The organism is Phytohabitans sp. LZ39, from assembly GCF_059359075.1.
Genome location: NZ_JCADBM010000002.1, coordinates 170,723 through 227,234, shown reverse-complemented (window position 1 = coordinate 227,234; position 56,512 = coordinate 170,723). Strand labels below are relative to the sequence as shown.

The following is a 56,512-nucleotide window of genomic DNA, read 5'->3' as shown; positions in this document are numbered from 1 at the left end:
GGTGGGTCCAGGATGACCCGCTGAGCCCCCTTACGGAATCGAACCGTAGACCTTCTCCTTACCATGGAGACGCTCTGCCGACTGAGCTAAGGGGGCGCGTGCGCCTGGGTAAGAGTACACGTCACGCTTCCCCAGACGAAATCGGGATAGCCGTGTCGGCTCAGGTCACAGCGCGCAGGCGGCGCACCTCGCCGAGGGGCGTCGGCTCGGTCTCGGTGCGGGCGCCAAACCAGGCTTCCAGCCGCTCGTACGGCAGTGGGCGACTGAAAAGGAAGCCCTGGCCGATCTCGCAGCCCATCTCCTTGAGCAGGTCGAGCGTCAGCTCGCTCTCCACGCCCTCGGCCACCACCGTCAGCCCGAACTGGAGCGACAGCGCCACCACCGCGCGCACGATCGCAAGGTCGCCGGCATCGGTCGCCATGCCCTGCACGAACGAGCGGTCGATCTTTACCTCGTGGACGGGCAGCCGGCGCAGGTAGGACAGCGACGAGTAGCCGGTGCCGAAGTCGTCGACCGACAGCCGCACCCCGAGCTCGCGCAGCCGCCGCAGCGTCGGCAGCGGCCGGTCGGTCGGCCCGATGACGCCGTCTTCCTTGATCTCGAAGGTGACCTGCCCGGGCGCCACACCGTACTCCCGGAGCAGCGCCTCCACGCGGTTGGGGAAAGCGGGGTCGACGAGCGTACGCGGGGAGAGGTTGACCGCCACGGACAGCGGACGGTCGGCGTCGGCCCACTCGCGGCAGCGCCGCAGCCCTTCCTTCAGCACGGCCTCGGTGAGCCGGCCGAGCTGGCCGGTGTGCTCTGCCACCGCCACGAAGTCTTCCGGCGTGACCGCGCCGTGCGCCGGGTGCTCCCACCGGGCGAGGCACTCCACGCCGACCAGCCGCCGGTCGGTCAGTGTCACCTTGGGCTGGAAGTAGACCTCCAGCTCGTCGTTGTCGAGGGCGCGGCGCAGGTCGCCGGCAAGCTCGAGGCGGCGCACCGACCGCGACTCGAGGCCCGCGCTGAAAAGCTGCGCCCCACCCGGCACCGACTTCGCGACGGTGGCGGCGACGTCGGCCCGTTGCAGCAGTGTCGCGGGGTCGGTCCCATGATCCGGATGTACGACCACGCCGACCGCCGTGTCGACGTCGAGCGTGATCGTGCCGAACATGATCGGGTCGCGGATCTGCTCGCGCAGGTCGAGCGCGAGCTGGGCGGCCGCCTCGATGCTCTCCGACCGGAACGTCACCACGAACTCGTCACCGCCGACCCGCCCCACCAGCGCCGCGGGCGGTGCGAACGCGCGCAGCCGGCGGGCCACCTCGGCGAGCAGCTTGTCGCCGGCGGCGTGGCCGAGCGACTCGTTGACGTCGCGCAGCCGGTCGACGTCGAAGAGCAGCACCGCGACCACCTCGCCGGGCGCCCGGACGATGACCGACTCCTCCAGCGCCTCGGTGATCCGCCGCCGGTTGGCCAGCGCGGTGAGGCCGTCGTGGTACGCGTCGTAGCGCAGCCGGTCGACAAGCCGCGAGTTTTCCACCGCGACCGAGACGTGCACGGCGACGGCCTCCAGCAGCCGCACGTCGCCGTCGTCGAAGGTCGCCGAGTCGGCGAGGCGCCCGGTGACCTCCAGGCAGCCGACCGTCGCCTGCCCGGAACGGAGCGGCACGGCGATCGCGTCTTTTCGCATGCCGGACGCCAACAGGCGCCGGCGCAGCTCCGGGTCGCCGAGCTTTCGGCTGACAGCCACGGTCTCACCCGATTCGACCGCCTTTTTCCGCAGGTCGTCTGGTGTGCCCACGACGTCGAGCAGGCCGGAGTCGTCGACCCGGGCGCTGAGCAGCACCTCCGGGTGTCGCCCCTGCGCCGGCAGCCACAGCGTCGCGCACTCCGCCTCGAGCAGCTCGCGCACCCGGCCGAGCAGGACATCGGGCAGGGCACCGTCGTCGACGATGCCGCGCAGTGCCGCGGTCAGCTCGTACATGCTGGTGAGCGTGCGGTGCTGGCGGACGAACTGCTGGTAGGACCGGTAGCCGAGGACGAAGACGACGAAGACGGCGGCGATGAGGAGCATGCCCCACGGGCTTTGCTGGAGCACCAGCAGGACGACAAGGCCGAGAGTGATGTTGATGCTGGCGACGACAAGGCCGGGCACTGCGGTGCGCACCAGGTCGCGGGGCGAGGTGCGGCCCTGCACGAGAGTGATGACGCCGGCCACCGCGGCGAGCGTGACCAGCACGCTGGTGGCGACGGCCGCGATCAGGACGAGCCACGTCAGCGGGTCGGGCTCAGGCCCCACCGGCCCCCAGCCACGTACGACGACGCTGGCGAAGGCGGTGGCCGCCGCGATGGTCGCCACGTTGAACCAGAGCTTTACCGGCGACTGCTGCCGGCGCACCGCCACGATCAGGGTCGCGGCCGCCCGCACGAGCACGACGGTGACCGGTGACAGATAGAACAGCGCCAGGACCAGCGGCACCTCGCTCAACGACACCTGAAATACGTGTCGCCGGAGGTCAAAGCGGAGGATCGTCCAGTCGGTCGCGATGAACAGGCCCAGGTAGAGCAGCGCCAAGAGCCAACCCGACGGGGGAACCTTCTGCCCGGCCTGCGCCGCCATGGTCAACACGGCCGCGATCAGGAACAGCGGCACTGTGATGACCCAGGCAAGCTGGGATGAACGCGGAAGAGCGACAGACGGCCGGGGCACAGGCACTCCTTGTGACTAGTGGTGCCTGCTCATGGCCGGCACCAGCATCGTCAGCCCCAGGTGAAATCCCGCTGCAACTGCACAGCGGTAGGCGAGGACACATCGCTGGCCGTCCCTGGGCGGGCGACCCCCCAGGTGAAGTCCGTCTCGGTGCGGGCCATCCCCCACGTGAAGTCCTGCGTGGAGAAGCCCTCGTCTCCCGACGAGACTGCCGCGAACACGCCCGTAACCCCAGCGATGGCGAAGGCGGCGCCGAACAGCGCAACCAGGACGCATCGCCTGAGTCGGCGACCGAACCTGCCTTCAGGCATCAGGGCTCCTTTGCCGGTACACAAGCATCTTTCAGGGGTTACCGCTGATCGTGCCACACGGACCGCCCCTGACACATCCTGATCGGCGGCTTAGAACCACAGTGCGCGAAAAAGATGTCTGAACGGCTGACCGGAAGCTTAGCGGAGCTTTAGGAGCCCTCGTCTCCGTGCAAGATTTCACCAGCCGGCCGGCCCTCATCGCCCCCACAGATGGCTGAGAAAGGGGCGATTTTCCCGACTTGGTCGCGGACTCGCCGATCGCTTTGTGTGGGATTTGTGGGCTATGACACTCCGCCGCCTTTGTCCGTACTTGCCAGACCCTTCCCCTTCGCGTCACCTCGCCCTACCTTGCACGCCACCCCCGCACGTCACACGCGCGGCCCCCTGGCTGATCTTGCGTATGAGCGGGACCCAGCCGGTCCGGGCTTCCCACACCGGCGCTTGCATATGCGCACTCGCTCGGCTTTATCAAACCCTATGTGGTGACTCATGAGTAAGCAACGACAATCGTCAACATATTCTGTGGCGGCACAGTTCTGGCGCGACGACATACGCGGGTGTAACGCGAATCCACTTCCTAATTCGCCAGTCAACGGCGCCAGTCACGACGCAATCCCAAACTCGCCCGCCGCTTCGCGGACGCGATTTTGCCCCAATCAACCCGAATGGCCGATGACCTCATCCACCCAACGCACGACACCTCCTCCACCAAACCGCCGACAATCGATCAACACCGGCCACAGCCCATGCCGGGAAGCCATACCACCAGTCAGAGCCTGACCCAGGCGAGCGCACGTGGCCATCTCCGCACGCCCAAGCACGTCGCGGACGATCTGGCCCGCGTGACCCGTCGCTAACGACTCCGGACCCTGGTTTGTCCGATCAGGGACTTGGCGACTGAGCGATCGCACTTGCATCGGGCAGAGGTGCTTGCATCTTCAAACCGGACGATGCAAGGTTCGTCGAGTTTTTTTTACATCGAGGGTCAGACCCACCGTCGTCAGCACCGCCGTCAGGGCCCCGGTGACGCACAGCATCAAGATCTGAAACGGCGTCGGTGTCCCATCGAGCCCAGCCGAGCCCGCGGCCACGGCGTTCGAGGAGGCGAGGGCGATAACCGTCGCCCTCGCCCCAACGTGACGCCGAGATGACATAGAGCCATGCTTCCATGCCGTGTCCACAGTGGCTGTCATCCGAGTGCGCCTCCGATCCAGTCGTTGGCGCCGCCAAGTGCTCGCCCACGACACGCCATGGGGCGCATAGGAGGAGCTGGATCTATTTGGCTCCCGACAAAGATCGGCCCCGGCCAGCGTTCAGGCTGGTCCGGGGCCGATTTTCCCTAGGTGTGGCGGGTAGAGGATTCGAACCTCTGTAGCTTTCGCGACGGATTTACAGTCCGCTCCCATTGGCCGCTCGGGCAACCCGCCTAGGGCGCGCCGCCACGGTCTCCGCGGCAGCGGAAGCAAGGATAGCTGTTGCGGTGGGCGGTCTCGCAACCGGGTACGGTCGGGGGGTCACTGGCCCCGGAACATCTTCATATCGCAACAAAGCAGGAGCATGACCTATGGCAGCCAACCCGTCGTTCGACATCGTCAGCAAGGTCGACCGGCAGGAGGTCGACAACGCCCTCCGGCAGGCGGAGAAGGAGCTCACCACGCGCTTCGACTTCCGCGGCACGGGCGCACAGATCTCCTGGTCGGGCGAGGAAGCGGTCAGTCTCCAGGCGGAGACGGAGGATCGGGTCCGGGCGGCGCTCGAGGTGTTCAAGGACAAGCTGGTCAAGCGCAACATCTCGCTCAAGGCGCTGGACGCCGGTGAGCCGCGGACGTCGGGGAAGACGTCGAGGATCGACTGCAAGATCGTCCAGGGCATCGACCAGGAGAAGGCCAAGGCGATCGGCAAGAAGATCCGCGACGAGGGGCCCAAGGGCGTGCAGGCGCAGATCCAGGGTGACCAGCTGCGGGTCACGGGCAAGAAGAAGGACGACCTTCAGGCCGTGATCAGCCTGCTCAAGTCCGAGGACTTCGGGATCGCCCTCCAGTTCACGAACTACCGCTGACCGTCGCGGCCGCGAGCGTCTGGTTGATCCGGGCTGTCGCGCGGGCGTCGGCACGGGCGATCGAGCCGGATGGCAGGCCGGCCACCACGGCCGCCACACCCACCGCCGCGCCGGCGAAGAGGAACGCCCACGGTACGCCGCCGGGCTGGTCGACGATCAGCCCGGACACCGAGCCACCGACGGCGGTGAACGCCACGGCGACGGTGATGACCCAGGTGTAGGCCTCGTTCAGCATGGTCACCGGGGCGATGCGGCCCACCATGTTGTTTTCGACGGTGAGGGCCGGCGCGATCGTGGCGCCGCCGGCGAACAGGGCGACGCCGAGCGCGATCGGGTGGGGCATGACGGCGTACAGCGCGAACGTCGCCGCCAGCGCCGCCAGCAGCAGCGCGAACTGCCTCGCCGGGTTGCGCGCCGCCGGTCGGGTGCCGAACCAGAAGCCGCCGGCGGCGCTGCCCAGCGCCCAGACCGCTAGCAGCAGTCCGCCCAGGCTGTCGCCGTCGCTGTGGCGGCTGGCATACGCGGGCACGATCACGCCGGCCGCGCCGAACGCCGTGCCCAGGCCGGCCACGCACACCAGCAGCGCCGGAAAGCCGCTGATCCGCAGCGGTCCAAGGCCGCGGGTGTGCTGCTCGGCGGGGTGCGGGCGCCAGCCGCGCATGACGGCGCCGCGGGCGACGACGACCGTGCCGCCCAGTGTGAGGACGGCCGCGCCGACGATGGCCGCCGACGGGTTGGCGAAGAGCACGAAGCCGGCGACCAGCAACGGCCCGATCACGAAGACGAGCTCGAAGAGGGTGGTCTCGGCGGCCAGCGCCGCGCCACGGATGTGGTGGCGGCCGCCGCCGGGCTCGGTGAGATCGTTCCAGGCGCCGCGGATGGCGGCGGTCAGCGGCGGGTACGTGGCGCCGGCCACCGCCGAGGCCACGAAGATCACCGGCAGCGCGTCGATCCGGCTGGCCAGCAGCAGCGCGCCGAGCGCGACGGGGTGTGCGATGCCGGTCAGCAGCAGCACTGGCGAGGGGCCGATCCGGTCGGCGACGCGGCCCGCCACGGGGCTCAGCGCGGCGCCGGCCACCGCGTAGATGCCGCCGGCGATGGCGGCCGGTGTGTACCGGTCGGTGGCCTGCTGCACGAGGAGCAGCAGCGCCAGCGGGGTCATGCCGATGCCCAGCCGGGCGATGATGCCGACCACCAGGAGGACGGGAGCGCCGGGGAGCCGCCAAACCGCCGAGTACTGGCGCAGCGCGGCCACGACGCACCTCCCCGTGTAATGACCGACAGACCCCTCCGACCCTAACCAAGGTCCCCCTGGGTGGCCACATGAATACGGGCCCGGGGTGTGCCCCCGGGCCCGTGAACCGCGTTACCTGTTATCGCTGGAACTGGACCGGACCGGAGTTGGCGGCCATCTGCTCCAGGCGGCGCACCCGCTCGGCCATCGGCGGGTGGGTGGAGAACAGCGACGCGATGCCGCCGCCCTTGAACGGGTTGTCGATCATGAGGTGCGCGGTGCTGGTGAGCTGGCCCTCCGGCGGGAGAGGCAGCTTCTGCGCACCGTAGTGGATCTTGCGGAGCGCCGAGGCGAGCGCCAGCGGGTCGTTGGTCAGCCGGGCGCCGGAGGCGTCGGCCTGGTATTCGCGGCTGCGGCTGATCGCCAGCTGGATGACCGAGGCCGCGATCGGGCCGAGGATCACCATCAGCAGCAGGACCGCCGGGTTGACACCATCGTCGTCGTCCCCGCCGCCCAGCGGCAGGAACAGCGCGATGTTGGCGACGAACGTGATGATGGTCGCGAGCGCGCCGGCCACGCTGGAGATCAGGATGTCCCGGTTGTACACGTGGGACAGCTCGTGGCCGATGACGCCGCGCAGCTCGCGGTAGTCGAGGATCTGGGTGATGCCCTGCGTCACGGCGACCGCCGCGTGGCGGGGGTTACGGCCGGTGGCGAAGGCGTTGGGCTGCATCGTGGGGCTCACGTAGAGCCGGGGCATCGGCTGACCCGCCTGGGTCGAGAGCTCGCGCACCATCTGGTACAGCGCGGGGAACTCCGCCTCGCTCACCGGCTTGGCCCGCATCGACCGCAGCGCGATCTTGTCGGACAAGAAGTAGCTGACGGCGTTGATGCCCAGCGCGATGATCACCGCGATGACCAGGCCGCCGCTGCCGCCGAACCAGTAGCCGAGAGCCAGGACGATGCCGGATAGCAGGCCGAGCAGAGCGGCCGTCTTGAGACCGTTCCATTGCCTGTGCACGATCACTCACTCCTTTAGGACCCGGGACCGCGTACGGGGCCCGGCACCAGGCATAACAACCTGATGCCCCTCCCATCATCCGCGCATTCCTGTGACCTTGCTGAGTGTCTGCCCAGCTCACGCCAGGTCAAGCACCACCTGGGGAGCGAAACCGACCACCACGATGGCGAGCGTCACAACGCCCAGTGCGGCCGCCACCGCCCACGGGATCCGCGCCCGGGTGCCCTCGGCCGGCACCGGCCCGTAGAGGACCGCCGCGACGCGGACGTAGTAGGCGAGGCCGATCACCGCGTTGAGCGCGACCACGACCGCCAGCCAGCCGGCCCCGCCGTCGAGCAGCGACCGCACCACCACGACCTTGGCGAAGAGCCCGGCCAGGCCCGGGGGCAGGCCGGCGAGGCCGACCAGCGCGAGCACCAGGGCCGCACCCACCCACGGATGGGTACGCGCCGCGCCGCGGTAGTCGGCGATCTGGCCGCCGTCGTCGCCCGGTCGCAGCGCCACCACCGCGCCGAAGGCGGCGAGTTCGAGGAGTACGTAGAAGACGGTGTACGCCACGGTGGCCGCGACCGCCACCGACAACGCCTCGTCGGTGCGGCCGTCCGCCAGCATGAACGCGCCCAGCGGCGCCAGGATGTAACCCGCCTGGGCCACGGACGACCAGGCGAGCAGGCGCACCATCCGGGTCTGCCGGAGCGCGACGAGGTTGCCGACCGTCATGGTGAGGACGGCCAGTACGGCGAGTGCCGGCCCGGCCAGGTCGAGGGCGGGGCGCAGGCCGTCGACGACCGCGTACAGGATCGCGACCACCCCGCCAAGCTTGGAGGCGGTGGAGAGGTAGGCGGCGATCGGGACGGGAGCGCCGTCGTAGGCCGCCGGCGCCCACGCGTGGAACGGCACCGCGGCAACCTTGAACGCCAGCCCGGCCAGCACCAGCACCACCGCCGCGCCGGTGAGCGGGAGGTCGGGCAGGCCGGTGGCGAGCGTGGCGAGGTGGACCCGGCCGCTCACCGCGTACAGCAGGGCGGCGCCGAGCAGGGTCACCGCGGTGGCGACCACGCTGACCACGAAGAACGTGACCGCGCCCTCGGCGCTCTCCACGGTGCGGCGGCGGAGGCCGACCAGCACGTACAGGGGAAGGGTCAGCGTCTCCAGCGCCACGATCAGCGTGATCAGGTCGCCGGCCGAGCCGAGCGCGACGCCGCCGGTCATCGAGCAGGCGAGCAGGAAGGCGTACTCCCCCGGCGGCACGTCCCTGGTGGCCGCGGACAGGGCGATCACGCCGAGCGTCAGCAGCGCGAAGAGGGCGGCGACCAGGGCGGAACGGTCGTTCGCGACGAACGAGCAGGCATCGGGCACGCAGAAGGTCTGCCGGTCGTCGCCCAGCCCCACGCCGATCGCGGCCGCCGCGGTGGCGAGCGCACCGAGCGCGGCCACCGCGAGCACCGCGGCGCGGCGGGCCAGGATCAGGTCGGTCAGCAGCACGAGTACCGCGGTGCCGGCGGCGAGGTAGGCCGGCAGCAGGGCGACGTGGTCGACGGACTGGGTCACGACCGCACCGCCTCGACGAGCGCGCCGACCGGGTCGCCGGCCATGCCGAGCACCAGCGCGGGCAGCAGGCCGACGACGAGCGCGAGCAGCACGAGCGGCGCCCAGGCGGCCACCTCGGCGCGGGCCAGGCCGGGCGGATCGAGCGCGCCGACCGCCGGTCCGTGGGTGACCCGGCGCAGCAGGCGCAGGAAGTACGCGGCGGTGAGCGCGCCGCCCACGGCGGCTACCGCGGCCAGCGTGGTCCAGAGTGGACCGCCCTTGTCCAGCGACGCCACGACCGCGAACGCCTCGCCCCAGAAACCGGCCAGGCCGGGCAGCCCGAGCGAGGCGATGGCGGCGAAGGCCAGGATGCCGGCCAGCCACGGTGACTGCTCGCGCAGCCCGCCGAGCTGGGCAAGCTCGCCGGTGTGCGCCCGCTCCTTGATCGCCCCGGCGAGGAAGAAGAGCAGGCCGGTGATCACGCCGTGCGCGACGTTGCCGATCAGCGCGGCCTGGATGCCGGTGGTGGTGAGCGTGGCGATGCCGAGCAGCACGAAGCCCATGTGGCCGACGCTGGAGTACGCGATCAGCCGCTTGATCTCGGTCTGTGCCAGACACACCAGTGAACCCACCACGATCGCGGCCACCGCCAGGATGCCCAACGCCGGTGCGGCCCACCGCGCGCCCTCCGGCGCCACGCCGACCGCGACCCGGATGAGGCCGTAGGTGCCCATCTTCAGCAGCACGCCGGCCAGGATCACGCTGCCGACCGTGGGCGCCTGGGTATGCGCGTCGGGCAGCCAGGTGTGCAGCGGCCACAGTGGACTCTTCACGGCGAACGCGATCGCCAGCAGGACGAACGCCGCGATCTGGGTGCCCCGTGACAGCTCGCCTCCGCCGGTGAGCGCCACGATGTCCGCGGTGCCCGCCGACACCACGACGGTGAAGACGCCGACCAGCAGCAGGACCGAGCCGAAGAGGGTGTACAGCACGAACTTGCGCGCGGCATGCGCCCGGTCGTCGCCGCCCCAGACGGCGATCACCGCGTACATCGGCAGGAGCACGACCTCGAAGAAGACGAAGAAGAGCACAAGGTCGAGCGCCAGGAACGTGCCGAGGATGCCTACCTCGATCACGAGCAGCAGTGCCACCAGCGTGTGCCCCCGCCCGGGTGCCGGCGCCCGCCACAGTGTGAACGCGCAGCAGAGCAGCGTGAGCAGGGCGGTGAGCACCACCAGGGGGTACGAGACGCCGTCGACGCCCAGGTGGAAGCGCAGGTCGAGGCCGGGCACCCAGCTGAGGTCGACCTCGTGCCAGGGGCGGACGGCCGCCGGGCCGTAGGAGAACCAGGAGTCGCGGTAGAGCGGGACGCTCAGCACCAGCGCCACGGCGGCCGCGACCGTGCCCGCCGCCTGCCCGGCCCGGCTCGGCAGGAACGCGGCCAGCAGCGCGCCGGCGGCCGGTATCGCCAACACCGCGACAAGCAGCCACCTCACAGGATCACCCCCAGGGCGGCGAGCAGTACGGCGGCGGCGAGCACCGCGGTGGCCGCGCGGGGCAGGCCGGTGCGGTGTGCCATGGCCAGGCGCCGGCCGAGACTCACGGCACCGCGGCCGGTGCCTTCCACGGCACCGTCGACCCCTGCCTCGTCGGCGAGTCGAAGTCCGCGAGCGGCGAACCGCACCGGGCGTACCAGAAGGAAATGCTGGACCTCGTCGAGCCAGAAGGCGCGGGCGAAGGCCGGGACGGTCGGCAGGCCGCGCCAACCCAGGATGGCGCCGGCGGCGAGCAGCGCTACGGGGAGCAGGATCCAGGCGTCGAAATGGGCCTCTTCGAGGCCGAGCGCCGCGCGGAAAGCCGGCCAGAAGATCGCCAGGCCGAGGAGGGCGCTGGGGATGGCGAGGAGGGCGACCGGCCAGCGCATGAGCGGCGGCGCCTCGTGGCCGTGCGTGGTGGCGGCGCCGAAGAAGACGCCGCGCAGCAGGCGGGCGGCGTAGAGCGCGGTGATCGCCACGCCGGCCAGCGCGGCCAGCCACACCAGCCAGCCCACCCACTCCGGGGCGGCGCCGTGCGGGTGGTGGGCGGCGTTGATGATGCCTTCCTTGCTCCAGAAGCCGGCGAGCGGCGGCAGGCCGGCCAGCGCGCCCAGCCCGATCGCGAAGGACCAGAACGTCACCGGCATCTCCCGGCGCAGGCCGCCCATCCGGGACATCAGGTTGCTGCCGACGGCGTGGATCACGCAGCCGGCGGCGAGGAAGAGCAGTGCCTTGAACGCGGCGTGGGTGAGCAGGTGGAACAGCGCGGCGGAGGTCGAGCCGACCGCGAGCGCGCCGGCCATGTAGCCGATCTGGGAGACGGTGGACCAGGCGAGCACGCGTTTGATGTCGTCTTGCGCGGTGGCGGTGAGCGCGCCGAGCAGCAGCGTGATGGCCGCCATCACGCCCAGGACGGCCAGGGCGGCGCCGGTGAACAGCGGATAGAGCCTTGTCACGACGTAGATGCCGGCCGCCACCATGGTCGCGGCATGGATGAGCGCGGAGATCGGCGTGGGGCCGGCCATCGCGTCGGGCAGCCAGGTGTGCAGCGGGAACTGCGCGCTCTTGCCCGCCACGCCGGCGAGCAGCAGCAGGCCGGCGACGGTCAGTGTGGTGGCGCTGTAGTCGTGGGCGAGCACGCCTTCTATGCGGAACGTGCCGGCGCCGATGCCGAGCACCGCGATGCCGAGCAAGAAGCCGACGTCGCCGACGCGCGTGACGATGAAGGCTTTCACCGCGGCGGCGGGCGCCTCGGGGAGGCGGCGGTCGTGGCCGATGAGGAGGTAGGAGCAGATGCCCATCACCTCCCAGCCGACCAGCAACATGATCAGGTCGCCGGCCACGACGACCAGCAGCATGGCGGCGGTGAAGAGGCTGACCTGGGCGGCGTAGGGCGGGTAGCGGTCGTCGTCGGCGAGGTAGGTGATCGAGTAGACCTGGACGGCGAGGGCGACGACGCCGACCGCGATGGCGACGAGGATGGCCGGCTGGTCGACGCGCGCGCCGAAGGTGACGGTGAGGTCGCCGATCTCGAGCCACGTCGCGCTTTTGTCCGATTTGTCGAGCAGTGCCGCGATGACCAGCGCGCCAGCCGCGCCGACGACGGCGACCGTGGCGGCCGCCTTGCGGGCTCTCAACGGCAGCAGGAGGCCGATGAGCGCGGCGGCGAAGGGTACGGCCGGGAGGAGCACCCCCGGGATCACGCGTCGACCCTTTCCAGCGGCACCTCGTCGACGGCCACGCTCGCACGCAGCCGGTAGAGCTGGAGCACGATCGCCAGCCCCACCCCCACCTCGGCGGCGGCGATCACGATGACGAAGAGGGCGAAGACCTGCCCGGTCTGCGGCAGCGCGGCCCGCACGGTGGTGTCGGCGGTGACGAGGATCAGGTTGACCGCGTTGAGCATGATCTCGACGGACATCAGCAGCAGGACCGCGTTGCGGCGGCGCAGGACGCCGTAGACACCGATGCCGAACAGGAGAGCCGCGGTGACGTAGGGGATCACAGGCCTCATCGATCAGCCCCAATGTCTGGCCGCGACACCACGATCGCTCCCACCAGCGCCGCCAGCAGCAGCACCGACAGCACCTCGAAGGGAAGCACCCACGAGCCGAAGATCTCGCTGCCGAGCCGCTCGGCCGTGCCCGCCTCGGGCAGGTCCACAGTGGTCCACCGGAACGCGTCGATCAGCAGCGCGGCGAGGCCCAGCCCCGCGCCGCCGCCCACCAGCACGGCCGGCCAGCCGGGGCGGTCGAGGTCGTCGGAGGCGCCGATCGGCGCGCGGGTCAGCATCACCGCGAAGAGCAGCAACACCACGACCGCGCCCACGTAGATCAGCACCTGCACCCAGGCCACCAGCTCGGCGGTGAGCACCAGGTAGAGGCCGGCCATCGCACCGAGGCAGACGACGAGGTAGAGGCCGGCGCGCACGAGGTGCTTGGTGGTGACGACGAGCAAGGCCGAGCCCACCGCCACGGCCCCCAGCCCCAGCAGCAGCACGTCGGCCGCCGTCACGTCTGTGCCTTCTTGGCCGCGGCGCTCTCTTCCTTGCTCGGCTCGCCGTTGGGGTCGTGGACGGCCGGCGGCGGCACCGTGGCCATCCACTCACCCAGCCGCTCCTTGTCGTGCAGGAGGTCACGGATGTCGTACTCGGCGTACTCGAACTCGGGCGTCCAGTAGAGCGCGTCGAAGGGGCAGGCTTCGATGCAGATCCCGCAGTACATGCACAGCGAGAAGTCAATGTCGAAGCGGTCGAGCACGTTGCGCTGGCGGGCCCTGGCCGCGCCGGGCACGACCACCTCTTCCTTGTGCGAGTCGATGTAGATGCACCAGTCGGGGCACTCGCGGGCGCACAGCATGCAGACCGTGCAGTTTTCCTCCAGCAGCGCGATCACCCCGCGCGAGCGCGGTGGGAGATCGGGCGCCACATCCGGGTACTGCTGCGTGTGCGACCGGCGGGTCATCGTCTTGAGGGTGACGGCCAGCCCCTTCGCCAGCCCCTCGCCAGGCACGCCCATGCCGCATATCCTGCCCCGTCAGCCGCTGGGGCGCGAGCACCACGCTTCTTCTGCTTTTCTGGCTCCACCGGCGGGGCCGCAGCTGACCACCAAGCTCACGCGCGGGGGGCTTGCCCCGCGGACGTGGCAGCGGAGGTCGGGGATCTCGGCGAGCGCGAGCGAGCCGCCGACCTCCGCGGTCTCCGGCGGGAGCAGCGGTCTCCAGCTGACGCGGACCCGGGACATCGAATTAGGCGGAGCAGCGCGGGAGATCAGGCCTCCGGTGAGGTGGCGCTGCCGGGTGGGGTGAACTCGACGCCGAGCTGCTGGAGCACCTGGAAGAGCTCGTTGACGCTCCAGACGTCGCTGATCTTGCCCTCGCCGTCGAACCGGAGGAACGTGGCGCCCGAGTAGCTGACCACCTGGCCGGTGGGTGGCACCGGGCCGAACTGGCCGATCTGGGTGCCGGCCGCGCGCCAGTGGATGGCCGCGCGCTCGCCGTCCACGAGCAGATCGACGATCTTGTAGCGCAGGTCGGGGAATGCCGCCCGGCGGTCGCGGTGCCAGGCCAGCACGCCATCCGGGCCGCTCTCGCCGAGCCCGGGGCAGTCAGAGGCAATCAGGTCGTACGCCGTTTCCTCACGGCTGCCATTCCACACATCGGTCACGAAGCTGCGTGTCGCGGTGTCCACATTGACCACGGTCGCGCAGCTTACATCACTACCTTCACCGCCGCGGTCAACACCAGCTGCGCCAGCGCCAGCGGCACGAGCACCAGCCAGCACAGGCGCTGGAGCTGGTCTTCGCGCAGGCGGGGGTACGACACGCGGAGCCAGATGATCACAAAGGACACCGCGAAGACCTTGACGAGCGTCCACAGCCAGCCGAGGTATTCGTCGCCGAACGGGCCCTGCCAGCCGCCCAGGAACAGCACGGTCGTGAGCGCGGCGATGACCACGATGCCCACGTACTCGGCGAGGAGGAAGAACGCGAAGCGGAGGCCGGTGTACTCGGTCATGTATCCGAAGACGAGCTCGGAGTCGGCGATCGGCATGTCGAACGGCGGCCGCCGGATCTCGGCCACCCCTGCGACGAAGAAGACCACCATCGCGGGCGCCTGCCACAGCAGCCACCACGGCTGCCACGCGGAGACGATGCCGGGCAGCGAGAGCGTGCCCGCGGCCATCGCCACGCTGGCGGCGGCGAGCACCAGCGGCAGCTCGTAGCCCAGCAGCTGCGCGGCCGCGCGGAGGCCGCCGAGCAGGCTGTACTTGTTGGCCGACGCCCAGCCGGACATCAGCACCGCCACCACGCCGACGCCGACCACCGCGAGCACGAAGAACAGCCCGATGTCGAGCGGCTCGCCGACCAGGTCGTTGGGGCCGAGCGGGATGACCAGGAGCGCTAGGAGGTACGGCACCAGGGCGACGATCGGCGCGAGGCGGAAGACCTGCCGGTCGGCGGCGCTGGGAGTGACGTCTTCCTTCTGCACGAACTTGACGCCGTCGGCGATCAGCTGGGCCCAGCCGTGGAAGCCGCCAGCGTACATCGGGCCGAGCCGCCCCTGCATGTGCGCCATCACCTTGTGCTCGGCCTGGCCGACGAGCAGCGGCAGCGTGAGGAACGCGATCACCACGCCAGCTACCCGGATGATCAGCTCCAGCCAGAGCGGCATCAGCGTTCACCTTCGCTTGCGACGGCCGGATCGCTCCGCGCGCTCGCACCCGGCCCCCATTCGCCTGGTGCGGGCACGCCCGGCGGGCGCATCGGGGCGCGCTTGCCGCCGCCGTGCCCGGACTCGCCCGGCTCTTTCGCGCCCGGCCACGGCTTGGCGACCCGGGAGGCGAGCACGAACTCCTTGCGCAGCGGGTGGCCCTCGAACTCCGGCGCCAGCAGCAGCGGCCGCAGCTCGCCGTGCCCCGGGAAGTCGATGCCGAACATCTCGTGCGTCTCCCGCTCGTGCCACGCGGCGCCGGGGTAGACGGCCACGATCGACTCGACGGCCGGGGTGTCGCGGGGCACGCGGGTGCGTACCAGCAGGCCGTGCCGGAGGCTGGTGGACCAGACGTGTGTCACGACCGAGAAGCCCTCGTCGAGCTCGTCGACCGCGGAGAGCCAGTCGAAGAAGTCGAAGGCCAGCGCCGCGTCGTCGCGCGCCGCGAGCAGCGCCGCGCCCCAGGATCCCGGGGGTACGTCGACGGTGGCGCGCGCATACGACTGGCCACCTGAGACCGAGGCGACGATGTCGGGCGCGGGCCCGAGCACCTCGACCAGCCGCGCACCGACCTCGTCCGGCGTCATGCAGGGAATCTTAGGGCCAGGTGCTGGCCCGCGGCGCGTGCCGAACCCGTGGCGAAGGCGGGCAATCCTGCGCGCACGGCCCTGACCTGGGCTGATACTGGCCAAGGGAGGGCAGAGGGCGCCGCTGGCGGCGCCCCGGACGGTTGGGGGCAACGATGACCGTTGACGAGCTCAAGAAGATCAACGAGCACTTCTACGACGAGGTCTTCCGGCGGCGCAACATCGACGCGATCGACGATCTACTCACCGACGACTTCGTCGAGCACGCTCCCGCGCCCGGCCAGTCGCCGGGTCGCGAGGGCGTCAAAGAGTTCATAGGCCAGGTGCTGGCCGCGTTCCCGGATCTCGACCTGGAGATCGAGCGGGTGATCGCCGAAGGTGACACCGTCGCCGCGACGCTGCGGTTCACCGGCACGCATCAGGGCGAGTTCGCTGGCTTGCCGGCGACGGGCCGGCGCGCGACCGTGACCATGACCGAGATGACCCGCTTCCGCGACGGTAGGTGCGCCGAGCACTGGGGCGTGGCCGACATGGCCGGCCTCATGGCCCAGCTCGGGGCGCCCCCGGGTGGCGGGTTCTGATCTAGAGAGCGACCGTCGCGGCGGCCCAACGGGGTGAGCGCGACCAGCAGCGGACGGGCGAGGCCGCGGGAGCAACGGAGAGCGACCACGACGAACATCGCGGTAGCCCACCTCAGGCGGTCGTCGTGGAGACCACGGCGGCCGGTAGCAGCGAATCGACCTCGCCGCGCGGCGGTGGCAGTGCGCCGGGGCGGGCGCAGACGGCGGCGGCGGTCGCGCTCGCGTAGCGCATGGCGCGGGTGACCGACTCCGTCGACAGGTCGCCGCCGAGGTGGGAGAGCAGCCCGGTGGTGAACGCGTCGCCCGCGCCCACCGTGTCGGCCACGGTGACGGGTGGGGCCGCGCAGACCGTGACGAGCCCCTCGTGTACGGCCACCGCGCCCTGCCCGCCGCGGGTCACCACCACCAGGCGCGGGCCGAGCGAGGCCCAGCGGCGGGCCACGGCGACGTCCGGCTCGCCGGGGCAGAGCCAGCGCAGGTCTTCGTCGCTCACCTTGACCACGTCGGACGCGCGCACCATCTCCTCGACCCGGGCCAGCGCGCCGGCCCGCTCGCCGACGAGCGCGGGGCGGATGTTCGGGTCGTAGGACACCAGCGTGCCGGCCCGCTTCGCGGCCTCGACCACTGCCAGGACCGCCGTGTCGCCCGGAGCGACCGCGCTGGCCAGCGAGCCGGTGTGTACGCAGTCGACGCCGGTGAGGTCGGGCTTGCCGCCGTACGCCCAGGTGAAGCGGAAGTCGTAGGTCGCCGCGCCGGTCTCGTCGACCCGGGCGAACGCCACGCTGGTGGCCGGCGTGTCGACCAGCTCGTCCGGCGCGACACCGTACGCCTCCAGGTGTCCGCGCAGCAGCCCGCCGAACAGGTCGGTGCCCACCTCGCTGGCGAACCGCACCTCGTGGCCCTCGGCCGCCAGCCCGACCGCGACGTTGAGCGGGCTCCCGCCCGGCGTCGCCGCGAAATCCCACGAGCCGCCACGACTGATCAGGTCGACAAGGCTCTCGCCCACCACCAGGTACGCCACGGCGTAAGGATAGGCATATGACCTCCACGTCTTCGCTGCCCGTCATCGACATTTCCCGGCCCGATGACCGCCCGGCCCGGGAGATCGAGGCGGCCTGCCGCGAGACCGGGTTCTTCTACGTGACCGGGCACGGGGTGCCGCCGCGGCTGCTGGCGGAGCTGGACGCGGCGAGCCGGGCCTTCTTCGCGCTGCCCGAGGCGGAGAAGATGCGGATCTCGATGGACGTCGGCGGGCGGGCGTGGCGCGGGTACTTCCCGGTGGGCGGCGAGCTGACCTCGGGGCGGCCCGACCTCAAGGAGGGCGTCTACTTCGGCAGCGAGCTGCCCGACGACCATCCACGGGTACGCGCCGGGCTGCCGCTGCACGGTCGCAACCTCTTCCCGGAACGGGTGCCGGAGCTGCGCGGCGCGGTGCTGGCCTACCTCGACGCGCTCACCGGCGTGGCGCAGGCGGTGCTGCGGCATGTGGCGCGGAGCCTCGACCTGCCCGCCGACTACTTCGCGTCCGGCTACACGGCCGAGCCGACGATCCTCTTCCGGATCTTCCACTACCCGCCCTCGCCGCCGCGGAGCGAGGACTGGGGCGTCGGCCAGCACACCGACTACGGCCTGCTCACGCTGCTGGCCCAGGACGACAACGGCGGCCTTCAGGTGCGTACGCCGGGCGGGTGGATCGACGCGCCACCGTTGCCCGGCACATTTGTGTGCAACATCGGCGACATGCTGGAACGGCTGACCGGCGGCTGGTATCGCTCGACGCTGCACCGGGTGCGCAACGTGAGCGGGCGCGACCGCCTCTCCTACCCGTTCTTCTTCGATCCGGACTTCACCGCCGAGGTGCCGGCGCTCCCGGCGCGGGCCCGGACCACCGCGGCGGGCGAGCCGCGCTGGGACGGTGCGGATCCCCGGGCTTTCGAGGGAACGTACGGCGACTATCTGCTGGGGAAGGTGTCGAAGGTGTTTCCGCAGCTCTCGGGCGACGTGCTCTGAAGCCGCCGCTCGTCGGTGCCCAGTCGGCGCCGTCGCGGCTGTCGACCGTCCACCCGAGCCCCGACGCCACGGCCAGCGCGACGAAGAACGCGACGAGGATCAGCAGGTCCATGGCTACAGCTCCCGGGACCAGATCTCTTCGACCATGTCGTGGCCGAAGGCGCGTGCCTTGGTCTCCTCGTCGAGGGTGAAGCCCAGCCGCCGGTAGATGCGGTGCGCGTCGACGGTGCGGTCGTAGGTCCACAGCCTGATGCGCTGGTATCCGGCGCGGCGGGCAAAGCGCAGGCACTCCTCGACCAGCCGGCTGCCCACGCCGAGGCCGCGGGCGCTCGGCTCGACGAGCAGCAGGCGCAGCTGTGCGGTGGTGTCGTCGCGGCGCACGCAGATCACGCAGCCGACCGGCGCACCGTCGACCTCGGCGATCCAGGCCGCCTCGCGCCGGGGGTCGTGCTCGGTCGCGTAGTCGGCGACGACCTTGGCGACCAGCGCCTCGAACGTCTCGTCCCAGCCGAACTCGCGCGCGTAGATCGCGCCGTGCCGCTGCACCACCCAGCCGAGGTCGCCGGGCGCCGGCGGGCGGAGCACCACCATGCCGGCCGGCGGGTGCTCGCCGAGCAGCTCGCGGATCGTGCCCATCGCGCCGAGCAGCCGCCGCTGGTCGGCGTCGCCGAGGCCGCCGATCAGCTCGGCGATCTGGGCGTTGGTGCGGGTCTCCAGGTCGGCGTCGACCGCGCGGCCGGCGTCGGTCAGCTCGATCACCTGCCGCCGGGCGTCGACCGCCGACCGTGAGCGCCGTATCAGGCCGTCGGATTCGAAGCGGGCCAGGATGCGGCTCAGGTAGCCGGCGTCGAGGCCGAGGGCGCGGCGCAGGTCGACCACCTCGGCCGCGTCGCCGTGCGCCAGCTCGTAGAGCACGCGCGCCTCGCTCAACGTGTACGGCGTGCTGAGCAATCCCTCCTGAAGCACGCCGATCACCCCCGTGTAGAAGCGGTTGAACGCCCGCACCTCCGCGACTCGCTCATTCATTGCCCACCTCAAGCATTCCTTTGACTCCGTCAACTATCTCGCTCTCCTGCGCCGCGCGCAAGAGGGGCAGAGAATGAGCCGCATGCGGGCACTCACCATCACGCCGGGTACCAAAGACTCGCTGCGCCTCGTCGACGACGCGCCCGAACCGCCCGAGGAGGAAGGCCCGGTGCTCGTCGAAGCCGTAGCCGTGGGCGTGTGCGGCACTGACCGCGAGATCATCGCCGCGGACTACGGCGAGGCACCGCCCGGCGAGCAGCACCTGGTCATCGGCCACGAGTCGCTGGGGCGGGTGCTGGAGGACCCCACCGGCACCTTCACGGCGGGCGACCTCGTCGCCGGCATCGTGCGCCACCCCGACCCGGTGCCCTGCCCCAACTGCGCGGTCGGCGAGTGGGACATGTGCCGCAACGGCCAGTACACCGAGTGCGGCATCAAGGCGCGGCACGGGTTCGCCCGCGAGCGGTGGCGGGTGGAGCCGGGGTTCGCCGTGCCGCTCGACCCGGCGCTCGCCGAGGTCGGCGTGCTCCTCGAACCGACCAGCGTCGTGGCCAAGGCGTGGGAGCACATCGCCGCGGTGGGCGCCCGGGCGCACTGGGAGCCGCGGACCGTGCTGGTCACCGGCGCCGGACCGATCGGCCTGCTCGCCGCCCTGCTCGGCCACCAGCGCGGGCTGACACTGCACATCCTCGACCGGGCCAAGGACGGGCCCAAGCCGGCGCTGGCCGACCGGCTCGGCGCGACGTACCACAGCGGGCAGGTCGCCGACCTGGACTTCGAGCCGGACATCGTCGTGGAGTGCACCGGCGCGCCACCCGTGGTGGTGCAGGTGATCGACAAGGTCGGGCGGGACGGTGTGGTGTGCCTGACCGGCGTGTCGGCGGCCGGCGAGCATGTGGGCGTCGACGCCGGCGCGCTCAACCGGGCGGTCGTGCTGGAAAACAACGTGGTCTTCGGCACGGTCAACGCCAACCGCCGCCACTGGAACGCCGCCGCCGAGGCGCTGGGCAAGGCCGACCAGGCGTGGCTGGCCGACCTGATCACGCGCAGCGTCCCGGTGGACGGTTACGCCGACGCGTACGCCCCCCGGGACGGGGATATCAAGGTCGTCCTAGGGTTCTAGAACGATCTTGCCGACCACGGCGCGGTCGTCGAGCATGCGCAGCGCCTCGGGTGCCTGAGCCAGCGGCAGCCGCGTGGCCACCTGCGGCCGCAGCTCGCCGGCGCGCAGCAGGCCGATGACGGTGGCGAGATCCTCGTCGAAGTGGTTTTTGTGGTTGATCGAGTAGAACCGGCACCGCCGGCCGCCGTTGGGCGGGATCGACCACCAGGCGAACTTGCCGAACGTGCTCACGAACGGCGCGAGCCGCCAGCCCTTGTCGTCGACGGTGGCCGCGCTGCCGTACACGATCAGGGTGCCGCCGCGGCCGAGCATCCGCCACGACTGCTTGAGGCCGGGGCCCGCGGCGTGGTCGAAGACCGCGGCGACCCCACCCGGCGCGATCTCGCGCACGCGCTCGACAAGCAGCGGGTCGCGGTAGTCGACCGGGGTGGCGCCCATCGCCCGAACCTTGTCGTGCTTGCCCGGCGACGCCGTGCCGATCACCCGCGCGCCGGCCCGCAGCGCCAGCCGCACCAGCAGCGTGCCAACCCCGCCGGCCGCGCCGTGCACCAGCACCGTCTGGCCGGCGGCCACCTTCGCCACGCGATGGATCATCTGGTACGCGGTGACGCCGTTGGTGATCAGCGCGACCACCTCGCCGGCATCCAGGTCGTCGGGAACGGGGACCAGGTGCTCGGCGGGGATCACCACCCGCTCCGACCAGGCCCCGGTGCGGGTCATGGCGGCCACGCGGCCGCGGACCGAAACGCCCGGCCCCGCCGCCTCGACCCGGCCCACCAGGTCGTAGCCGGGGACGAACGGAAACTTCGGCTGCGCGTAGTAGCGCCCGCGCAGCATCTGCACCTCGGCGAACGCGACGCCGGCCGCCTCCACCGCGAGTCGCACCTGCCCCGGGCCGGGCTCGGCCAGCTCGCGCTCCTCGAACCGCAGCACGTCCGGACCGCCGGCGTGGGGCATGACCACCTGGGTCGTCTTCATGGTTAGATCCTCTCTCGTTAGTTAGAAGCTCTAACTCAAGTTAGACTGTCACGCATGGAAAGCGCAACCCGTCGCGAGAGACTTCGCGCACAGACCCGCGAAGAGGCCAAAGCGGCGGCCCTCCGGCAGATCGCCGCCGCCGGGCCGCAGTCGCTCTCGCTCAACGCGATCGGCAAGGAGCTCGGGATGACCGGCCCGGCCCTCTACCGGTACTTCGCGGGGCGCGACGAACTGCTCACCGAGCTGATCAGCGACGGATACCACGATCTGGCGGACGCGGTAGAGGCGGCGAGCGAGGCGGTGGCGGGTGCGGAGCCGGCCGACCGGATCCGGGCGCTCGCCCGCGCGTTTCGGCAGTGGGCGCTCGCGCAGCCGCACCGATACCTGCTGCTGTTCGGCACTCCGGTCCCCGGGTACGCGGCACCGTCGCACACGATCGGCGCGGCGACCCGCACGCTGGGCGCGTTCCTGGAGCCGATCGCGGCGCTCTCACCCGCTCCGCGGGCGGCCACTCTCGAAGGTCAGCTGGCCGCCGGCCTGGCCGACCGCAACCCGGACCATCCCTGGTCGGGGCCGGCGCTGCGGCTCGGCGTGAGCGGCTGGACCCGCATGCACGGCGTGGTCAGCCTCGAGGTGGAGGGGCACTTCGGCCCCATGGGATTCGACGCCGGCCTGCTGTTCGAGGCCGAGATCGAGTCGTTGATCGCCGAGGCGATGTCAGAGGCCGGGTAGCTTCCCGTTGCGGAACAGGTCGACGAAGATCTGGTGGTCCGCGCGGGCCCGGATGCCGTACTCGTGGGCGAAGTCGACAAGGTGTGCGACGAACCCTTCGGTGTCCCGGTCGACGACCGCCACGATCGCCTCCTCGGTGGAGAAGTCGACGAGGTCGTGGCTGGACTCGTCGTCGGCGACCGAGTGCATCCGGGCCACCGCCCGGCCCAGGTCGGTGACGACGCCGGCCAGCTCGTCCGGCTCGTTCACGTCGGCCCAGTCGAGGTCGGCGGCGTAGGGCGACACCTCCGCGACAAGCTGGCCCACCCCCTCCAGCTCGGTGAAGCCGAGCCACGGGTCGGCGTGCGCCTGTAGCGCCCGCTGCGACTCGGCGGTGCGGTGCCCCTGGTGCGTGAAGTAGCCCCGCACCTTCTCGTCGGTGATGTGCCGCGCGACGGCGGGCACCTGGGCCTGCTTCATGTAGATGACGACGTCGTTCTCCAGCGCCTGGGTGTGCCCCTCCAGCAGCAGGTTGTACGACGGCAGGCCGGCCGAGCCGATGCCCACGCCCTTGCGCAGCACCACGTCCTTGATGTGCGTGGCCACCGGCCGCTGCGCCGCGGTCGCCTCGGGGAGCGTGGCGAGGTACCGCTCGAAGGCGGCCACCACGGTCGCCCGCGTCTCCGCGTCGATCTCGTACACGCCGTCGCCCAGCGAGAAGCGCCGCTCGTAGTTGTCGATCGTGGTCTGCTCCTTGAGCAGGTCGACCCGGGTGTTGAGGCGCGCCTGCTGGAGCACGGTGCGCAGCACGCCGTCGGCGTTCTCCAGCGTGATCGAGCCGATGGCGTCGTCACCCCCGGCGGCGATCGCCCGCAGCTCGGTGAGGTACGCGGTCGCGAACCGCGTCACGAGGTCGCTGATCACCGCGTCGGAGAGCGCCTTGGCGTACCCGATGAGCGCCACGCTGGCCGAGAAGCGCTTGAGGTCCCAGGAGTACGGGCCGACGTACGCCTCGTCGAAGTCGTTGACGTTGAAGACGAGCTGGCCGGACGAGTTCATGTACGTGCCGAAGTTTTCCGCGTGCAGGTCACCGTGAATCCACACCCGGCTGGTCAACTCGTCGAGAAACCGCTGGTCGGCGAAGTCGCCGGTCATGTCGGCGTAGAAGAGCGCGGCGCTGCCCCGGTAGAACGCGAAGGGCGAGGCGGCCATCTTGCGAAACTTGCGGCGAAACGCGGCCGGGTCGAGCGCCATCAGCTCCCCGAACTCCGCCAGCAACACGTCGACGATCTTGGCCGGACGCTGATCATTGCTCATAAGTCCGCAGGCTAGACCCCGTCCGCCAGGTGTCAGATGCGCAGGTGGGCGTCGCCGGTGACCACGTACTTCGTGGAGGTGAGCTCGGGCAGGCCCATCGGGCCTCGGGCGTGGAGCTTCTGGGTCGAGATGCCGATCTCGGCGCCGAAGCCGAACTCTCCCCCGTCCGTGAACCGCGTCGAGGCGTTCACCATCACGGCCGCCGCGTCCACGTGCGCGACGAACTCGCGGGCCGCGGCCACCGACTCGGTGATGATGGCTTCGGTGTGCTGGGTGCCGTAGCGGCGGATGTGCCGCACCGCGTCCTGGAGCGAGTCGACGACGGCGGCCGAGATGTCAGCGGACAGGTACTCGGCCGCGAAGTCCTCCTCGGTCGCGGGGACCACCGCCTCCGAGAAACCCGCCACCCGAGCGTCACCGTGGACCGTTACGCCAGCCTCCGCGAAGGCCGTCAGCATGCGCGGCAGGAACGCGTCCGCCACGTCCGCGTGCACCAGCAGCGACTCGGCGGTGTTGCATGTGGACAGTCGCTGGGTCTTGCTGTTCATGACCACGGCGAGCGCCTTGTCGAGGTCGGCGGCCGCGTCGACGAACACGTGGCAGTTGCCCACGCCGGTCTCGATCACCGGGACCGTCGACTCCTCGACCACCGCCTTGATCAGGGACGCGCCGCCGCGCGGGATGAGGACGTCGACCAGCCCTCGCGCGCGCATCAGCTCCTTGACCGAGTCGCGGGTGGTGGAGTCGAGCAGCTGGACGGCGTCAGCGGGCAGGCCGGCGGCCTCGACGGCGTCGCGCAGGACGGCGGTGAGCGCGGCGTTGGAGCGGGCGGCCGACGACGAGCCGCGGAGCAGCGCGGCGTTGCCCGACTTGAGGCAGATGCCGGCCGCGTCGACGGTCACGTTGGGGCGACCCTCGTAGACGATGCCGACCACGCCGAACGGCACGCGGATCTGCCGCAGCTCCAGCCCGTTGGGGAGGGTCGAGCCGCGCACGACCTCGCCGACCGGGTCGGGCAGCGCGGCCATCTGGCGCAACGCGTCGGCCATCGCGGCCACCCGCCCCTCGGTGAGGGAAAGACGATCGATCATCGCCGCGGTCAGGCCACCGTCGCGCGCCGCCGCCACGTCCGCGGCGTTTCCGCTCAGGATCTCCGGGGTACGGGCGAGCAGCGCGTCGGCCATCGCCAGCAGCGCGGCGTCCTTGGTGGCGCGGGTGGCGGTGCCCAGCGCGGTGGCCGCCTCGCGGGCCCGCAGTGCCTGCTCGTTGACGCTCATCGACATCTCACTCTCTACAGCAGGACGAGGTCGTCGCGGTGCACGACTTCGCGTTCGTATCCGGGGCCGAGGGCCGCGGCTAGCTCCACAGTGGACCGGCCGAGCAGCGAAGGGAGCTCGACCGCGTCGTAGTTGACGAGCCCGCGGGCGACCGGCGCGCCCGAGGAGTCGACGAGGTCGACCGGGTCGCCGGCGGTGAACGCGCCGTCCACCGCGGTGATGCCGGCCGGCAGCAGCGACTTGCGGCGGGCCACGACCGCCTGCACCGCACCCGGGTCGAGGTGCAGCCGCCCGCGCGGCGAGGTGGCGTGGGCCAGCCAGAAGAGGCGGGCGGTCGGCCGCTGGCGTACCGGATGGAAGAGCGTGCCCACCTCCTCGCCGGCGAGGGCCTCGGGGGCGAGCGGGGCGGCGGTCAGCACGACCGGGATGCCGAAGCCGGTGGCGATACGCGCCGCCTCGACCTTGGTGACCATCCCGCCGGTGCCCACGCCGGCCTTGCCCGCCCGGCCCAGCGCGATGCCCGCCAGATCGGCCTCGCCGTGCACGTCGCCGACCTTGCGGGTGTCCGGCCGCGCCGGGTCGCCGGTGTAGAGCGCGTCGACGTCGGACAGCAGCACGAGCAGGTCGGCGTGCACCAGGGCGGCGACGAGCGCGGCCAGCCGGTCGTTGTCGCCGAACCGGATCTCCTCGGTGGCGACCGTGTCGTTTTCGTTGACGATCGGGACGGCCCGCATGTCCAGGAGCTTGCGCAGCGTGCGATACGCGTTGCGGTAGTGCGCGCGGCGGGTCACGTCGTCGACGGTCAGCAGCACCTGGCCGACGATCAGGCCGTGGCGGTCGAAGCTGGCCGCGTATCGCCCGATCAGCAGCCCCTGCCCCACGCTGGCCGCCGCCTGCTGGGTGGCCAGGTCACGCGGTCGCCGCGGGATGGCCAGCGGCGAGAGGCCGGCCGCGATCGCGCCCGACGACACGAGCACGACCTCGCGACCCTCGGCACAGAGCCCGGCGAGCACGTCGGCGAGGGCGTCGACGCGCCCGGTGTCGAGGCCTCCCGTGGCCGTGGTCAGCGACGACGAGCCGATCTTGACGACGACCCGCCGCGCTGAGGTGACTGCTTCGCGCACCCAACCATTCTGCATAGGCTGTCTGGCTGTGACCCCGGAGGAGTACGTCGAGGAGGTGCTGGCCCTCGTCGAGCGCATACCAGCGGGGCGGGTGATGTCGTACGGCGCGATCGCCGACTACCTGGCCGACCGCTCCGGCCGCTCCTCAGCCCGCCTGGTCGGCTCGATCATGGCCCGCTACGGCGGCCCGGTCCCCTGGCACCGCGTCGTCAACAACTCCGGCCGCGTGGTGCCCGGCCACGAGCTGGAAGCGATGGCGAGGCTGATCGGCGAGGCCACCCCGATGCGCAACGGCCGCGTCGACATGAAGAAAGCCGCCTGGTCCCCCGACTAGAGCCGCTTCGTGTTCAGGGTCGCCGCGGCCTCGCCCGGCTCTCAAGAGGGCTGCCCTCTTGGGGCGGGGGCAGGGGTGGGGGGTCTAGGCTGTCGCGCCTACGCCGCCGCGTCTGGGGTCGCCTGCGGCGCCGGCTACGCCGACCGCGCTGACGCCGCCGAAGTAGTGGTTCATGTCGGGCCAGCGGTTGACCTCGTAGCCGGACGCCTCCAGGGCCGCCAGCTCGTCTTCGGGGTAGCCGAGCTCGGCGTGCACCGTGTTGTCGACCACGTGGAAGCGCGGCCGGTGGATCGCCGACGGCATGTCGAGGCCGTCGACGAGCACGCCGAGCAGGGTGTCGACGAGTGCGGTGCGGATGCGCGAGGCGCCCGCGGAGCCGGCGGCGGCCACCAGGTCGCCCTTGTCGTCGACCACGACGAGCGGGCACATCATCGACTGCATGCGGCGGCCGGGCTCCAGGTCGGGCGTGATCAGTTCGCCTTCGCCGAGCATGGAGTTGAGGTTGATGCCCAGGCCGGGCAGCCAGACGCCGGCGCCGATGCCGAGCGTCGTGGTGATCACGCAGGCGTCGCCCTCGTGGTCGACGACCGAGATGTTCGTGGTGTCGCCGAGCCGCTGGGGGCCCCGGGTGCGCAGCGCGTCGGCCACCGCCACCGCGCGGGACGGGCGCGACATGGCGCTCAGCTCGGCGGGGAGCGCGGCGAGCGTGTCGATGGTGCCGTTGAGGTCGTGCCGGGCGTACACGTGGGAGCCGCCGATCAGCGCGTGCCCCACCTCCAGCTCCAGCACCCGGTAGGCGGCGAGGTCGGCCGGTCCGAGCGCGCCTCCGGCGGCCCGCACGGTGTCGACCATCACGCGCCCGAGCCGGCCGGTGTAGAACGTCGCCGGCCCCTCCTCGGCGAGGATCGTGAGCGCGCGGTCGAGGCCGGGGTGGTGCAGCAGCTCGCCGCCTTGGAGCAGCTCGCCCTTCGGTGCGTAGATGGCGGCGCCCTCGCCGGGCAGCAGCGCGGGCGCGACCGAGACGAGCGTGCGGGCCTGCGCGGCGGGCAGCACGACGCCGCTGCTGGCCAGGGTGATCGCCGGCTCCACCACCCGCTGCCAGGGCAGCCGGCCCCAGCGGCGGTGCACCTCGCCGCAGCCGGCCGGCACGCCGGGGACGCCGACGCTGGCACCCCCGATGGAGTAGGTCTGGGGTACGCCGCCGAAGAACACCTCGATCGGCACCATCGGCCCGGCGACGATGTCCCCGTCCAGCCCCGGCACCGAGCAGAAGAAGTCCAGGCATGTCACGGTCTGTGTCGCCGCGTCGTAGTACGTGGCGAAGCCGCCCCCGCCGATCCCGGTCAGGATGCTCTCGCTGGTGGTAGTGGCGAGCACCGCGGCCACAGCCGCGTCGGCCGCCGAGCCGCCCGCGGCGAGGATGCGCAGCCCGACCTCGGCCGTGGCCGGGTGACCTGCGGCTACGCCGGCGGGCACGCGCATCGCCTCCTCTCGGAGCGGTGCGGCGACGCGAGTCGCCGCGGGGACACCAATAGTCACGCGCCGCAGCGTAGAGCCATCTACCGCCGCGTGCGGGCAGATGGTTAACATCCCCGGCCATGAGTGACGCGTTGCCACGCAGGGTGCACGTCGGCTACGCGTTGGGTTCGGTGGCCACCGGCACCTTCGGCACGGTGCCGGGGCTGCTGTTACTTCCGTACCTCACGGACACGATGGGGGTCGCGGCGGGGGTGGCCGGGCTGCTCGTGCTGGTACCCAAGGCGTGGGACGTGCTCGTCAACCCCGTCGCCGGACGGATATCCGACAGGTGGGGCGGCCGGCGCCCGTACCTGCTGGGCGGGGGTTTTGCCCTTGCCGTGCTTTTCGCGGCGATCTTCGCCGCACCCGCCGGGACCGGTGCGGGCGCCACGGCATATGTGGCGGTGGCCTTCCTGGCGACCGCGACGGCGTACGCGTTCTTCCAGGTGCCGTACGTGGCGATGCCCGCGGAGATCACCGACGGGTACGCCGAGCGGACCCGCCTGATGACGTGGCGGGTCGCGTTCCTGGCGCTGGCGATCCTGATCTCCGGCGCGGTGGCGCCACTGGTGGTGAGCGCGGGCGGCGACGGCATACCTGGGCACCGGTGGATGGGGCTGTTCTGCGCCGCGCTGATCGTGGTCGGTGCGGTGGGCGTCTACGCCGGCACCCGCGGCGTGCCCACCGGCGAGGCACGGGAGAGCGAGCCGACCCTGCGCGCCCAGCTCGCCGTGGCGCGCGCCAACCGCCCGTTTCGGCTGCTGCTGGCCTGCTTCGTGGTCCAGGCCGCCGGGATCGGCACGATGCTCGCCGGCGTGAAGTACTTCGCCGACCACGTGATCGAGCGGCCGGACGACGGGCCGACCGTGCTCTTCGTGTGCTTCGTCGGGCCGGCGCTGCTGGTGATGCCGCTGTGGCGGCGGGTGGGTGCGTGGGCCGGCAAGGTGCGCGCGTTCGTCTTGGCTTCGCTGATCTTCGCGGGCGGTGCGCTCGCGCTGGTCGCCGCGCCCGCGCTGCCGCCCGTCGTGGTGTACCTGCTGGTGGCCGCGATCGGCTGCGGGTACGCCGGCGAGCAGGTGTTCGCGATGTCGATGCTGCCGGACTGCATCGCGTACGACACGACGCGCACCGGCCGCCGGCAGGCCGGCGTCTTCACCGGGCTGTGGACGGCCGGGGAGACGCTCGGCCTCGCGCTCGGACCCGGCATCTACGCGGTGGTCCTTCAGCTGTTCGGGTACGTGTCGTCGGACAGCGGCGCGGCGGCCGCGCAGGACAGCACCGCGCGGCTGGGCGTGCTGCTCGGCTTCACCGTGCTGCCCGCGGTGGTGGTCGGCGTCGGCACCGTGCTCATGCGCGGCTACGACCTGGACGAGCGGCGTCTGTACGGTGATCGGCATGTCGTTGTCGAAGGACGGCCTGCCGGCTGAGCAGGTGCTCGACGAGATCCGGGCGCTTCGCGCGGCCGACCGCCCCACCCATGGCGGGCGCCTGTTCGCGTATGTCTACGACTCGGGCCTGGACGGGCTCGACGACCTGGCCATGGCGGCGTACGGCCTGTCCGCGCACGTCAACGGGCTCGATCCCACCGCGTTCCCGTCCCTGCTGGCGATGGAGAACACGCTGGTCGGCGCGGCGGCCGCGCTGCTGGGCGGCGGCTCGGAGACGGTCGGAAACGTCACGAGCGGCGGCACCGAGTCGCTGATGCTCGCGGTGAAGGCGGCCCGGGACGGGGCACCCGGCGTCGAGCGGCCGCGCATGGTCGTGCCGCAGACCGGGCACGCCGCGTTCGCGAAGGCGGCGCAGTACCTGGGCGTGGCGCTCGACCTCGTACCCGTGTCGCCGTCCACCTTGCGCCCGGCGGCCGAGGACGTCGCGGCGGCGGTCGGCCCGGATACGGTGCTGGTCGCCTGTTCCGCGCCCTCGTACGCGCACGGCGTGGTGGATCCGGTGGAGGAGATCGCGGCCGTCGCCGCGGCGGCCGGTGTGCGGTGCCACGTGGACGCCTGCTTCGGCGGCTGGACGCTTCCCTACCTGCGGCGGCTCGGCGCGGATGTGCCGCCGTTCGACTTCGCGGTGCCCGGAGTCACGTCGATCTCGGTGGACCTGCACAAGTACGCGTACACGCCGAAGGGTGTCTCCGTGCTGCTGCACCGGGACGCGCGGCTGCGGCGGCCGCAGTACTTCGCGTACGCGGGGTGGCCCGGCTACTCGATGGTCAATCCGGTGATCTCGTCGACGCGGTCGGGCGGACCGATCGCCGCGGCGTACGCGGTGCTGCGCCACATCGGCGACAGCGGCTACCTCGCGCTCGCCGCACGCACGCTGGCGGCGGTGCGGGAGCTGGCCGCCGCGGTGTCCGCTGTGGACGGACTGCGCCTCGTCGCGCCGGCTTCGTCCACAGTGGTCTGCTTCACCGCCGACGGCTTCGACGTCTTCGTCCTCGCGGACGAGCTCACCGCGCGCGGGTGGCACACCCAGCCCCAGTTCGCGTACGGCGAGCTGCCGCCCAGCATCCACCTGAGCGTGACCGCCTCGGTGGCGCCGCGGGTGGCCGAGTTCGGCCCGGATCTCGCGGCGGCCGCCTGGGCGGCGCGGGCGGCCGGTCCCGTGGTGCTGCCGGAGATCTCGCTGGACCGCCCACTGCCCGAGCTGCTGGGCGCGCTCGGCTTCGGCAGTGGCCTACCGGAGCGGATGGCGCCGGTCAACGCGCTGCTCAATGCCGCACCGCCACACATGCGCGAGGCGCTGCTGGTGGACTTTTTAGGCCACCTACAGCGCCCCGCGCACTTCACTGACTAGCGGATCTTGAACGTGGCCTGGTTGTCTTCCTGGTTGAGGTCACCCATGACACCCGCGTCGAAGGCGGTCACGTCCACGGTGCCGGTCAGGCCGGTCGGCACGCTCGTGGTGTAGACGTGGAACCGGAACGTCCGCGTTTCGCCGGCCTCCAGCGGGTCCTTGAGGACGCAGTTCGGCGAGGCGTTGCGCTCGTTCGGGCCCGGCTGCACGATCTCGCAGGCGTCCCAGCCCGGTCCCTCGCGGCCCACCTGGAGCCCGGAGAGGTCGAGTGAGAGTGACATGTTGATGGTGTCGCGCGGGCCCGCGTTGCGCACGGTCAGGGTGATCAAGCCGTGTGGGTTGCCGTCCTTGTCGTTCGTGAAGACCAGGTCGGACGCGGTTATCTTCAGGTCGGTGCGGAAGTCCGGCCGCTCAGGGAAGCTGGTGGGGCCACTCGACTGCGCGAAGCCCGTGCCGTCCCAGGAGTAGGTCCGGTCCTGCTTCTGCACCTGCTTCTCGCTCATGTCGCAGCAGGGCTGGAGGTCGCCCACCCGCACCTTCACCGTGCCCTTACCGGCGGGCGTGACCTTGATGATCCACCCCAGGACGCCTTGCTCCGTGCGGACGACCTGGGCTCGGGTGACGATCTTCCCGGCCTGGTCGCGGTCGAAGACCACGACCTGCTGCATGTCCGCCTCGCCCGGGGCGCAGCCGACCGTGGCGATGGTCTCCTGGGCGCTGTCGGCGTCGACGTCGCCGTAGACGAGGTTCATCAGCCAGGGCTTGCTGAACGACGACTCACCGGCCAGGCGCACGTTGTCGCGGGTGCACGAGGACGGGGCGTTCGACTGCCACGGCGGCAGGTCGACCGCGGCGGCCAGCAGCTCGCCGCGGCTGATCCGGCCGTTCGGCGGCGGCGGGGTGGTGGTTGGGGCGGACGGAGACGGGGTGGGCGTGGCCGTGGTCTGCTCGGGCGTCGGCGTGCTCGACGTGCCGGGTGCCGGTGCGGGCCCGGCACCGTTGAACGCGGCGTACCCGGCGACCGGCGCGGCGACGAGCACGATGGCCGTTGCCACCACCGCGGTGACCGCCACCCGGCGGCGCCGCCGCACAGTGGTACGCACCGCTGCCGGCCCCGCGGGCACGATCTCCGGCGTCAGGCCGGCGCGGTAGTCCGCGAAGAAGTCGTCAAGGTGGTCAGTCACGGCTCTCCTCCGGCTGCTCGTTGCTCTCCGTCAGCAGGGCCGCCAGCGTGTTGCGTCCCCGGTGCAGCCAGGACTTGACGGTCCCCTCGGCCACACCTTCCTGACGGGCTATCTCGGCCACGGTCATGTCGGCCAGGTGGTGCAGCACCACCGCGCGCCGCTGGTTTTCCGGCAACTTCGCCAGCGCGGCCGTCAGCATCACGCGGTCGGGGCCGGGACCCGCCACGTGCTCCTCGCGCTGGCGCCGCAGGTATGCCCGCGCGGTGCGGATCCGGCGCCACCGGCTGGCCGCGAGGTTCCACGCGACCCGGCGCACCCAGGCCACCGGATCGTCGTACTGGACCACCTTGGCCCACCGCGCGTACGCCCGGCAGAACGCCTCCTGGGCCAGGTCCTGTGCTTGGGCGAGATCACCGGTGTAGGCGCAAAGCTGCACCGTGAGCGCCCGGAAGTGGGCGTGGTAGAAGTCGTCGAAGTCGGTCTCGCTCACGGCCCGTCCCACATCCGGCGGTGCCCCGTCGAGGCGTGGTGGCGTCGACACCTGCACATTCCCTCCCCGCGTGAATCCCGGCTTGGACCGGGAGCGCGCTTAACACGCCCCACCGTTCGGGCCGGTTGCAGGCGAGCGGCCTGTGGTTGACTTGTGTCGTGCAGTTGCCAGGAGTGCTCGGCGAGCCGATCCGGTTCGTGCTCAACTGGGGCCGGCGCTATTCGCTGTGGGTCTTCAACTTCGGCCTGGCCTGCTGTGCCATCGAGTTCATCGCCACCAGCATGGGCCGGCACGACTTCATCCGGCTCGGCGTGATCCCGTTCGCGCACGGCCCTCGCCAGGCAGACCTCATGGTTGTCTCCGGCACCGTAACCGACAAGATGGCGCCCGCGATCAAGCGCCTCTACGACCAGATGCCCGAGCCGAAGTACGTCATCTCCTTCGGCGCCTGCTCCAACTGCGGCGGCCCGTACTGGGACTCGTACTCGGTCACCAAGGGCGTCGACCAGATCATCCCCGTCGACGTGTACGTGCCCGGCTGCCCGCCCCGCCCCGAGGCCCTGCTGCACGGCATCCTCCGCCTCCAGGAAATGATCGCCGGCGAGCAGTCCGGCATCGGCGGCGTGGCCCGCCCTGACCCGCTGGCCCTCAACGGCGCCGAGGCCCTGACCGCGCCGCTGGTGACCGTGCCGGAGTCACACCGCCGGGTGGTGCTGCCCGACAACATCGACTGGCACCGGTCGGTGCCACCGCCGCAGGCGCCCCCGCTCGGCCCCGACGGCCGCCTCCCGGTCCGCGAGATCACCGGCGACCGCGCCGGTGCCGGCGCACCCTTCGGCGACGACCGCGAGCTGCCGCTGCCTCCCGACAAGCTCGACTACCAGCACCCCCACCCCGAAGACCGCGACTGAGCCGGAGCGCCGGCGGCAAGGTTTGAGATACCGCGACGCCCGTCGTGGTCCATACCGCCGTTTTCAGCGTCGCGTTAGGGCGGTTTCAGGACTCCGTCTCAGACTGGGGCCGCTAATCAATTTGTCGACGGTGACTGCGTGGCACCGCTGGTAAAGCGCGCGACGCGACCGAAGAACGGAGCACTAATGATTGTCCAAAGACGCGGCCTCATCTCACGCGCCGCACGTCGCCTGGCGGTTGCCGGGGCGCTGACCCTGGCACTCGGCGCGGGCGGGGTCCTCGTCAGCGCGGCGCCCGCCAGTGCGGCCAGAAACGAGGCGCAGTGCACCTACCACGAGACTATGTACGGCTACTGGTACAACGTTGCGACGATCGCCTGGAACAACAACTACATGCAGACGTATTACACGGCGGTGTACAACATGGATACCCACTTCGCCGGGATGAGCTATTACTGCTAGATAAGGCCGCACAGGTGGACGCACTCGCGGAAATCATCCGCGGGTGCGTCTATGCCGTACCGGCACCGCTTCACGCGGACTCGTCGGATTCGCGGACCCGAAAGCGCCGGTCCTCGACCAGGTGGCGGCCGCGGGCCGAGGTGCTCGATCGGGGTCAGCGGGTGGCGCGGATGGCGGCCAGTGTGGTGTGGACGTCGAAGGCCGCGCCGTCGTCGCTGGGCCAGCCGCCGTCGCTGCGTTGCGTCTCGGCCAGCCGCCGCCGGGCCGCGGTCAGCAGCCAGTCGTCCACCGCCACCCCCACGCGGCGCAGTGCGGACGCCATCCAGGCCACGTCGGCCGGGCTCATCTGGGCCAGGCGGTCGCCCAGCATGATCTGGATGCGGGCGGACTCGTAGAACATGTCCTGCCGGTGCAGCACCGCGGCGCTCAGCCAGGCGCTCACCAGGAACGTGCGCCACGAGCCGTCGTGGCCGATGTGTGCCGCGATCGCCTGGCCGGCGGGGCGCAGCAGCGCGCCGTACTGCCCGCCGCCCCAGCCCGCGTCCAGGTCGGAGACGCTGAGCCAGAAGGCGGCGTTCGCGGTCAGGAAGAGCCGGGCCTCCGGGTCGCCGGGCTTGGCCCACGGCGGTGCCTCGGCGGCCAGCGAGTCGTCTTCCTCCCACATGCTGTTCTGCTGGCGGCTGGCCAGCCAGTCGAGGCCGCGGCGGGCGGCCGGGCGGCCCAGCGCGCCGAGGTCGTCCAGCTCGGCCAGCCGGAAGCAGGTGGCGTCGATCGATGCGACCTCGGCGCCCCACGTGGCCGGCCAGCCGCCGTCGGGCGCCTGGCCGATCTCGGCAGTGGTGAGGATGTCTTCGCTCGGGGTCGCACCGGTGCGTAGGTATGACAGACGAGCACGATCCACGGCGTCTCCGTGGGCCACCACGAACCCGATCGCACCGTCCATGTCGACCACTCGCGAAACCCTACCGCCGCGCTCTTCGTTACGCCTCGGTAGGTCAGACCAAAGACCAGGTCAGTAGGCCGGTAGCGAGGGGTCCACCTGCTTGATCCAGGAGAGCACGCCGCCCTGCACGTGGACCGCGTCCTTGAAGCCCGCCGCCTTGAGCGCGGCCAGCGCCTCGGCGGAGCGGACGCCCGACTTGCAGTGCAGCACGATCTGCCGATCCTGCGGGAAGCGGGCCAGCGCCTCGCCGGACAGGATGTCGCCCTTGGGGATCAGAGTGGCGCCGGGAATGCGCACGATCTCGTACTCGGCGGCCTCGCGCACGTCGACGAGGAAGAGGTCCTTGCCGGAGTCCTGCCAGTCTTTGAGCTCGCGGGCTGTGATCGTGGAGTCGATCGTCGCCTCCTGGGCCTCGACCGACACCGCGCCGCAGAAGTCTTCGTAGTCTTCGAGCAGGTCGGTGACCGTCGGGTTTTCGCCGCAGAGCGCGCAGTTGGGGTCCTTGCGGACCTTGATCTTGCGGTAGGACATCTCCAGCGCGTCGTAGACCATCAGGCCGCCCACGAGCGGCTCGCCGATGCCGGTCAGCACCTTGATCGCCTCGGTGACCTGGATGGAGCCGATCGACGCGCAGAGCACGCCGAGCACGCCGCCCTCGGCGCAGGAGGGGACCATGCCGGGCGGCGGGGGCTCCGGGTAGAGGCAGCGGTAGCAGGGGCCGTGCTCGGACCAGAAGACCGACGCCTGCCCGTCGAAGCGGTAGATCGAGCCCCACACGTACGGCTTGCCGAGCAGCACGGCCGCGTCGTTGACCATGTAGCGGGTGGCGAAGTTGTCGGTGCCGTCGACGATCAGGTCGTACTGGGAGAAGATCTCCCGCACGTTGTCGCGGTCGAGCGACGTGTTGTGGATGACCACGTCGACGTACGGGTTGATCTCGCGCACCGACGCGGCCGCCGACTCCGCCTTGGGGCGGCCGATGTCGGACTGGCCGTGGATGATCTGCCGCTGGAGGTTGGACTCGTCGACGGTGTCGAAGTCGACGATGCCGAGCGTGCCGACGCCGGCCGCCGCCAGGTACATCAGCGCGGGCGAGCCGAGGCCACCGGCGCCCACACAGAGCACCTTCGCGTTCTTCAGCCGCTTTTGCCCGTCCATCGCGACGTCCGGGATGATCAGGTGGCGTGAGTAGCGGCGGATCTCGTCGACGGACAGCTCGGCGGCGGGCTCGACGAGCGGGGGCAGCGACACGATTGACTCCCCGGAAGGTAAGAGAGAGCGCTAACCGCACCATTGTTGCTCGCCGATGACGCGGCGGAGCAATGACGTGGCCCACGGCCCAGAAGGCGGGATCAGGGAATAGCCGGACCGACGTACCGGCGACCGGCCAGGTACGGCCACGCGTACGCCAGGCAGCCCTTGAGCCCGAGCGTCTGCTGCTGCATGACGGGGGCGGGCGAGCCGGATGCTGGGCAGGCCTCGTGGCCCTGGCCGAGCTGGTGTCCCACCTCGTGGTTGATCGCGTACGCCCGGTAGGTGGCGACCGGTGCGCCGTAGTCGGGCACGGCGGTCAGCCAGCGGGCGAGGTTGATGATGACCTGGCCGGGGAGGCGGCACGAGGTGTACCCCTCGGTGTCCAGCCCGCCGAGCGCGCACATCCGCTCGGAGGTGGCGGGCGTGGCCAGGTAGACGGTGAACTCGGCGGGCGCGCCGGTCGGCACCCGCTGGAGGCGGAAGCGCTTGGCCGCTACCCAGCTGCGCGGGTCGCCGAGGATCGCGTCCACCTCGGCGGCGAACGTGTGGGGGTCCTGCTTGGTGCCGTCTTCGACGGCGACCCGGAAGCGGCGCAGCGCGCCGGCCGTGCCGAGTACCCGCCCGGGCCTGGTGACCTCGGTGAACGAGCCCAGCCCGCGCTCCGGGAAGGCGACCGCCGCCACCGGCCGCGAGGCCACCGGCGACGGGGATCGGGTGGCCGACGGCCGGACACTCGGCGACCTCGAAACCGAGGGCCAGGGGGACGGCGACGGTGTCGGGGCCGCGGATGTCGGCGCGGGCGTGGGCGCCGCGGGCGTGGTGGGGGCCGCGGATGGCGCCGCCGCCGCGGGCACCGGGGCCGGCACGGGCCGGTGGCGGGCCGCGTCGATCACCACGAGACCGGTGCCGGCGAGAAAGAGCACCACGAGGGCGGTACGCCGCCGCCGGTGCCACATCCGCTCCTCGGACGCCCGCCGCGTGACGGGCCCGGACTCCGTGCGCCGGCTCCGGGGCACGGGAGTAGGTGGAGCGGGGGCACGAGGTGCGCGCGTCGTCATGGTCCACTCAGCGTGCCAGCCGATTTACACTGAGTTGTCCTCAGACACGCCGAATTGCCCGATCATTTCAGCGGGCCGGCGTACCGGCGCCCGTTCAGGAACGGCCACGGGTTGGCCGTGCATCCCTTGAGGTCGAGGGTCTGCTGCATCATCACCGGCGCCGGCCGGCCGCGCCGCGGGCACAGCTCGTGCCGGTGCCCCAGCTGGTGCCCGACCTCGTGGTTGATCACGTAGTCGCGGTACCGGGCGAGCGGCACCTTCGCCGCCACGAAGTGGTCGACCGACAGCCGCCACCGGTCGAGGTTGATGATCACGCTGCCGCCGATCCGGCAGGAGGTGTACGGCCGCCCGCGCACCGTGATGTCGACCCCGCCGGCCCCGCACAACCGCCCGGCGGTCTCCCGGGTGGCCAGGTGCACGGTGAAGTCGTACGGCGTGCCGCGCGGCACCCACTGCATGCGCAGGCCGCCGGCGGTCCAGCTCTGCGCGTGGCCGAGCGCCCCGTCCACCGCCGCACCGAACGCCGCCGCGTCTTCGCCCGCGCCGCGCTCGACCGCCACCTGGTACCGCAGCAGGGTGCCGGAGCGCCCGCGGACCGGGCCGCCCGTCGCGGCGTACTCGAAACTGCCAGATCCCTTGGTCGGCACCGGCCCGGAAAGCCGGAGTACCGGCGGCGCCGGCCTGGGCGACTCGGACGGCGAGGGAGACGCCTGCGGGGACGGCGGCAGCGACACGGCCAGCGTCTCCGGGACGGGCGACGGCACCGGCGCGGCGGGCGAAAGGTCGACCGGAAAGACCCCCAGCCCGACCAGGACGAGCCCCGCCAGTACCGCTGCCCCCGCGATCACGCCGAGGGCGCGACTCACGCCGGCGCCACCCGCGCCGGGCGCACGGCCCGGCTCAGCCTCGGTGTGCTGCTGGATGCGGGCTGGCGTATCTCGTCGAGCAGCGCGACCGCCGCCCGGGCCACCATCCGCGGCACCTCCATCTGGGCCACGTGCCCCACCTGGTCGAGGATCAGCAGCCGGCTGTCCGGGATCGTGCGGGCCACCTGCGGCGGCACCCGGATGTCGACGAGCTGGTCCTGGCGGCCGCCGATCACCAGCGTGGGCGCGGTGATCCGGGACGCGATGCGCCACAGCGAGCCTTCACCCGGCAGGTACGCCCGCAGGAAGCTGGAGACGAGCCCGCGCAGCGAGCCGAGGTAGGCCGGGACGTAGTGGGCGAGCTCGTACCGGATGCGGATCTCCTCGATCGCCTCCAGGCGGCGCTGCTCGCTGACCCGCTCGGGGTCGGCGAAGCAGGTGGCGATGATCTGGCGGGCCATCTCCTCGGGGGTGATACGGCCGAGGAAGCGCAAGGCGAGCCGGTCACCGCGCGGGATGGCGAGCAGCGGCAGCACGCGGCTCTGGCTCGAGCGGCGCGGGTCGAGAAACGGCATGGCCGGCGAGACCAGCGTCAACGAGCGCACCAGGTCGGGACGGGTGCCGGCCACGCGCACGGAGATCGCCCCGCCCAGCGAGTTGCCGAACAGGTGTACGGGGCCACGGTCGGAGTGCTCGATCCAGCGGATCACGCGGTCGGCGAAGGCGGCGATCGTGTAGCGGCGGGCCGGGTCGCTGCGCCCGAAGCCGGGCAGGTCGATCGCCTGGCCCTCCAGCCGGCTGGCGAGCAGGCCGGAGAGGTCGGTCCAGTTTGTCGAGGAGCCGCCGAGGCCGTGGACGTAGAGCGCGGGCTCGGCGGCGGGCGAGGTTGCCGGCGTGTCGCGCACGAACACACGGGAGCCGTCGAGCATTTCGGTGCGTCCTGGCCAGCGCGGCGTCTCCCGGTCGGCGGGGAAAATGTCATCCGCTCCGAGCAGCGCACGCTTCATCGATCAATGATGCCCCGCGCGGGGCGAAAGATGCCGCGCGTTACGCGAGCAATGCCTCCAAACGGCGGTTAACGGCGTTGAGTGTCGCACGTACGACAGCCTGGCGCGGATCGCCGGCCACCAGCGCGGAGCCGGCGAGCTGCTCGACCCACCCGCCGCAGACCAGCAGCACCACGACGACCGCGACCTCGCAGCTGCCGAACGGCACCACGGCCGCGTGCTCGACGAAGCACTTGCCCCGGTCACCGACCTGCTCGGCGGTGCTGAGCAGGTCGTCCACCGCGGACGCACCCGCCTCGGCGCAGAGGCGCAGCACGTACGCGTCGACGGCCGGACCGTTGGCCCGCCCGGTGGCCCGCCGCTCGTCGGCGGCGAGCCGCACCTCGACGGTGGCGTCCAGCCCGAACGTGCTGACCTGCACCTCGTCGATCACGATGCGCGGCCCCGGCTTGCCAGCCGGCAGCGGTCGCGGTGGCGCGGCCTCGACCGGAGCGCTCTGACCCAACGGGCCCTCCTCCCGCGCCCGGCGAGCCCGGCGGCGCGGTGTCTCGGGGGCCGGCCGTCGCTGCTCAGCGACCGGGCCGCCCGGCTGGGCGGGAAGGTAGGAACCGGCCGGAGCCGGGTAGGAGCCGGAAGCCGTGGGCTCGGAGCGGGGCCGGGCCGCGACCGGCTCGCCGGGACCGGGCGGCTCCTTGGGCGCGGCGGCCAGGCCCATCCGATCCTGGAGGAGGCGGGCGACGATGCGGCTGACCTCGGCCGGGTCGGCGCCGTCGGCCAGATCGAGGCGCAGGCTGTGTGCCCCGCCCTGCGTGGTGCGCAGCGAGGCGTCCCGCACGCCCTCCACGCCGCGCACGGCCGCCAGGATCGCCTGCACGTCGAAGCCCTCCGGGCGCTCCCGCGGCTGCACGTCGTCGCGTTGTAGATGGCTCCAGATGCGGGTGAGGTCGGGTCCGTCGGCGGGCGGCTCGGCGGGCGGCTCCGGCGCGGTGGGCACGTCGGGCTCGGACGGCACCCGCTGCGGAAGCGCCTCCGGCTCCGGTGCCCGCGCGGGTGGCGGCGGCGCGACCTGGCTGGTGGTGGCCTGGCTCGGTGGCGGCTGCGGCGCCGGCGGTGGCGGCGCGACGGCGGGCGCGGGGCCGGTCAGCGGGTCGCTGGCCAGGTCGGTGGGGCGCGCCGGCGGGCGCGGCGGGGCGGGCCTCGGCTCGGGTGCGCGCTCGGGCTGCGGCCACTCCTGCGCCCAGGTCGCCGTCGCGTGGGTCGGCGCCGGGGACACGGAACGGGCCTGCGGCACCGCCGGGGTCGGCGCGGGCGGCGACACCGGCCGCTCGTACAGCGTGGTGTCATAGCCGGGCCGCTCATACTGCGGCTGGGGCCGGAAGCCCGGGGGGACGTCGGCGGTCTTGCCCGCCTCGCGGGCCTCCCGCCACTGCTGCGGGGTCATCGAGCCGGCTTGCGACCGGGGCACGGCGGGACCCTGCGCGGGCCTGGCCGTCTCCGCCGGGGCGGACGCCCCGCGGCGGGACGGGAGTGGCTCCTCGGCGCCGTGGCGGGCGACCTCCGTGCCGTGGCGGGGCGCCTCGGGCTGGGGCGACAGCGCGGCCTGCACCGGCGGGGCCGAGCGGTCGACCGCGATCGGCGGGATCGGGGTGACCTCGGAGAGCCCGGAGACCCGGGCGGCGTCCTCGAGATCTCCCTCGTACGGGTACGGCGGGGCGCTCGCCGGCACCCGCAGCGCGACCGGGGCGGAGTCGGCGCCGTTGATCGGCGGCTGGGCCTGCTGCCGTGGCTGCTGCGGCGGGGCGGGGCTGAGCGGGGCGAGCAGGTCGGCGTAGCGCGGGGCGTCGGCCCAACCGTGCCCCACCCCACCGTCGGCTGGCGCGGTGCGCCAGGTCGGCTGCACCGGCTCGGGGGCGGGCTCCAGCGCGGCGCCGGCGTTCGACCAGACCGCGTCGGCCGCTGCCCAGCCATTTAGCCGGGCCTGACCAGCGCCGTCAGCCTTACCGCCGCGGTCGGCACGCTCTCCGTGCGGACCTGCGCCGTTGCTGCTACCTCCCGGCGTGACGCCACCGGGTTGCCCTGTTTCGTCCACCGTGCGCTCCTCGGTTGCCCCCGCTGAGGCTACCGTGTGCTGACAGTGGCGATAAGCCGCAACGTCAGGCTAGTTCGTCGGTAGGTCGATGTTTACCGATCCGTCGGATTAGCCGAAAGTATTAGGGCTATACGTGAAAGTCGAGGTGACGGCATGGCCGTAGGGTCGGGAAGCGCGCCGGCGACGGGCCGGCCCACGCGCCTGCCGCGTTCCGCGCGCCGCAAGCAGCTGCTGGAGGCGGCCCAGGACGTCTTCGTGGCGCAGGGGTACCACGCGGCCGCGATGGACGACATCGCCGAGCGGGCGGGCGTCTCCAAGCCGGTGCTCTACCAGCATTTCCCCGGCAAGCTGGAGCTCTACCTGGCGCTGCTCGACACCCACTGCGACGCGATCGTGGCGAAGGTGCAGAGCGCGATGTCCGCCACGAATGACAATAAGGAGCGCGTGCGCGGCGCCGTGCAGGCGTACTTCGACTTCGTCGACCATGAGAGCGAGGCGTTCCGGCTGGTCTTCGAGTCCGACCTGCGCAACGAGCCGGCGGTGCGGGAGCGGGTCGAGCGGGTGGAGAGCGGCTGCATCGCCGCGATCACCGACACGATCATCTCGGACACCGGCGTGAGCCGGGCCCGCGCCGAGCTGCTGGCCTCCGGCCTGGTGGGTGCGGCGGAGACGGCGGCGCAGTTCTGGCTCGCCGCCGGCCGGCAGGTGCCCAAGGCGGAGGCGGAGGCGCTCGTGGCGGCGCTCAACTGGCGGGGCATCGGCAGCTTCCCGCTACAGGGCGACCCGACCTGAGCCGACGCTCCGCGCAGGGCTTAATCCGAGCCGCGAGGCGAGGTGAGATTCCCACCCGGGGGTCGGATACCGTTGCACCGGCGGAGCTTCCGCCGGGACAGAGGAGGGTCACGTGGAGGTCAAGATCGGCGTGCAGTACGCCGCGCGCGAGCTCGTCATCGAGAGCGCGCAGACGCCGACCGACGTGGAAAAGATCGTGACCGAGGCGATCGAGTCCGACAGCGGAGTGCTGGCGCTACAGGACGAAAAAGGCCGGCGGATCATCGTGCCGGTGTCCAAGGTGGCGTATGTCGAGATCGCCGAAGCGTCGCCGCGCGCGGTCGGGTTCACCGCCCGCTGACGCGCTAGTTGTTGAGGCCGACCGCGGCCATACGCGCGGTATGCGCCGCGGTCAGCCGCTTCAGGAGTGCCTGCACGCCGGCCTGGTCCCCGGAGCCCTCCACGATCAGGATGGTGAGCGCGATCCGTTCCCCGGCCATCCGCTGCGCCTGGGTGAGCCCCTCCCCGACCAGGCGGCGGGCCCACATCGAGAGCCTGTTGGCCACCTTGGGGTCGGCGGCGATGGCGGCCCTGATCTCCCCCGCGGCGAAGTCGGTGTACTGCGAGTCGTGCAGCACATCCAGCACCAGGTCACGGTCTTCCGGCGTGAGAAACGCGGCCACCTCGCGGAAGAAGTCGTCGGCGATGCCGTCCCACACGTACGCCTTGGTGAGCGCCTCCAGCCAGTCCTTCGGCTCGGTCAGCTCGTGGTACTCCTGAAGCGCCGCGACATACGGCGTCATCGCCGCGTCCGGGTCGGCGCCGTGCTCGGTGAGGCGCGTGGCGAGGCGGCGGTAGTTGACGATCTCCACGGCGGCCATCTGGCTGAGCACCGCGCGGCGGCGCAGGTCAGGAGCCAGCCGGGCGTCGGCCGCCATCCGGTCGAAGGCCAGCAGCTCGGCGTAGGCCACCATGCCGAGCAGCTCGACGACGGCGGTGGCCGGCTGAGACACCTCGGACACGCCTTTGGAGACTTCTGTCACGTCCGCAGGTTACCCGCACAGGCCCGCCCCCGCGCCGGGAGCGGTCACCCCTACGCGGCCTTCGCGGCCACAATCTGAGCACGGTTCGCCCACGTCAGGTAGCATTGCGCAAGTTGCCGCTGGCCAGAGATCGTTTGACCCTGCCAGCGACGCGCGTGCGGCCCGCGATCGCATCGACCACCGCGATCGCGCGTGGCCCGCGCCAGACCGATTGAGCGCCCTAGGACAAAACGGGGCGCACCACGAGAGGGCACCCCTAAAACTCCATGAGCGAGATCGAAGAAGAAACAATCACCCGAGCCCCGGTCCGCCCCGACAGCCCCACCTTCGCCGATCTGGGCGTCCGCCCGGAGACGGTCGAGGCGCTGTCAAATGTGGGCATCACCAGGGCGTTCGCCATCCAGGAGTACACGCTGCCGATCGCGCTGCGTGGCTCCGACCTGATCGGCCAGGCACCGACCGGCACCGGTAAGACGCTGGGCTTCGGCGTGCCGCTGCTGGAGCGGGTCTTCGCGCCCGGCGAGGGCAGCGACGGCCTGCCGCAGGCACTTGTCGTCGTGCCCACCCGCGAGCTGGGCCTCCAGGTGGCCAAGGACATCGCCGCCGCCGGGCGCACCCGGGGCGTGCGGGTGCTGCCGATCTACGGCGGCGTGGCGTACGAGCCGCAGGTCGAGGCGCTCCGCGCGGGCGTGGAGATCCTGGTCGGCACGCCCGGCCGCCTGCTCGACCTGACCAAGCAAAAAAAGCTCCGCCTCGACCGCGTGCACGCGCTCGTGCTCGACGAGGCCGACCGCATGCTCGACCTGGGCTTCCTCGACGACGTCGAGAAGATCCTGGCGATGCTGCCCGAAGACCGCCAGACCATGCTCTTCTCGGCCACGATGCCCGATCCGATCGTCACGCTGTCCCGGCGCTTCCTGCGCCACCCGGTGGCGATCCACGCTGGTCACAGCGTCGAGACGGGCGCGTCGCCGCTGACCAAGCAGGTGGCCTACCGCACCCACCCGATGAACAAGATCGAGGTGCTCTCCCGCATCCTCCAGTCGGAGGGGCGAGGGCTCACCATGATCTTCACGCGCACCAAGCGGGCCGCCGACCGGGTCGCCGAAGACCTCGACTTCCGCGGCTTCGCGGCCGCCGCCGTACACGGCGACCTCGGCCAGGGCGCGCGTGAGCGGGCGCTGCGGGCCTTCCGCGCCGGCAAGATCGACGCCCTCGTCGCCACCGACGTCGCCGCCCGGGGCCTGGACGTCTCCGGCGTCACCCACGTGATCAACTATGACTGTCCGGAAGACCAGGACGCGTACACCCACCGCATCGGGCGCACCGGCCGGGCCGGCGCGAGCGGCGTGGCCGTGACGTTCGTCGACTGGGAAGACATGCCCCGGTGGCGGCTGATCGACAAGTCGCTGGGGCTGGAGATGCCCGAGCCGCCGGAGACCTACCACACCTCGTCGTGGCTCTACACCGATCTCGGCATCTCCACCGATATCTCGGGCACCCTGCCCACCGCCGAGCGCACCCGGGCCGGCCTGTCGGCCGAGGTCGAGGAAGACCTGGGCGGACGCGGACGCAGCACCCGCCGCCGCGGCCAGGCCCCCGTCCGCGGCCGGTCCCGCTCCCGCTCGGGTACCAGTGAGGGGCGCGAGCCGGCCGCCGAGCCCACCGAGTCGGCTGAGCCGAGCGGCCCCCGCCGCCAGCGCCGGCGCCGCCGGGCTGGCGAGGTCGTCGCCGGCACGGAGCAGGAGGCCGCGGCCACCGCCACCGAGGCGGCCGGAGAGTCTCCGACCGCTACCAAGCCGCGCCGCCGTCGCCGTCGCCGCAGCGGTGGCTCAGGCGACGCCGAGGCGTAGGCTTCGCCGGCGCCCGTGCAGGTGCGGCACCGCACTAGTGACCACATAAGAGGGCCCCTTCGCCGGAGCGAAGGGGCCCGACCCCGGTGAGCTGCGGGTCACACCGGGGAGCCGTGGGTCAGCTGACCGTGCAGGGAGCCAGCGCGTCGAGACCCACGGGACGCGCGTTGATCCGGCCGATGGCGGTGGCGATCCGGTTGATCGCGGCCACCCGCTTGTCCTCCAGCGGTCCGATGATCGCGTTCTGCACGAAGTTCGGGCCGCCCTGGCCCACCGTGCTCTCCAGGCGCGCCTGCGCCTCGGCGATCTGGTTGTCCAGCTGCGCGAGGTTGCGGTCCACCTCGGCCTTCGCGCCGGCCGGTACGGCCGGGAGCTGGCTTGCCACGTCCGGGCAGGTGATCGTGCCGACGTCACCGGCCGGCGGCTCCTCCGCGGGCGGCTCTTCGGCCGGCGGCTGCTCCGCGGGCGGCTCTTCGGCCGGTGGCTCCTCGCCGGGCGCGTTCGGGTCCTCAGCCGCGCCACCGCCGCCGCCCGTGGCGAGCGTGCAGGTGGCCAGCGACTCCAGGCCCTGCGGCCGGGTGCCCTTGCGGCCGATCGAGATCGCGATGCGGTCGATCGTGGCGGCACGCTTGTCCTTGAGCGGACCGAGGATCGCGTTCTGGATGAAGTTGGGGCCGCCCTCGCCCTGGCTGGTGACCAGCCGGCGGTTGGCCTCTTCGATCTGTGTGTTGAGCAGGGCGAGGTTTCGCGACACCTCGGCCTGCGCTGACGCCGGGACGCCGGACAGCTTGTCGCCCACGGTGGGGCAGTCGACGGTCGGGGCGGCGGACTCGCCGCCGGCCGCCGCGACGCCGATACCCGTGCCGAAGAGGGCGGCCGCCACACCGGCGGTGATGGCGATCTTCCAGCGACGGCTGATCTCTCTGCTCCTGGACATGCGCGTGACTCTCCTGCTGGTGCCGTAGTGGAGAAGCGCCGTCCGACGGCTGGTGCCATCCGCTTCGACCGTGATTACGGTGGGAGTGCTCCCAAGGGTTCAATCGAAGATCAACAGATAGGCTTGTTAACCATGGTGCGCCCGCTCGACGACGCGCTCGCCGAGGTGCGGGCGCTGCTGCTGGACCCGGGGCTCACCCGGGCCGTCGCCGCTGGCCGGCGGCGGGGGCAGGCGCCCTCGGTCGTTCGCGCGGAGGTGCGCCCGGTCACCCTCAAGGGCGGCACCCGGCTCCAGATCGTGACCAACGACGGCGCCCGCCCGCACACCCGCAACGTCGCACCCGGCCCGGAGGCCGGGGCGGCGGTCGACGCGCTGCTGGCCGAGCCGTTCGGCAACTGGCACGTGGAGACCGCCGACGCCACCGTGCAGCTGCGGGTGACCAAGAAGGGCGAGGCCCAGGTGCACCGGGCCGCGGCCGAGCGCTCCGCCGAGCCGGCCGCGCACGACCGCGAGAAGGAGTACCTGCTCGACCCGGGCGACCCCCTCTTCGACGCGATCGGCGGCAACGCGGCCAAGCGGCGCCAGGTCGACGCGTTTCTGCGCGCGCTCGCCGCGTCCGTCACGCCCCTGCCCGAGCGGCTGCGGGTGGTCGATCTGGGCTGTGGCAACGCCTACCTCACCTTCGCCGCCTACCGCTACCTGGCCGGTCGGGGCGTCGACGTGGAGGTGGTCGGTGTCGACGTGCGCGAAGACCAGCGCCGCCGCAACACCGAGCTGGCCGAGCGGCTGGGCTGCGCCGACCGGGTGCGGTTCGTGGCCGGCACGATCGCCGACGCGCCGGTCGCCACGCGGCCCGACCTGGTGCTGGCGCTGCACGCCTGCGACACCGCGACCGACGAGGCGCTGGCCCGCGCGGTCCGGTGGGAGGCGCGGTGGGTGCTCGCCGCGCCGTGCTGCCACCACGACATCGCCGCCCAGTTGCGCGGTCGGGCCGCTGCCGAGCCGTTCCCGCTGCTCACCCGGCAGGGCATCCTGCGTGAGCGCTTCGCGGACGTCCTCACCGACGCGCTGCGGGCGGGCCTGCTGCGCCTGCACGGCTACAAGGTCGAGGTGGTGGAGTTCGTCGACTCCCGCCACACGCCGCGCAACCTGCTGCTGCGCGCGCGGCGCACGGACGCGCCGCCGACCGAGGCGCAGCGGGAGGAGTACACGCGGATGGCGGCCGGGTGGGGCGTGACGCCGGCGTTGCAGCGCCTGCTCACACCACCATCGTGAGCTCGGCGGTGTGCACCTTCCCGGCGACCTGGAAGTCGAAGTACATCCGGTAGCGGCCCGGGCTCGGCACCGCCAGCCAGAACTTCACCGCCCCGCCGACCAGCTCGGGCTCGGGGTGGACGTGCACGTAGCCGAGGTCGCCCTCGCGCAGCACCACGAGATGGCCGAACGCGCCGAGGTACCGCTCCAGCCGCGCGCCCGGCGCGACGGTGAAGAGCATCGGCTGGGTGGAGCCGGTGCGCGGGGTGCCCTGGTAGCTGACGGTGAAGCCGTCGACGGTCGTCGTGCTGGCGGCGGGTGGCAGCGCCCGAGGGGCGTAGTCTCCGCGCACCACAAGGTCGGTGCCGAGGGTGGCGGCCGTGCCGTTGGCGGTGAAGTCCGCGTACGCCCGCCAGACACCCGGCTCGCCCAGGGTGAGCGGCACGCTCCAGCGGCCGTCCGGCGCCATCGTGGGGTGCACGTGCTGGTAGCCGGTGAGGTCGCGGCGCACCACGATCATGTGCAGCGGCTTTTCGTGCACGATCGCGAAGTTGGTGACCGGGCGCCGCCCGCTGTCGACGATCTGGAAGGCGAGCTCGGCGCGCTTGCCGGCGGTGAAGGTGGTGGCCTCGGGCACCAGCGAGAACCCACTCGCGCTGATCTCCAGGCCGCCCGCGGCGGCACCGCTCCCGCCGCCGCCAGTCGAATGCGTGTGCGCGCTGGTGGTGGTGGTCGGCGCCGCGACAGCCGCCGTCGGGCGGGCCGTGTCGCCGCCGGTCAGCCGCCCCAGACCGAAGCCGCCGATCAGCGCGATCACCAGCCCGGCGACGATGAACGGGATGCGGCTGTTCCTCACCGACCCAGTATGGCGGTTCGATGTGATCCAATGCCTCTGGCGTGTTCCGTCGCTTTTGCCAGATATAGCTCGTTGATGACTTCGTGTTCCGATCTCTCGTCCTGTTCGCGGTCCTCGTCCCGGCGATCTTCGTGGCCCAGCCGGCGGCCGCCGATCCACGGGGTGACCAGCTGGACGGCAAGCTGTACGCCGCCGCCGAACGCCTCGAGCAGGTGATCGAGGACTACAACGAGGCCCGCGACGACCTGCGCCTCACCCGCAGCAAGCAGGCCGCGCTCGCCGCGCGCACCCGCCCGTTGGAACGCGCACTGGCTGCCCAGCAGACAAGGATCGGCATGATCGCGGCGATCGAGTACCGCAACAGCGGCGCCGGCCCCGCGCTCGCCGTGATCACCTCGACCTCGCCCGAAGACTTCGCCGACCGCCTGCTCGTGCTCGACCGGCTGGCGGCACAGCAGCGCGCCGCGGTCGGCAAGCTGAACACCGCACGGGCCCGGTTCGCCGACAGCCGCCGCGCGCTCGACACGCTCGCCGCCCAGCAGGAGGCGCAGCAGCACCAGCTGGCCAACCGCCGCAAGCAGATCGAGCAGGACATCGCCCAGCTGGAACGGCTGCGCGAGCACAGCGGCTACCGCCCGTCGACCGGCATCCGCGGCTTCAAGCCGGTGTTTTCGGCCGGGCAGGCCGGCGCGGCGGTGCGGTTCGCGTACGCCCAGCTGGGCAAGCGCTACCGGTACGGCGCCGAGGGCCCGGACGCCTACGACTGCTCCGGCCTCACCTCGGCCGCCTGGGGCCGCGCCGGCGTCGCCCTGCCACACAACGCGCGGCGGCAGCAGGGATCGGTGCACCGGGTGAGCCGCTCCGAGCTACGCCCCGGCGACCTCGTCTTCTACTACCGCAACGTGCGGCACGTCGGCATGTACGTGGGCGGCGGCAAGATAATCCACGCCCCGCAACACGGCGAGCCGGTCCGCGTCGACAACGTCGACTACCAGCCCGTGCACAGCTTCGGCCGCCCCGGCTAGGACGGCTTCGGCCCTGAACCCCTATTTAGACAGAGATTCGAGCTACCGCGATGTCCGTCGTGGTCCGGACCGCTGCTCCCGCGGCCTCACCCGTCCGCTGTTGGTCGCGATCACACCGGCGATCCAGGGCAACGGGGGTTTCGTCGCCGCGAGTAACCGCCGCGGCGGTGTGAGCGGCGCGAGATTCGAGATCCAGGAGAGTTAGAGCGCCATATCGACCGTAAATCTTCTAGATCTCGAAGTCCCGAACCCGGCGCTGGTCACGCTGCGTCAGGAGGGCGGAGGTAGACGCTTGGGGGCTTGTCCCGCGGAGCCGGCAGTGGACGGCCGGGGATCTCGGCGAGCGCTGCGAGCCGCCGGCCGGGAACGGTGCCCGCGGGAGCATACGGTCCGCCGCTGACACGGACGTGGGAAACCTGCCTTGAAGCAACACCACGACGATGGAGCGCGCACGCCTTTGCCGGTGCCAGCGCGCCACCGCGTCAGCCCGAGTCTCTAGAGGCCCTAGCCGCTTGCCGCCAGGGCCAGGGGAAGGACGAGTGGGGCGCCGGCGAGGCGGAGCTGGCGGGCGGCCATCGTCATCGTCCAGCCGGAGTCGACCAGGTCGTCGACGAGCAGCACGGGACCGTCCAGGGTGGACAGATCGTCCGGTGGGGTGAACTCGCCGTAGAGGGTGCGCACCCGCTGGGCGCTGTTGCCCCGGGCACCGCCGCTGTCGCCGGCGGGTGGCAGCACGCCAAGCAGCGGCAGGCGGCCGACGGTCGCGATGTGGTCGGCGAGGCCGCGGACGAGCTGGGGATGGCGGCGCGAGCCGATGGCGATGATGCCGACCGGGCGTGCCGGCCACGGGTCGTCGCCGCGCGCCCAGGTCTTGAGCACCTCCACGACCGCGCCCGCGACGTCGGCCGGTAGCGGGGCGTCGGGCGCGTCCGGGCCGGCGACGGTGCGCAGCCGGGAGCCCCAGCCGAGGTCGGAGAGGCGGCCGACCGCGCGGCCGCTCGCCGCCTGCTCGGCCGGTGGGATCTTGCCGCGTAGGGGCACGCCGACCTGCTCCAGGCCGGTCGGCCACAGCTTTTTGGGCGTGATCTCGATGCCGGCCCGCCCGAGAAACGCCTGTGCCGCCTTCATCGCGGCGTCGGAGACCGCCGCCTGGTATCGCGGACCGGTGCAGTTGTCACACCGTCCACAGGGGACGGCGCCGGGGTCGTCGAGGCACTTGCGCAGGAACTCCATCCGGCAGTCGCCGGTCGCCGTGTACTCGCGCATCGAGCTCTGCTCGGCGGTGCGCGCGTCGGCCACGCGGCGCAGCCGGGCCGCGTCGTACGTCCACGGGTCGCCGGTCGCCAGCCAGCCGCCGCGCACCCGGCGGACCGCGCCGTCGACGTCGAGCACCTTGAGCATCAGCTCCAGCCGGGTGCGCCGCAGGTCGACGATCGGCTCCAGCGCGGGCGTCGACAGTGGACGGTCGGTGGAGAGGGCGGCCAGCACGGTGCGCACCTGGTCTTCGGGTGGGAACGCGAGCGAGGCGAAGTAGCGCCAGATGGCCGCGTCTTCGGGCCCGGGCAGCAGCAACACCTCGGCCTGCTCGACCGCCCGGCCGGCGCGGCCCACCTGCTGGTAGTACGCGATCGGCGAGGGTGGCGCGCCGAGGTGGACCACGAAGCCCAGGTCGGGCTTGTCGAAGCCCATGCCCAGCGCGGACGTGGCGACCAGCGCCTTCACCTTGTTGTCCAGCAGGTCTTGCTCGGCCGAGCGGCGGTCGGCGTCGTCGGACTGCCCGGTGTACGAGGCGACGGGGTAACCGCGCGAGCGGAGGAACTCGGCCGTCTCCCCCGCCGCGGCCACCGTGAGCGTGTAGATGATGCCGGAGCCGGGGAGCTGGTCGAGGTGGTCGGCGAGCCAGGCGAGCCGGTGTGCCGGCGTGGCGAGGTCGAGCACGGCCAGGCGAAGCGAGTCGCGGTCGAGCGGCCCGCGCAGCACGAGCGCGTCGCCGAGCTGGTCGGCGACGTCGGCGGTGACCCGGGCGTTGGCGGTCGCGGTGGTGGCCAGCACCGGCGTGCGCTCGGGCAGGCCGGCCAGGAACGTGCGCAGCCGCCGGTAGTCGGGCCGGAAGTCGTGCCCCCAGTCGGAGACGCAGTGGGCCTCGTCGACGACGAGCAGGCCGGTGGTGGCCGCCAGCCGGGGCAGCACGGTGTCGCGGAAGTCGGGGTTGTTGAGCCGCTCGGGGCTGATCAGCAGCACGTCGACCGCGCCGGCCTGGATCTCGTCGGTGATCTGATCCCACTCGTCGAGGTTGGCCGAGTTGATCGTGCGGGCGTGGATGCCGGCGCGGGCGGCGGCCTCGACCTGGTTACGCATGAGCGCCAGCAGCGGCGAGACGATGACCGTCGGCCCGGCGGTGGCGTCCTGTCTGAGCAGCGCGGTGGCCACGAAGTACACTGCGGACTTGCCCCACCCGGTGCGCTGCACGCACAGCACCCGCCGCCGCCCCGCGACCAGCGCCTCGATCGCCCGCCACTGGTCGTCGCGGAGCTTGGCGTGGTCGCCGGCCAGGCGCCGGAGGACGGCTTCGGCTCTTTCGCGCATCGCCCCTTCCTATCAGCAACGCCCGACAACGTCCGCCCGGCGCACGCCGATCAAGGAGTTATCGGTTCACTACTCTGCGCAAGATCGCCGACTTTGATCAGCAGAAGACGCGAATATGCGTCCTTTCCGGACACGCCGGGTGGCGCCTAGCGTGGGCGTGGTGAAGGCCGGACGACGTCTTGCGATACAGGCCGCCGTGGTGGGTCTCGGGCTTGCCGGGCTGGCGCTGACCGTGCCCACCTTCGCCGCCACCAAGGAGAAACCCGCCGCCACCACGGCGAAGAACGTGCCGGCGGCCAAGCAGAAGTGCTGCCTGGTCGAGCTGCGCGGGCCGGCCCGCACGGTCACCGCCGGTGGCGCGCCCGCCCGGTTCGACCTCGTGGTGAGCCGCTCCGAAAAGGGCTGCACGCAGACCCGGCGCACGATCACCGTGCGGCTCGGTGGCCTGGCCGCCGAGCACGTGCGGGTGGAGCGGGTGGTGTCCGGTCAGGCGCTGGCGCTCCGCGACACCTCCGCGGTCGCCGGCACGGTCGAGGCGGTCGACCCGCTCATCGACTCGAAGCTGATCTGCGGCGCGGAAACCGAGGCGGCGGCCAGCTACCGGATCGCGTTCCTGGACGGGACGCCGCTGGGGCGGGCCGAGCTCGTCGTCTCGGCGCACGCGGTCAACGGAAAGCTGCTCGACAGCGCACGCGCGACGACCGTGGTGGTCGACGCCGTGCGCACGTCGCAGCCGCCGCCGCGGACCACACCGCCGCCGCCCGTCACCGAAAGCCCGGCCGCCGACGAGACGACCGGCGCCCCGCCGGCCCAGGAGCAGGCGCCGCCACCGATCGACGGCGCCGGCGCGCCGCCCGTGGCCCGGCCGCCGCTCAAGCCCGCCGCCGAGACGCACCCGCTCTCCACGACCCTGCTCACCGCGAGCATCGTCTTCGCCCTCTCGGCGATGCTGTTGATGGGCGTGCTGTGGCGGCTGCGCCGGGCGCCGGTGCCGACCGCGGACGAGGCGCCGACCGCCACGCTCCCGCCGGGCGTGGGCGCGGAGCTGGCCATGCTCACCGAGGACAGAGATGCCGCCGGCCCGACGCGGCCGGCGGCACCCTAGAAGAAGATCTCTACTTCGTGAAACCCACCCGGGCGGCAACGGCCGTGTCCGGGTGGTCGCTGAACACGCCGTCCAGGCCGAGCCCGTAGAAGAGCGCGAACTCGGCGAAGATGTCACCGCGCGCGTTCGGGTCGGTGCCGATCCGGAAGTCGGCCGGCAGGAACTGGTTTTCCGCCCGGAACGTCCACGCGTGCACGATCAGGCCGTGGCGGTGCGCGTCGCGGATCAGCGTGGTCGGGGCCAGGAGCTTGCCGGTGGCGTCGCGCGGCACGATGAGGTTCTTCTCCACGCCCACGCCGTCGGCGTACCGGCTGATCCACTTCAGGCCGTCGGCCTTGGCCAGGTCGGCGTACGTGCGCGGGTCGCCCGCCACCATGAAGTCATAGGGCTTGCCGGACGAGCTGAGCAGCTGGGCCAGCTTGACGTCGATCAGCTTGTCGAGCTTGCGGAGGTTGGCGGTCTCGAAGGACTGGATGATGACCGCGTCCTTCTTCTCCGTGAGCCGGTTGCGCTGGAGGACCTTGACCAGCGGCTCCTCCAGCGGCAGCCCGATGTTCTGGAAGTAGGTCGGGTGCTTGGTCTCCGGGTACACGCCGATCGTGCGGCCGAGCTTGCGGCTCTGCGTACGGGCCAGGTCGATGACCTCCTGGAACGTCGGCACCTCGAACTTGCCGTCGAACGCGGTGTTGGTGGGGCGCACCTGCGGCAGCCGCTCCTTGGCGCGCAGCGTCTTGAGCTCGGCGAGCGTGAAGTCTTCGGTGAACCACCCGGTCACCGACACGCCGTCGATCGTCTTGGTCGCCCTGCGACCGGCGAACTCCGGCCTGACGGACACGTCGGTGGTACCCGAGATCTCGTTTTCGTGGCGGGCCACGAGCACACCGTCCTTGGTGGAGACAAGGTCGGGCTCGATGTAGTCGGCTCCGGTCGCGATCGCCAGCCGGTAGGCCTCGAGCGTGTGCTCGGGGCGGTAACCGCTGGCCCCGCGGTGTCCGATGACGGTCGGCTCCTCGTCGCGGTGCGCGACGGCGCCGGAAGGTACGGCAATGATGGCCGCCAGCATAGCGCCGGCCAGGACCACTACTGGAAGTTTGGTTCGCACGGCGTGAGTCAAGCCGCCCCGGACGAAGAGAGACTGTCCACTGATCAGCCGTGATATGAACATGCCTGATGCGCCGGACCCTTCAGCACCCCGCTCGGATCGTGCCCCTCGCGTTCCTGTGCGTGATCACGATCGGCACCGTCCTGCTGATGCTCCCCGTGTCACGCGCGGGGAGCGGCGGGGCGCCTTTCATGACCGCCTTCTTCAACGCCACCTCCGCGATCACCACGTCCGGGATGTCGACGGTGGACACCGCGACGTACTGGTCGGACTTCGGGCACGTGATGCTGATGGTGCTCACCCAGGTCGGCGGCTACGGCATCGCCACCATGGCCACGCTGCTGGGCCTGCTGGTCTCGCAGCGGCTGGGCCTGCGCAGCCGGCTGATGGCGCGGGCGGAGACCAGCGCCGGCCTGGCCCTGGGCGAGGTACGCACGGTGCTCGTGCTCGCCGCCGTCGTCATGTTCGCCAGCGAGGCGGTGATCGCCGCGATCCTCACCGCCCGGCTGTGGCTGGCCTACGACGTGCCGCTGGGCTCGGCCCTGTGGGAGGGCGTGTTCAACGCGATCCAGGCGTTCAACAACTCCGGCTTCTCGCTGCGCAGCGACGGCCTGTTCGGCTTCGCCGGCGACTGGTGGATCTGCGTACCGCTGACGCTGGGCGTGATCGTCGGCGGCCTCGGCGTGCCCGTGCTGTACGAGTTCGCCCGCGAGTTGCGCCGCCCGGCCGCCTGGTCGACGCACACCCGGATCACCGTGTGGGGTTCGCTGGTGTTGCTGGTGGTCGGCTTCGCCACCGTGCTTGTCTTCGAGTGGGGCAACCCCGGCACGCTCGGGCCGCTCGGCGTGGCCGAGAAGATCCTCGCCGCCTTCGTGCAGGGCACGATCCCCCGCTCGGGCGGCTACAACACCGTCGACTACAGCGCGATGGACGCCGACACCACGACGATCGTCACCGGCCTGATGTTCATCGGCGGCGGCAGCGCGAGCACCGCCGGCGGCATCAAAGTCACCACGTTCTTCCTGCTCGCGTACGTGATCTGGACCGAGGTCCGCGGCGAACGCGACGTCGTGGTCGGCCGCCGCCGCATCGCCGAGTCGACCCAGCGGCAGGCCACGACGGTCGCCCTCCTCGGCGTGGCCACGGTCGCCAGCGGTACCTTGGCGCTGCTCGCCCTCACCTCGGGCGTGCCGCTGGACCGGGCGCTCTTCGAGGTCATGTCGGCGTTCAGCACCGCGGGCATCACCGTCGGCCTGACCGCGCAGCTGTCCGGCTCGGGCCAGCTCGTGCTGATCCTGATGATGTTCATCGGCCGGGTGGGCCCGATCGCGGTCGCCTCGGCGCTCGCGCTCAACACCCGCCACCGGCAATACCGATACCCGGAGGAGCGACCCATCGTTGGCTGAGAAGACAAAAGCGCCGACCGCGGACGAAAACGTGGTGGTGATCGGACTGGGCCGCTTCGGTGGCCAGGTGGCCGAGTCGCTGACCCGGCTGGGCCACGAGGTGCTCGGCGTCGACGAGGACACCAAGCTGGTGCAGCAGTGGTCCGACCGCCTCACCCACGTGGTGCAGGCCGACGCCACCGACGAAGACGTGCTGCGGCAGATCGGCATCAGCGAGTTCGGCCGGGCGGTGGTCGGCATCGGCACCGACATCGAGGCGAGCGTGCTGACCGTGCTGGCGCTGACCGAGGTCGGTGTCCACGACATCTGGGCGAAGGCGATCTCGGCCAAGCACGGCAAGATCCTGCGTTCGGTCGGCGCCCACCACGTCATCTACCCCGAGGCCACGATGGGCGAGCGGGTGGCCCACCTGATCACCAGCCGCATGCTCGACTTCATCGAGCTCGACGACGACTTCGCGATTGCCAAGACCCGGGCGCCGCGTGACGCCGTGGGCCGCACGCTGGCCGACGTCGGCCTGCGGACCAGGTACGGCGTGACGGTGGTCGGCGTGAAGGCCCAAGGCGCCGACCTCGTGTACGCCACCCCGGAGACGGTCGTGCCACGCAACGCGGTGCTGATCGTGGCCGGCACGACCGAGCAGGTGCAGCGCTTCGCCGCCGCCACCTAGCCGACCGAGTCGGCCGGCCACTGGGTGCCGACGACGGCGAGCAGCTTCAGCGCTTCGGCCGTGCGGCTGCCCGGCGCGGCGCTGTAGATGATCAGGCGCTGCCCGTGGCCGGCGACCTCCAGCGTCTCGCACTCCAGCTCGAGCTCCCCCACCACCGCATGCTTCACCCGCTTGAGCGTCGTACCGCGCCGCACGCAGACCTGCAAGAGTTCCCACCGGCGCACGAACTCGGGGCTCGCGGCCCGCAGCCGGGCGATCAGGCCGTGGATGCCGGCGTCGTCCGGGTACTGCGCGGCCGCCGCGCGTAGCTCGGCCACGCACTCGTCGGCGAAGGCGGAGGTCTCCGGGTCGTTGAGCGCGATCTGCGAGATGTCGCCGCCGAACATGTTCCAGATCATGTTGCGGCGGCCCGGCGGCCAGGTGTCGGGGTCGCCGAGCAGGGCGGCGGCCATCGGGTTCCAGGCGAGGATCTCGTACTTGACGTCGATGACGTAGGCGGGTGTGTCGTCGAGGCGGCTGAGCAGATGCAGCACGCCGGCCGGCACGTCCGCGCTCGGGCCGGACGGGGATGCGGGCTGCTCGCCGACCAGGTGGTAGAGGTGGGCGCGCTCGGCGTCGTACAGCCGCAGCGCGCGGGCCAGCGCGGAGAGCACCTGCCGCGACGGGCGCGGGCCGCGGGCCTGCTCCAGCCTGGCGTAGTAGTCGACCGAGATGCCGGCCAGCCGGGCCACCTCCTCGCGCCGCAGGCCGGGCGTGCGGCGGCGTGGGCCGGCGGGCAGGCCGACGTCCGCGGGCTGGACACCGGCGCGACGGCTGCGCAGGAAGGCGGCGAGCTGTCGGCGGTCCATGCGCCCCATCATGTCCGCTGGTCGCGACCGCAACCAGGGACCGGCAGTCCGTGGTTGAAGCGTGCTCTCCTCACCGGAGCCCGGGCGCCGCAGGGTCGAGCCCATGAGTGAAACAGGGAAGGTCGCCCTCGTGACGGGGGCGAACAAGGGCATCGGGTACGAGATCGCCCGCGGCCTGGGTGAGACCGGCGTCACGGTGCTGGTCGGCGCGCGGGACACCGAGCGGGGTGTGGCCGCCGCGGAGAAGCTGGCCGCCGAGGGGGTGACGGCCGTGCCGATCCAGCTCGACGTGACCGACCCGCTGTCGGTCACGGC

51 protein-coding genes, 2 tRNA genes and 2 pseudogenes (1 of these 55 only partly in view) are annotated in these 56,512 nt (G+C 71.9%); 19 read left to right on the top strand and 36 right to left on the bottom strand.

The features are described from left to right. Window positions 1-23 precede the first annotated feature (23 nt). The 4 genes from AC5L36_RS04635 to AC5L36_RS04620 all read right to left on the bottom strand — a co-directional run bounded on the left by AC5L36_RS04635 (window position 24) and on the right by AC5L36_RS04620 (window position 4,430). Window positions 24-96 (bottom strand) — tRNA-Thr (locus AC5L36_RS04635). 64 nt (window positions 97-160) lie between these two features. Beyond that, window positions 161-2,698 carry a putative bifunctional diguanylate cyclase/phosphodiesterase gene (locus tag AC5L36_RS04630; protein ID WP_441214099.1) on the bottom strand — a complete coding sequence of 846 codons (2,538 nt, stop codon included), beginning with the start codon at window positions 2,696-2,698 and terminating at the stop codon, window positions 161-163. Between the two features lie 44 nt (window positions 2,699-2,742). After that, the gene (locus tag AC5L36_RS04625) at window positions 2,743-2,913 is read right to left on the bottom strand and encodes a hypothetical protein (RefSeq protein ID WP_441214098.1); all 171 of its coding nucleotides are present in this window, start codon (window positions 2,911-2,913) and stop codon (window positions 2,743-2,745) included. Window positions 2,914-4,349: 1,436 nt separating this feature from the next. After that, window positions 4,350-4,430 (bottom strand) — tRNA-Tyr (locus AC5L36_RS04620). A gap of 137 nt (window positions 4,431-4,567) precedes the next feature. On the opposite strand from AC5L36_RS04620, the gene AC5L36_RS04615 reads away from it, so the two are divergent. Continuing rightward, window positions 4,568-5,062 (top strand): YajQ family cyclic di-GMP-binding protein, encoded by a 495-nt coding sequence (locus AC5L36_RS04615; protein WP_441214097.1) that lies wholly within the window; start codon window positions 4,568-4,570, stop codon window positions 5,060-5,062. On the opposite strand, the gene AC5L36_RS04610 is transcribed toward AC5L36_RS04615, so the two are convergent. The 11 genes and pseudogenes from AC5L36_RS04610 to AC5L36_RS04560 form a co-directional block, all read right to left on the bottom strand. Beyond that, window positions 5,046-6,317, bottom strand: a complete 1,272-nt coding sequence (locus tag AC5L36_RS04610) for an MFS transporter (RefSeq protein WP_441214096.1) — start codon at window positions 6,315-6,317, stop codon at window positions 5,046-5,048. The two genes, AC5L36_RS04615 and AC5L36_RS04610, sit on opposite strands and share 17 nt — an antisense overlap. Before the next feature lie 118 nt (window positions 6,318-6,435). Further along, a complete protein-coding gene (htpX, locus tag AC5L36_RS04605; RefSeq protein WP_441214095.1) occupies window positions 6,436-7,317 on the bottom strand; it encodes a zinc metalloprotease HtpX in 882 nt (293 codons plus the stop codon). A 117-nt stretch (window positions 7,318-7,434) separates the two neighbouring features. After that, window positions 7,435-8,868 (bottom strand): NADH-quinone oxidoreductase subunit N, encoded by a 1,434-nt coding sequence (locus tag AC5L36_RS04600; protein WP_441214094.1) that lies wholly within the window; start codon window positions 8,866-8,868, stop codon window positions 7,435-7,437. Next, complete coding sequence (locus AC5L36_RS04595) at window positions 8,865-10,343, bottom strand: complex I subunit 4 family protein (protein WP_441214093.1); 1,479 nt, start codon at window positions 10,341-10,343, stop codon at window positions 8,865-8,867. Before AC5L36_RS04595 ends, AC5L36_RS04600 begins: the two co-directional genes overlap by 4 nt. Then, window positions 10,340-12,085, bottom strand: a complete 1,746-nt coding sequence (locus AC5L36_RS04590; RefSeq protein ID WP_441214092.1) for an NADH-quinone oxidoreductase subunit 5 family protein — start codon at window positions 12,083-12,085, stop codon at window positions 10,340-10,342. The genes AC5L36_RS04595 and AC5L36_RS04590 overlap by 4 nt, the downstream gene beginning before the upstream one ends. Next, window positions 12,082-12,396 carry an NADH-quinone oxidoreductase subunit NuoK gene (nuoK, locus tag AC5L36_RS04585; protein WP_441214091.1) on the bottom strand — a complete coding sequence of 105 codons (315 nt, stop codon included), beginning with the start codon at window positions 12,394-12,396 and terminating at the stop codon, window positions 12,082-12,084. Before nuoK ends, AC5L36_RS04590 begins: the two co-directional genes overlap by 4 nt. Then, window positions 12,393-12,896 (bottom strand): NADH-quinone oxidoreductase subunit J family protein, encoded by a 504-nt coding sequence (locus AC5L36_RS04580; RefSeq protein WP_441214090.1) that lies wholly within the window; start codon window positions 12,894-12,896, stop codon window positions 12,393-12,395. Before AC5L36_RS04580 ends, nuoK begins: the two co-directional genes overlap by 4 nt. Window positions 12,897-12,901: 5 nt before the next feature. Next, window positions 12,902-13,399: pseudogene (locus AC5L36_RS04575) on the bottom strand (NuoI/complex I 23 kDa subunit family protein); the annotation flags it as partial. Window positions 13,400-13,650: 251 nt separating this feature from the next. Further along, on the bottom strand, window positions 13,651-14,070 hold the full coding sequence (locus tag AC5L36_RS04570; RefSeq protein ID WP_441214089.1) for an ester cyclase: 420 nt from the start codon (window positions 14,068-14,070) through the stop codon (window positions 13,651-13,653). Window positions 14,071-14,090: 20 nt separating this feature from the next. Further along, a complete protein-coding gene (gene nuoH / locus AC5L36_RS04565) occupies window positions 14,091-15,053 on the bottom strand; it encodes an NADH-quinone oxidoreductase subunit NuoH (protein ID WP_441214088.1) in 963 nt (320 codons plus the stop codon). Beyond that, window positions 15,053-15,679 carry an NADH-quinone oxidoreductase subunit C gene (locus AC5L36_RS04560; protein ID WP_441214087.1) on the bottom strand — a complete coding sequence of 209 codons (627 nt, stop codon included), beginning with the start codon at window positions 15,677-15,679 and terminating at the stop codon, window positions 15,053-15,055. The genes nuoH and AC5L36_RS04560 overlap by 1 nt, the downstream gene beginning before the upstream one ends. Before the next feature lie 155 nt (window positions 15,680-15,834). Here AC5L36_RS04560 and AC5L36_RS04555 point away from each other — a divergent pair, with 155 nt between their 5' ends. After that, window positions 15,835-16,260 carry an ester cyclase gene (locus AC5L36_RS04555; protein ID WP_441214086.1) on the top strand — a complete coding sequence of 142 codons (426 nt, stop codon included), beginning with the start codon at window positions 15,835-15,837 and terminating at the stop codon, window positions 16,258-16,260. A gap of 112 nt (window positions 16,261-16,372) precedes the next feature. Here the strand turns inward: AC5L36_RS04555 and AC5L36_RS04550 are convergent, their stop codons facing one another. Further along, complete coding sequence (locus AC5L36_RS04550) at window positions 16,373-17,281, bottom strand: carbohydrate kinase family protein (RefSeq protein WP_441214085.1); 909 nt, start codon at window positions 17,279-17,281, stop codon at window positions 16,373-16,375. Between the two features lie 17 nt (window positions 17,282-17,298). On the opposite strand from AC5L36_RS04550, the gene AC5L36_RS04545 reads away from it, so the two are divergent. Next, a complete protein-coding gene (locus AC5L36_RS04545; RefSeq protein WP_441214084.1) occupies window positions 17,299-18,270 on the top strand; it encodes an isopenicillin N synthase family dioxygenase in 972 nt (323 codons plus the stop codon). Between the two features lie 114 nt (window positions 18,271-18,384). Here AC5L36_RS04545 and AC5L36_RS04540 read toward each other — a convergent pair whose 3' ends face one another. Further along, window positions 18,385-19,296 carry a bifunctional helix-turn-helix transcriptional regulator/GNAT family N-acetyltransferase gene (locus AC5L36_RS04540; protein WP_441214083.1) on the bottom strand — a complete coding sequence of 304 codons (912 nt, stop codon included), beginning with the start codon at window positions 19,294-19,296 and terminating at the stop codon, window positions 18,385-18,387. Window positions 19,297-19,378: 82 nt separating this feature from the next. On the opposite strand from AC5L36_RS04540, the gene AC5L36_RS04535 reads away from it, so the two are divergent. Beyond that, a complete protein-coding gene (locus tag AC5L36_RS04535) occupies window positions 19,379-20,419 on the top strand; it encodes a glucose 1-dehydrogenase (RefSeq protein WP_441214082.1) in 1,041 nt (346 codons plus the stop codon). On the opposite strand, the gene AC5L36_RS04530 is transcribed toward AC5L36_RS04535, so the two are convergent. After that, on the bottom strand, window positions 20,408-21,397 hold the full coding sequence (locus AC5L36_RS04530) for a medium chain dehydrogenase/reductase family protein (protein ID WP_441214081.1): 990 nt from the start codon (window positions 21,395-21,397) through the stop codon (window positions 20,408-20,410). The genes AC5L36_RS04535 and AC5L36_RS04530 overlap by 12 nt on opposite strands. A gap of 54 nt (window positions 21,398-21,451) precedes the next feature. Between AC5L36_RS04530 and AC5L36_RS04525 the strand changes: the two genes are divergently transcribed. Continuing rightward, window positions 21,452-22,129 carry a TetR/AcrR family transcriptional regulator gene (locus tag AC5L36_RS04525; RefSeq protein WP_441214080.1) on the top strand — a complete coding sequence of 226 codons (678 nt, stop codon included), beginning with the start codon at window positions 21,452-21,454 and terminating at the stop codon, window positions 22,127-22,129. On the opposite strand, the gene AC5L36_RS04520 is transcribed toward AC5L36_RS04525, so the two are convergent. Genes AC5L36_RS04520 through proB form a run of 3 tightly spaced genes read right to left on the bottom strand, consistent with a single transcriptional unit; the run spans window position 22,115 to window position 25,826 of the window. Then, complete coding sequence (locus AC5L36_RS04520) at window positions 22,115-23,425, bottom strand: DUF2252 domain-containing protein (RefSeq protein ID WP_441214079.1); 1,311 nt, start codon at window positions 23,423-23,425, stop codon at window positions 22,115-22,117. The genes AC5L36_RS04525 and AC5L36_RS04520 overlap by 15 nt on opposite strands. 32 nt (window positions 23,426-23,457) lie before the next feature. After that, window positions 23,458-24,702, bottom strand: a complete 1,245-nt coding sequence (locus tag AC5L36_RS04515) for a glutamate-5-semialdehyde dehydrogenase (protein ID WP_441214077.1) — start codon at window positions 24,700-24,702, stop codon at window positions 23,458-23,460. A gap of 14 nt (window positions 24,703-24,716) precedes the next feature. Beyond that, window positions 24,717-25,826 carry a glutamate 5-kinase gene (proB, locus tag AC5L36_RS04510; protein WP_441214075.1) on the bottom strand — a complete coding sequence of 370 codons (1,110 nt, stop codon included), beginning with the start codon at window positions 25,824-25,826 and terminating at the stop codon, window positions 24,717-24,719. A gap of 28 nt (window positions 25,827-25,854) precedes the next feature. Here proB and AC5L36_RS04505 point away from each other — a divergent pair, with 28 nt between their 5' ends. Continuing rightward, on the top strand, window positions 25,855-26,160 hold the full coding sequence (locus AC5L36_RS04505) for an MGMT family protein (protein ID WP_441214073.1): 306 nt from the start codon (window positions 25,855-25,857) through the stop codon (window positions 26,158-26,160). An 84-nt stretch (window positions 26,161-26,244) separates the two neighbouring features. Here the strand turns inward: AC5L36_RS04505 and AC5L36_RS04500 are convergent, their stop codons facing one another. Then, the gene (locus AC5L36_RS04500; RefSeq protein WP_441214071.1) at window positions 26,245-27,699 is read right to left on the bottom strand and encodes a gamma-glutamyltransferase; all 1,455 of its coding nucleotides are present in this window, start codon (window positions 27,697-27,699) and stop codon (window positions 26,245-26,247) included. A gap of 59 nt (window positions 27,700-27,758) precedes the next feature. On the opposite strand from AC5L36_RS04500, the gene AC5L36_RS04495 reads away from it, so the two are divergent. Next, complete coding sequence (locus AC5L36_RS04495; RefSeq protein ID WP_441214070.1) at window positions 27,759-29,105, top strand: MFS transporter; 1,347 nt, start codon at window positions 27,759-27,761, stop codon at window positions 29,103-29,105. Next, window positions 29,074-30,477, top strand: coding sequence for a pyridoxal phosphate-dependent decarboxylase family protein (locus tag AC5L36_RS04490; protein WP_441214068.1), 1,404 nt, complete (start codon window positions 29,074-29,076; stop codon window positions 30,475-30,477). Before AC5L36_RS04495 ends, AC5L36_RS04490 begins: the two co-directional genes overlap by 32 nt. Here the strand turns inward: AC5L36_RS04490 and AC5L36_RS04485 are convergent. Both AC5L36_RS04485 and AC5L36_RS04480 read right to left on the bottom strand, forming a co-directional pair. Next, a complete protein-coding gene (locus tag AC5L36_RS04485; protein WP_441214066.1) occupies window positions 30,474-31,661 on the bottom strand; it encodes a hypothetical protein in 1,188 nt (395 codons plus the stop codon). The two genes, AC5L36_RS04490 and AC5L36_RS04485, sit on opposite strands and share 4 nt — an antisense overlap. Continuing rightward, window positions 31,654-32,202 carry a SigE family RNA polymerase sigma factor gene (locus AC5L36_RS04480; RefSeq protein WP_441214064.1) on the bottom strand — a complete coding sequence of 183 codons (549 nt, stop codon included), beginning with the start codon at window positions 32,200-32,202 and terminating at the stop codon, window positions 31,654-31,656. Before AC5L36_RS04480 ends, AC5L36_RS04485 begins: the two co-directional genes overlap by 8 nt. Window positions 32,203-32,309: 107 nt before the next feature. On the opposite strand from AC5L36_RS04480, the pseudogene AC5L36_RS04475 reads away from it, so the two are divergent. Continuing rightward, window positions 32,310-32,846 (top strand): annotated as a pseudogene (locus AC5L36_RS04475) (NADH-quinone oxidoreductase subunit B); the annotation flags it as partial. Between the two features lie 402 nt (window positions 32,847-33,248). Next, window positions 33,249-33,524: a hypothetical protein gene (locus AC5L36_RS04470; protein ID WP_441214062.1), complete on the top strand. Its 276-nt coding sequence runs from the start codon at window positions 33,249-33,251 to the stop codon at window positions 33,522-33,524. A gap of 154 nt (window positions 33,525-33,678) precedes the next feature. On the opposite strand, the gene AC5L36_RS04465 is transcribed toward AC5L36_RS04470, so the two are convergent. The 6 genes from AC5L36_RS04465 to AC5L36_RS04440 all read right to left on the bottom strand — a co-directional run bounded on the left by AC5L36_RS04465 (window position 33,679) and on the right by AC5L36_RS04440 (window position 40,741). Next, window positions 33,679-34,425: a prenyltransferase/squalene oxidase repeat-containing protein gene (locus AC5L36_RS04465; RefSeq protein ID WP_441214060.1), complete on the bottom strand. Its 747-nt coding sequence runs from the start codon at window positions 34,423-34,425 to the stop codon at window positions 33,679-33,681. A gap of 111 nt (window positions 34,426-34,536) precedes the next feature. Further along, window positions 34,537-35,718 carry an adenylyltransferase/sulfurtransferase MoeZ gene (gene moeZ, locus AC5L36_RS04460; RefSeq protein ID WP_441214058.1) on the bottom strand — a complete coding sequence of 394 codons (1,182 nt, stop codon included), beginning with the start codon at window positions 35,716-35,718 and terminating at the stop codon, window positions 34,537-34,539. A 101-nt stretch (window positions 35,719-35,819) separates the two neighbouring features. Beyond that, on the bottom strand, window positions 35,820-36,737 hold the full coding sequence (locus tag AC5L36_RS04455; protein WP_441214057.1) for a DUF3152 domain-containing protein: 918 nt from the start codon (window positions 36,735-36,737) through the stop codon (window positions 35,820-35,822). Between the two features lie 104 nt (window positions 36,738-36,841). Beyond that, entirely contained in the window at window positions 36,842-37,645 is an 804-nt protein-coding gene (locus AC5L36_RS04450; RefSeq protein ID WP_441214056.1) for a DUF3152 domain-containing protein, read from the bottom strand. Further along, on the bottom strand, window positions 37,642-38,652 hold the full coding sequence (locus AC5L36_RS04445) for an alpha/beta fold hydrolase (protein WP_441214054.1): 1,011 nt from the start codon (window positions 38,650-38,652) through the stop codon (window positions 37,642-37,644). Before AC5L36_RS04445 ends, AC5L36_RS04450 begins: the two co-directional genes overlap by 4 nt. 40 nt (window positions 38,653-38,692) lie before the next feature. Next, window positions 38,693-40,741 (bottom strand): hypothetical protein, encoded by a 2,049-nt coding sequence (locus tag AC5L36_RS04440; protein WP_441214053.1) that lies wholly within the window; start codon window positions 40,739-40,741, stop codon window positions 38,693-38,695. A 153-nt stretch (window positions 40,742-40,894) separates the two neighbouring features. Here AC5L36_RS04440 and AC5L36_RS04435 point away from each other — a divergent pair, with 153 nt between their 5' ends. Together AC5L36_RS04435 and AC5L36_RS04430 are read left to right on the top strand one after the other, a co-directional pair. Then, entirely contained in the window at window positions 40,895-41,533 is a 639-nt protein-coding gene (locus tag AC5L36_RS04435) for a TetR/AcrR family transcriptional regulator (RefSeq protein ID WP_441214051.1), read from the top strand. A 112-nt stretch (window positions 41,534-41,645) separates the two neighbouring features. Beyond that, entirely contained in the window at window positions 41,646-41,873 is a 228-nt protein-coding gene (locus AC5L36_RS04430; RefSeq protein WP_441214050.1) for a DUF3107 domain-containing protein, read from the top strand. Window positions 41,874-41,877: 4 nt separating this feature from the next. Here AC5L36_RS04430 and AC5L36_RS04425 read toward each other — a convergent pair whose 3' ends face one another. Beyond that, window positions 41,878-42,555, bottom strand: coding sequence for a ferritin-like fold-containing protein (locus AC5L36_RS04425; RefSeq protein ID WP_441214049.1), 678 nt, complete (start codon window positions 42,553-42,555; stop codon window positions 41,878-41,880). Between the two features lie 266 nt (window positions 42,556-42,821). Here AC5L36_RS04425 and AC5L36_RS04420 point away from each other — a divergent pair, with 266 nt between their 5' ends. Next, entirely contained in the window at window positions 42,822-44,408 is a 1,587-nt protein-coding gene (locus AC5L36_RS04420) for a DEAD/DEAH box helicase (protein WP_441214047.1), read from the top strand. Window positions 44,409-44,526: 118 nt separating this feature from the next. Here the strand turns inward: AC5L36_RS04420 and AC5L36_RS04415 are convergent, their stop codons facing one another. Then, window positions 44,527-45,345: a hypothetical protein gene (locus tag AC5L36_RS04415; RefSeq protein ID WP_441214046.1), complete on the bottom strand. Its 819-nt coding sequence runs from the start codon at window positions 45,343-45,345 to the stop codon at window positions 44,527-44,529. 132 nt (window positions 45,346-45,477) lie between these two features. Here AC5L36_RS04415 and AC5L36_RS04410 point away from each other — a divergent pair, with 132 nt between their 5' ends. Continuing rightward, window positions 45,478-46,620 (top strand): class I SAM-dependent methyltransferase, encoded by a 1,143-nt coding sequence (locus AC5L36_RS04410; protein WP_441214045.1) that lies wholly within the window; start codon window positions 45,478-45,480, stop codon window positions 46,618-46,620. Here the strand turns inward: AC5L36_RS04410 and AC5L36_RS04405 are convergent. After that, a complete protein-coding gene (locus tag AC5L36_RS04405; protein WP_441214044.1) occupies window positions 46,604-47,455 on the bottom strand; it encodes a DUF8832 domain-containing protein in 852 nt (283 codons plus the stop codon). The two genes, AC5L36_RS04410 and AC5L36_RS04405, sit on opposite strands and share 17 nt — an antisense overlap. 83 nt (window positions 47,456-47,538) lie before the next feature. On the opposite strand from AC5L36_RS04405, the gene AC5L36_RS04400 reads away from it, so the two are divergent. Next, window positions 47,539-48,480 carry a C40 family peptidase gene (locus tag AC5L36_RS04400; protein ID WP_441214043.1) on the top strand — a complete coding sequence of 314 codons (942 nt, stop codon included), beginning with the start codon at window positions 47,539-47,541 and terminating at the stop codon, window positions 48,478-48,480. Window positions 48,481-48,984: 504 nt separating this feature from the next. On the opposite strand, the gene AC5L36_RS04395 is transcribed toward AC5L36_RS04400, so the two are convergent. Then, window positions 48,985-51,066 (bottom strand): RecQ family ATP-dependent DNA helicase, encoded by a 2,082-nt coding sequence (locus tag AC5L36_RS04395; RefSeq protein ID WP_441214042.1) that lies wholly within the window; start codon window positions 51,064-51,066, stop codon window positions 48,985-48,987. Window positions 51,067-51,226: 160 nt separating this feature from the next. On the opposite strand from AC5L36_RS04395, the gene AC5L36_RS04390 reads away from it, so the two are divergent. After that, on the top strand, window positions 51,227-52,171 hold the full coding sequence (locus AC5L36_RS04390; protein ID WP_441214041.1) for a hypothetical protein: 945 nt from the start codon (window positions 51,227-51,229) through the stop codon (window positions 52,169-52,171). Window positions 52,172-52,181: 10 nt separating this feature from the next. Here AC5L36_RS04390 and AC5L36_RS04385 read toward each other — a convergent pair whose 3' ends face one another. Next, a complete protein-coding gene (locus AC5L36_RS04385) occupies window positions 52,182-53,234 on the bottom strand; it encodes a glycerophosphodiester phosphodiesterase (RefSeq protein ID WP_441214478.1) in 1,053 nt (350 codons plus the stop codon). A 107-nt stretch (window positions 53,235-53,341) separates the two neighbouring features. Here AC5L36_RS04385 and AC5L36_RS04380 point away from each other — a divergent pair, with 107 nt between their 5' ends. Next, window positions 53,342-54,679, top strand: coding sequence for a TrkH family potassium uptake protein (locus AC5L36_RS04380; RefSeq protein WP_441214040.1), 1,338 nt, complete (start codon window positions 53,342-53,344; stop codon window positions 54,677-54,679). Further along, on the top strand, window positions 54,672-55,349 hold the full coding sequence (locus AC5L36_RS04375) for a potassium channel family protein (RefSeq protein WP_441214039.1): 678 nt from the start codon (window positions 54,672-54,674) through the stop codon (window positions 55,347-55,349). Before AC5L36_RS04380 ends, AC5L36_RS04375 begins: the two co-directional genes overlap by 8 nt. Here the strand turns inward: AC5L36_RS04375 and AC5L36_RS04370 are convergent. Next, window positions 55,346-56,197, bottom strand: coding sequence for a helix-turn-helix transcriptional regulator (locus AC5L36_RS04370; RefSeq protein ID WP_441214038.1), 852 nt, complete (start codon window positions 56,195-56,197; stop codon window positions 55,346-55,348). The genes AC5L36_RS04375 and AC5L36_RS04370 overlap by 4 nt on opposite strands. A gap of 103 nt (window positions 56,198-56,300) precedes the next feature. On the opposite strand from AC5L36_RS04370, the gene AC5L36_RS04365 reads away from it, so the two are divergent. After that, window positions 56,301-56,512: the 5' portion of an SDR family oxidoreductase gene (locus tag AC5L36_RS04365; protein WP_441214037.1), read on the top strand. It continues 520 nt past the right edge of the window; only the first 212 of its 732 coding nucleotides appear in the window; its start codon is at window positions 56,301-56,303; its stop codon lies off the right edge, out of view.

Bases quoted from the DNA above. Each gene is read 5' to 3' on its own strand.
- AC5L36_RS04615 (WP_441214097.1), top strand. From the start codon at position 4,568: ATGGCAGCCAACCCGTCGTTCGACATCGTCAGCAAGGTCGACCGGCAG.
- nuoK (WP_441214091.1), bottom strand. From the start codon at position 12,396: ATGAGGCCTGTGATCCCCTACGTCACCGCGGCTCTCCTGTTCGGCATC.
- nuoH (WP_441214088.1), bottom strand. From the start codon at position 15,053: ATGCCGCTCTGGCTGGAGCTGATCATCCGGGTAGCTGGCGTGGTGATC.
- AC5L36_RS04560 (WP_441214087.1), bottom strand. From the start codon at position 15,679: ATGACGCCGGACGAGGTCGGTGCGCGGCTGGTCGAGGTGCTCGGGCCC.
- AC5L36_RS04555 (WP_441214086.1), top strand. From the start codon at position 15,835: ATGACCGTTGACGAGCTCAAGAAGATCAACGAGCACTTCTACGACGAG.
- AC5L36_RS04545 (WP_441214084.1), top strand. From the start codon at position 17,299: ATGACCTCCACGTCTTCGCTGCCCGTCATCGACATTTCCCGGCCCGAT.
- AC5L36_RS04540 (WP_441214083.1), bottom strand. From the start codon at position 19,296: ATGAATGAGCGAGTCGCGGAGGTGCGGGCGTTCAACCGCTTCTACACG.
- AC5L36_RS04535 (WP_441214082.1), top strand. From the start codon at position 19,379: ATGCGGGCACTCACCATCACGCCGGGTACCAAAGACTCGCTGCGCCTC.
- AC5L36_RS04530 (WP_441214081.1), bottom strand. From the start codon at position 21,397: ATGAAGACGACCCAGGTGGTCATGCCCCACGCCGGCGGTCCGGACGTG.
- AC5L36_RS04525 (WP_441214080.1), top strand. From the start codon at position 21,452: ATGGAAAGCGCAACCCGTCGCGAGAGACTTCGCGCACAGACCCGCGAA.
- AC5L36_RS04520 (WP_441214079.1), bottom strand. From the start codon at position 23,425: ATGAGCAATGATCAGCGTCCGGCCAAGATCGTCGACGTGTTGCTGGCG.
- AC5L36_RS04515 (WP_441214077.1), bottom strand. From the start codon at position 24,702: ATGAGCGTCAACGAGCAGGCACTGCGGGCCCGCGAGGCGGCCACCGCG.
- AC5L36_RS04495 (WP_441214070.1), top strand. From the start codon at position 27,759: ATGAGTGACGCGTTGCCACGCAGGGTGCACGTCGGCTACGCGTTGGGT.
- AC5L36_RS04490 (WP_441214068.1), top strand. From the start codon at position 29,074: ATGTCGTTGTCGAAGGACGGCCTGCCGGCTGAGCAGGTGCTCGACGAG.
- AC5L36_RS04470 (WP_441214062.1), top strand. From the start codon at position 33,249: ATGATTGTCCAAAGACGCGGCCTCATCTCACGCGCCGCACGTCGCCTG.
- AC5L36_RS04445 (WP_441214054.1), bottom strand. From the start codon at position 38,652: ATGAAGCGTGCGCTGCTCGGAGCGGATGACATTTTCCCCGCCGACCGG.
- AC5L36_RS04435 (WP_441214051.1), top strand. From the start codon at position 40,895: ATGGCCGTAGGGTCGGGAAGCGCGCCGGCGACGGGCCGGCCCACGCGC.
- AC5L36_RS04420 (WP_441214047.1), top strand. From the start codon at position 42,822: ATGAGCGAGATCGAAGAAGAAACAATCACCCGAGCCCCGGTCCGCCCC.
- AC5L36_RS04415 (WP_441214046.1), bottom strand. From the start codon at position 45,345: ATGTCCAGGAGCAGAGAGATCAGCCGTCGCTGGAAGATCGCCATCACC.
- AC5L36_RS04410 (WP_441214045.1), top strand. From the start codon at position 45,478: ATGGTGCGCCCGCTCGACGACGCGCTCGCCGAGGTGCGGGCGCTGCTG.
- AC5L36_RS04395 (WP_441214042.1), bottom strand. From the start codon at position 51,066: ATGCGCGAAAGAGCCGAAGCCGTCCTCCGGCGCCTGGCCGGCGACCAC.
- AC5L36_RS04385 (WP_441214478.1), bottom strand. From the start codon at position 53,234: ATGCTGGCGGCCATCATTGCCGTACCTTCCGGCGCCGTCGCGCACCGC.
- AC5L36_RS04380 (WP_441214040.1), top strand. From the start codon at position 53,342: ATGCGCCGGACCCTTCAGCACCCCGCTCGGATCGTGCCCCTCGCGTTC.
- AC5L36_RS04370 (WP_441214038.1), bottom strand. From the start codon at position 56,197: ATGGACCGCCGACAGCTCGCCGCCTTCCTGCGCAGCCGTCGCGCCGGT.